Source organism: Paramaledivibacter caminithermalis DSM 15212 (assembly GCF_900142245.1).
GTDB lineage: Bacteria > Bacillota > Clostridia > Peptostreptococcales > Caminicellaceae > Paramaledivibacter > Paramaledivibacter caminithermalis.
In genome coordinates this window covers 1-57,671 of sequence record NZ_FRAG01000001.1, presented here as the reverse complement: position 1 = coordinate 57,671, position 57,671 = coordinate 1, and the positions used below count along the sequence as shown (strand labels likewise).

Sequence of the window (57,671 nt, the reverse complement as noted above, 5' to 3'; positions counted from 1 at the left end):
CCCGTGTTGGAGGGAAATTTATTCAAATGGAGGATGAAATAGCAGGAATAGCGGCTGCTATTGGAGGGTCTTTAGCAGGACTTAAAGCAATGACTGCAACTAGTGGCCCTGGTTTTTCTCTTAAACAAGAAAATTTAGGATATGCTGCAATAGCTGAGATTCCCCTTGTTGTTGTCAATGTTCAAAGAGGAGGCCCAAGCACTGGATTACCTACTGCTCCTGCACAAGGAGATGTTATGCAGGCTAAATGGGGTACCCACGGAGATCATCCTATAATAGCACTTAGCCCTTCATCAGTTAGGGAAACATTTGATGTAACTGTAAGAGCCTTTAACTTAGCTGAAAAATACAGAACACCAGTAGTTATTTTAACAGATGAAGTTGTTGGTCATATGAGAGAAAAAATTGAGATTCCCGATGTAAATGATATAGAAATAATAGACAGAGTTAAGCCTAGCGATGATGATAATTATTTACCTTATGGTGTTACTGGTGATGAGTTGGTTCCACCTATGGCTGCATTTGGAGATGGACATAGATTCCATGTTACTGGGCTTATGCATGATGAGACAGGTTTTCCAAGCAATAGCTCTGAAAATGCGGAAAAGGTTTTAGATAGATTGATGAACAAGATAAACAAAAATTTAGATGATATTATAGAATATGAAGAATACATGCTTGATGATGCACAGATAGTAATTCTTTCGTACGGAAGCACTGCAAGATCAGCAAAGAGTGCTGTTAAGCAATTGAGAGAACAAGGGATCAATGCTGGAATGTTTAGACCAATTACTATTTGGCCATTCCCAGAAGAACAGGTACGTAAATTGAGTGAAAAGGTAAAATCTATCCTTGTAGCTGAAATGAATTTAGGTCAAGTTGTATTAGAAGTTGAAAGAATAGTAAAGGGTAAATGTGAAATAAATCACATCGGAAAAGCAAATGGAGAAGTAATCACTCCAGAGGAAATTGCAAGCAAAGCAAAGGAGGTTTTATAAGTGACTAGCAAACTTATTCAAAAATATTTTAGAGAAGATAAATTACCTCATATTTGGTGTCCAGGTTGTGGTCACGGAATATTAATGAGAGCTGTTGCTGCGGCTATTGACAACCTAGGTTTAGATAAAGATAAAGTATGTATAGTATCTGGAATCGGATGTTCATCAAGGGCTCCTGGGTATATGGATTTTAATACTCTACATACAACTCATGGTAGAGCATTGGCCTTTGCTACAGGTGTTAAGCTTGCAAACCCGGAATTAGAAGTAATAGTCATAACTGGTGATGGAGACTGTGCAGCTATTGGTGGAAATCATTTGATTCATGCTGCTAGAAGAAACATAAATATTACTACAATTGTATTTAATAATAATATATATGGAATGACAGGAGGACAATATTCCCCTACAACTCCTACTAATGAATTCGGTACTACTGCTCCATATGGAAATATTGATAAGCCCTTCAATATCCCTGAGTTAGCTGGGGCTGCTGGAGCAACATATACTGCTAGAGGAACTGCATATCATGCAAAACAACTTATAAAACTCATAGAAAACGGAATTAAAAACAAAGGATTTTCATTAATCGAAGGAATAAGTGTTTGTCCAACCTATTATGGTAGAAAAAATAAAAAGGGTTCGGCTGTTAACATGATGAATTGGTTAAAGGATAATGCTATAGATGTTAAGATTGCAGCTAAATTACCAGAAGAAAAAGTTGAAGGCAAGTTTTTAATTGGAGAATTTAAGAATACTACTGAGCCTGAATATACTGATGAATATATGAAGATAATAGAAAGATGTCAAAAGGAGAGATAGTAATGCTTAAGCAAACTGAGATTAGATTAACTGGTTCTGGGGGTCAAGGACTAATATTAGGTGGTATTATTTTAGCTGAAGCTGCTATTATGGAAGGGAATAATGCAGTTCAGTCACAGTCATATGGACCTGAAGCTAGAGGGGGAGCTAGTAAAGCTGAGGTTATTATAAGTAACAAAGAAATTGACTTTCCAAAGGTAGTAAAGGCGGATATTATGCTTTCTCTTACACAAGTAGCATTAGATAAGTATGCCGACACAATAAAGGAAGATGGTATACTAGTTGTTGATTCATCACTTGATGTACCTTCTGATTTAAAGGCTAAAAAGGTGGTATCTATACCTATATTAAATACAGCAAAGGAAGTTATAGGAAAATCAATGGTTGCAAATATAGTTGCTTTAGGAGCAATAAGACAGCTTTCTGATATTGTTTCAAAAGAAAGCCTTGAGGAGGCAGTATTAAGTAGAGTACCTAAGGGTACAGAAGAACTTAACAAAAGGGCTTTACAGGAAGGTTATAATCTAGTAAAATAGGCTTGAACCTAGAATTTTCGAATAAGGTTTGATATAATTGTTGTATGTGCTGATATTATATGAATAATCTAGGTTATATATTCATTAAGAAGAGGGGCCAAATAATGAATGGGGTAAAGAAAGATTTGCTTAATAGAATAAAAGAAAGATATAATAAACTAAGCAAAGGTCAAAAACTAATAGCTGATTATATAATGAATAATTATGATAAAGTAGCCTTTATGACTGCATCTAAGCTTGGAGAAAAAGTTGGTGTTAGTGAATCCACTGTAGTTAGATTCGCTAATGCATTAGATTATAAAGGTTATCCCAATTTACAAAAGGAGCTTCAAGAGCTCATAAAAACTAAGCTGACTACTGTTCAAAGGCTTGAGCTATCAAGTGAATATAGTGAAGAGGAGTTTATCAGAAAGGTCATGCAGGCTGATGTAGATAATATAATGAAAACAATTGATGAATTAGATATAGACTCCTTTAATTGCGCAGTGGATATGATTTTAAAGGCTGAAAAGGTTTATATACTAGGATTAAGAAGTTCTATTGTCATTGTTCATTATTTAGCATTTTATTTGAACATTATATTAGAACATGTTCATGTTGTTCCATGGGGGAGCAATGATGTATTTGATCAATTAATAAAAATAAATGAGAATGATGTTCTAATTGGGATATCCTATCCTAGATATTCGAAAAAGACCCTTGAAGCTGTGAAATTTGCAAAGGAGAAGGGTGCTTCTATCATAGGAATTACTGATAGTTATATTGCTCCTATATCAGATATTGCTGATATGACTTTAACTACAAAAAGTACAATGACTTCTTTCGTAGATTCATTAGTTGCCCCTGTAAGTTTGATGAATGCCTTAATTATTACCCTAGGCATGAAGGAAAAGGATAAGATAACAAAGACATTAAAGGACTTAGAGAATACTTGGGAAAAATACGATATTTATTTAAATAAATAAATGCTAATGCTTTTAAATAAAGATAAAGGGCAAAGGCTTTTACATATTAAAAATGTAACAGTCTTTGCTTTTTTGTTTATTTTCTTTATAAAACTTACTAGAAAGACCCTAGTACTTGGAATGGAATTTGTGACTAAAAAACGTCGTCATAGGTCTCCGTCCATATAGAAAAAAAGCCCATAACTAAAAAGCTTTAAATTTCAATACACAATTGTGGCTGCTGTAAGAAAATTTTAAGAATGGACTAAGAGTTGCTCGGAGACTGTTAAGTAAAACTTAAGGCGTCTATAAAGACTGTTTTTAAGCTTGCTAAATTAATTTGCTAAATGTAAAATAACTATGTCATATAATTTATTTTACATAAATTATATTGACCAAGAGCAAGAAAAACACAAAAAAATTGGTAAAAATATAACAAATATGCATATCAAAAACTACAAGGGGGATAAAGAATGAAATATAGTAGTGATAGAAAAAAGAACCTTATTTTCTTAATATTAGTCCTATGCTTGGGATTATCAAGTACAAGCTATGGGGAACAAAAATTTGAGGTGGATGTGGACATAGGGTTTGACGGATATATTAAGCCTGATGAAGCTACACCAGTTTGGATAGAGGTAAAAAATAATTTCAAGGATATAGAAGGAAAAATTCAAATTCTTGAACAAAACAAATATGGTAAAAAGAACTATTATATTGCACATAGTAAAGATATAAATATAGCCAAGGGTTCAACAAAGATAATCGATATGGAATGTACATTTAATCGTAATAATCTGTTATATGTTAGAATACTGGATAAAAACGATAATGTTGTATTTAGGAAAATAGTTAAGTATCTAAGAATGAGCAGACCCGATGGTATATTTATGGGCATATTAAGTGAAGAAACTGATAGCTTAAGATATTTATCAAAAACATATAGATATAGTATGAATTATTCTGGTACGGGTAGTAAGAAAAGTTTTTTTGAGATTGCTCAGTTAAATGATAAAATGCCTGAAAACTATAGAATATTAAATATGTTTCAAGTAATAGTTATAAACAACTATGATTCTGAGAAGCTAAATATAAAGCAGCAGGAAGCCTTAAAGGAATGGATAGAATCAGGAGGACTGCTTATATTAGGAACTGGACCGAATTATCAAAAAACCTTAAGTGGGTTAGATAATATTAGCTTTTTGGATGTTGTAGGTATTAAAGAAATAAATATAAACAAATTTGGAAATGATAAATCTCTTAGGCTAATAGATACGGTTTTAAATGAAGGGGAAAAAATTTTTATTGAAGATAATGAAGGACTAGAGCTATATCATAAGAAATTAGGAAAAGGGAACATAATTATTACAGGATTTGATATGGGGATTTCTCCTTTTAAGGACTGGGATAAAAAAGATGAATTTATGAATGAAGTAATTAATAAATATTTAAACGTTGATATTACTACTTATGATGATGATAGTCCTATGATGGGAACACATCGATTTGACGATATAGTATCATATCTGCCCTATAATTTACTTCCTTCGGTTAAATCTATATTAATAATATTAATACTGTTCATTCTATTAGTTGGTCCAATAAATTATTTTATACTGAAAAGAATAGATAAGAGGGAGTTACTATGGATAACTATTCCAATAATAGTAATAATATTTTATGCCGTGATATACTTTTTAGGTTTTAAAACAAGGCTAAGACAGCCTATTGCCAATAATATATCGATAGTGAAAGTTGATAACGAAGCCAAAATAGCACAGGTAAGAACAAAGTCGGGAATTATGGGCTTTAAAAATGGAGACTGGGATGTTGCCTTTAACAAAGAAAATGGTATTGAAACACAGGAAAGAAAAGATTACGATGTAATACAAAGGTTTGCAGATGGAGAAATAATTACTGAATACTATTCTGATAAAGACAATCACATAATATTTAAAAAGGCTGGTATTTTAGATGTTAAAACCATTTTAATAGATAAAGAAATGAAAATAAAAGATAAAATAGTATCTGATATTAAAATTAAAGATGGAAAACTAGTAGGCACAATTAATAATGCTTCTGATTTGAAGCTTGAAGATATAGTTATATTTTATGGAAGCAAATATAAAAAATTAGGAAGCTTTAAAGAAGGAGAATTGTCAAAGAAATTTGAGATGAATATTAACAATAGTAAAGTGATTAAGGATTGGTATAGTATTATAGTTAGCCTTTATGGAAATAGAAACTACAGATATCAAAAAACTAAAGACGAAGTAGAAAATATTTTAAATAATAATACAAAAAGAGACATCTTAGAAGCAGTATTCGGTTCAAAGGAATCTGTAATTAATAAAAATAGGTTTTTTATGCTGGCATGGAGTAGATCTCAGTTGGAAGATTCAATAAGGATTAATGGAAAAGAAGTTAAAAATATAGATAGAAATCTCGTATTAATACCATTAAATATTAAATACCAAAAAGGAGAAAAAGTAAGTATTCCTTATGGTGTATTGTATCCAGAGATAGAGGATAATCATAATATGCATCTAGATAGAAATAATATGATACTATATGGTGAAGGTTATGCGGTTTTTAGATTTAAGCCTCAATATAATATTAATCTTAGTTCAATGACAATTGATACCGATATATCCAGAAATAATACAAAACGTGAAATATATATTTACAATTATAATAAAAAAGAGTGGGAAAAATGGGATGAAGCCAATATTACAATAGATAGTTCTAATATGAATAAGTATTATAGAATAAACGAGGGTACATTAATTAAAATTGACCCTAAGAATGATATGGAAATATTTATCCCAACCTTTGAAGTAAAGGGGGTCATAAAATAATGCTCAAGGTAGAAAATCTAACTAAATTATACGGTAAATTTAAAGCAGTTGATAATATATCCCTTAATATAAAGGAAGGTGAAATATTTGGATTTGTTGGCCCTAATGGGGCTGGAAAAACCACTACCTTTAAGATGATAGCAACCCTCCTTAGACCGACCTCTGGTAAAATATATTTAGATGGTATGGAGGTAAATTATAAGAACCTGAAAAAGGTTAGAAATGAAATAGGATATATGCCAGATTTCTTCGGTGTATATGATAAATTAAAGGTAACTGAATACATGGATTTTTATAGTGATATAGCAGGTATTTATGGAGAAGAAAAAAATAGAATCATAAAAGATTTATTGCAGCTTGTAGATTTAACCCATAAAAAGGAAGCATATGTAGATTCATTATCTAGGGGTATGAAGCAAAGATTATGTCTAGCCAGATGTCTTATCCATAATCCAAAGCTACTTATATTGGATGAACCTGCATCTGGAATGGACCCTAGGGCAAGGATTCAGATGAAAGAGATACTAAGAGAGCTTAAAAAAATGGGTAAAACAATAATCATTAGTTCCCATATTCTACCTGAACTATCTGAACTTTGTACTAATATTGGTATAATAGAAGGTGGAAAAATAGTAGTAAATGGACCTGTAGAAGAAATAATGTATAGGGCTAAGAGCAATAATATAATAAAACTTAGTGTTCTAGAAAAAAAAGAAAATTGCATAAAGCTTTTAAAGGAGGAACCTTTAGTAAAATCCGTTATTGAAAATGGAAGAGATATAGAAATAGAGTTTGATGGAGAGCCACTAGAATTATCAAATTTAATGAAAAGAATGTTAAATCAAAATATTCCTTTGATATCCTTTAAACCTCTTGAAAATAACTTAGAGGATATATTTATGGAGGTTACTAGGGGGGATGGAGAGTGATCAAAATGAATCCAGTATTAAAGAAGGAACTAAAGGTTAGAACAAGATCATGGAAGATGCCTATAACCATATCCTTATATTTATTGCTTTTATGTGGTTTTTTAGGATTATTAGCATCACAGATGATTTTGGGTTATAGATCTTATAGAGGAATAAGGCTAGAAGACTTAAAAGTATTATATGCTACAATTACTGTATTTCAATTAATACTTATAGCATTTATCATACCAGCTACTACATCAAGCAGTATCTGTGGAGAAAAGGAAAGAAGAACCTTTGATCTCTTACTTTGCACAAGACTTTCAAGCTTTTCAATAGTTTCTGGAAAGCTTTCTGCATCATTATCCTTTATGATAATTTTGCTTGTCGTATCAATCCCTATATTTAGTATTTTCTTTTTATTTGGGGTTATTACGCCTACAAATGTATTTTTATTATTTATATATTACCTTGTAACAGCCCTATTGTTTGGTAGTATAGGAATATTTTCGTCGGCTTTTTTTAGAAAGACTACTACATCTACTATATTTACTTATTTCTTTGTTTTGATGCTTATGTTTGGAACGGGATTTTGTTTAATTGTAGCTAGAACCTTTGCGGATAGAATAGGTATAAATAATATAAGTGATACAATTAAAGCAATTTATAATGCAGTAGTTTACATGAATCCCATGGTTGGAATAGGTGCAATATTAGAAAATCAATTTGGAGAAGGTCCAATTAGAGAAATATTGATAGATAGAAAAGCTAATGCCAATTTGCTCAGTCCTTTGTACTATAATATGGGCTTTAGCTTTATATTTTCTTTAATATTACTATTTATGACTTCTTTAAAAATAAATCCAATGAAAAAATTTGCTAATAAGGGAGAAGACAAGAAAAATAAAAAAATAGAAAGAAAAGAAATAAAAAGGATGAAAAGATAAATGCTAGATAAAAAAATAAATAATCTTTTAAAGCCTTTAAAATTAAAATATTTTTTAAAAAGAATGATTCATATAAATACTATGGCACTGATGATATGGGGAGGAGTTTCCTTTGTTTTAATGGTAGCTTCAAGGTTTTTTCCAATAACCTTTATATGGAATAAAATACTTTTGGCGTTGGGAATTTCATTGGTATCAGGATTTTTCTGGTCTTTCTGTAATAAGCCCTCCTATAAGGAAACTGCTAGATTAGTGGATTCCTTTGGGCTTAAGGAAAGAACCTTGACAGCATTGGAATTAAAGGGTGATGATAGTCTAGTGTCAAGAATTCAAAAGGAAGATACATTAAAAATCCTTGAAAAAGAAGATTATAGGTCCAAGATATCTTTAAAGCCTTCTATGAAAATATTATTGTTTTTATTAATAATTATTGTAGCCACCATTGGTATAAGTTTTATTCCTACTAAATCCTATGTACTAGCTAAGGAAAGAGAAAAAAATATAGAAAAATTAGAAGTAGAGAAGGCTAATATAGAGAAGGTAAAGGAAAAAATTAAGAAGGATGAATCATTGACATCAGAAGAGAAAAAGAAGCTGGAGGAAAAAATAGATAAGATAAAGAGAACTCTTGAAAAACCTAAAGAATTCAAGAATGCTCAGAAAGAAATAGTTAAGTTCAAGAAGGAATTAAATAAGATAAATGAAGATATAAAGCAAAGGAAGATAGATGAAATAGCTAAAAAAATTGAAGCTAAGAGCTTTACTAAGAACCTTGCTGAAAAACTAAAGAAAAGAAATTCCCATGAGGTTGCAAAGGAAATAGAAAAGATGGCTAATAAGCTTAAAAATTCGAATCAGGATGAGCTAAAAAAAATATCAAAACAATTGAAGGAGATTCAAGAGCTATTAAAGAACAATCCAGAACTTGCGAAGGCATTTAAAGAGGTTAGAGATGCTTTGGCAAAATCCATTCAGCAGGGAATGGCAAATAGTGATGCATTAAATAAGAGTCTTGAGAATTTAAATCAAAATATAAATGATATGCTTAACAATCCTCAGTTATCCAGTCAATTAAATGAGGTTATGGGCAGCATAAGTGAACTAAACAATACATTAGATGAGATATCAGGAAATAATAATGAAGTTTTAAATAATAATAATGGATCTAAAAATGAAGGAAGCGGTAATAATCAAGAAGTATGTCCTACTGGTGAACACTCTGGAGAAGGAGGTTGACAGTTCAGTGGACAGCCACCGGGAAGTGGCGGGCAAAATGGAAATGGTGGAAACGGCGGAAATCAAGGTAATAATTCTGGAGGAGCTAGAGGAAATGGAGCAGGTAGTGGAAGCACGCTGGAAAAAGAAGGTGGTGGAGGTAGTTCGGGTAATAGCAGTGGAGGACGACAAGGAAGTAATGATAAAGAGGTCGTTGATTATGAAAAGATATTTACTCCCAAAAGTCTTAATATAGATGGTGAGAAAAGCGAAGTTCACGGTAGGATGAACAAGTCTGGCCAAAAGGATATTATTAAGGTTAAAAAATTCGGTGAAGATATGGGAGAATCTATTCCATTTAGTGAGGTGTATAGGAACTATAAAAACAGTGAATATCAAAGGTTGGAAGAGGAAGAGATCCCTCCTAATATGAAGGAAATAGTTAAGAAGTATTTCATTAAGTTAGATGAATAAATTAAAAAACGTTAAATGCTGTAGGTTGAAGGTTTCAGGGTCTTCCTTTTAATAAATAAAATAGATGAAAGGGCGGTAGTTATGGGATTTAGTGAGAAGGATTTTAGGGATTTTAAGATTAAGTTTGATAGTATAAAAAGGGAAATCCAAAAAGCTATCATAGGGCAGGAGGAGCTTATTGAAAAGGTACTCATTGCTATGCTTTGTGAAGGAAATGTGCTTTTAGAAGGTGTACCAGGTCTTGGGAAAACTCAGCTGGTTAAAACTATCGGGAAGGTATTAAATCTTGATTTTTCCAGAATCCAGTTTACACCTGACCTTATGCCAGCAGATATATTAGGAACAAATATCATTGTTCATGATGAAAATGGAAGGAATAAATTTGAATTTCAGAAAGGTCCAGTATTTACAAATATTCTTTTGGCTGATGAAATAAATAGGGCGACTCCTAAAACCCAGAGTGCTATGCTTCAGTGTATGCAGGAAAAGATAGTTACTGCTGGAAATGAAACTAGAAAGCTTAACAAGCCTTTTTTTGTGTTGGCAACTCAAAATCCTATAGAAATGGAAGGAACTTATCCCCTTCCTGAAGCACAAATGGATAGATTTTTATTTAAGTTAAATGTAGAATTTCCAGGACTAAAGGAGTTAACTCAGATAGTAAACCTCACTACTAATAATCAAGAAATAGAGCTTCAAAAAATTAGCGATAAAGATATGTTTTTAAATATGATAAATATATCAAAAGAAATACCTGTGTCTAAGGCAGTTATGGAATATGCTATAAAGCTGGTATTGTATACTCATCCTGAAAATAAGGAAAGTCCTGAGATAACAAAAAAATACGTTAGGTTTGGTTCAAGTCCAAGGGGAGCACAGGCTATAATAAGGGCTGCAAAGGTAAAGGCATTGATAGAAGGAAGATTTAATGTTGCCTTTGACGATATAAAATACGTAGCCTATCCTGCACTTAGACATAGAATAATACTCAATTTTGAAGCTATAAGTGATAATGTAGATAGTGATTTTATAATAAATCAGATAATAGATAAAATTGGCTAGAGGCAATCTGTTGTTTATGAGTTGCAAACGATAAAGACATAGAAGAAAAAAGGTATAAATCTTGTGATATGTAACTTGGAACGTGGAACTGATAAGAGGTGGTATTTTGCTTGATAAAGGTTTTTTAAATAAATTAAATAGACTAAAACTTAATTATAATCTATCTATAAATAAGGGCTACGGTGGAGGAAGAAAATCCAATGCTAAGGGGTGCTCCAGTGAATTTTCAGATTTTAGAGAGTACATTCATGGTGATGATTTCAGGAAGATAGATTGGAACGCCTATGGAAGATTTGAAAAGCTGTATATAAAGGAATTTATGGAGGAAAGAGAGATACTTGTAAATATTTTTTTGGATACTTCTAAATCCATGGATTTTGGAGAACCTAAAAAGTCTTATTTCCTTAAAAATATAGCAATGGCTTTTTCATACATCAGTCTTAATAATTTAGATAGGCTAAACCTATATTATCAGGAAGGGACTGACCTTAAAGACTCTGGATATTTAAGGGGAAAAAACTCTTTAAGCAAGGTAATAGATATACTTGATAATCTACAATTTCAAAGTAAAACAGATATGTTTCCCCTTATAAATAAAAAAGCCTATGAGTCTGGAATATCAATAATAATCTCAGACCTATTTACTGATGAATTTAAGGAAACTATAAAATATCTATCATATATGAATCAGAAAATAATAGTGCTTCATTTGTTGGATAAAAAGGAATTAAAACCAGATTTAATAGGAGATTTAAGATTAATAGATTGTGAGACTATGGTAGATAATGATGTATCTATTAATCCACAGATATTAAACTCCTACGAAAAAACGCTAAAAGCTTTTATTCAAAATATAAAAGAAACTGCTAAGAAATACGGTTCAGTTTATTCATTGATTTCAAATGAATTATTAATTGAAGAAATTATATTTGAAAAACTAATAAAGGTTGGTATTCTGAGGTGATATAAATGAGTTTCTTTTCCCCGATAAATTTCTTGTTCTTACTTGGAACTATACCAATAATAATAATGTATCTATTAAAAAAGAAACACCATAATTTAGAAGTATCAAGCGTATATCTTTGGCAAAAAGCAGTTAGGGATATAGAAGCAAATACTCCATGGCAGCGTTTGAGGAAAAATATATTATTGATTTTGCAACTTTTAGCTTTTATTATGTTAGTTTTTTTCTTAGTAAAGCCATACTTAATTTCTGACATGTTAAAGGCAGATAATTTGATAATTGTTTTAGATAAATCTCTGAGTATGTCTGCTCTAGAGGATGATGAAAGCAGATTTAATAAAGCTAAAAAAGAAATAGAAGATATTTTTAAAAATTTGAAATCAGGAGCAGTTGTAACCTTTATAACAATGGGAAATAGTCCTGAAATAGTTGCAGGCAATTCAAAGGATAAATCCATTTTAATTGATAAATTAAAAGAAATACGTGTAAGCAATGAAACTGATAATCTGAATGATACCCTATCACTTATAAAAGCTATGACAAAGAATGAAGACAACTATAGGGTTATTTTTTATACAGATAAAAATATAGATGTGGATATAGATAATCTCATCCTAAAAAGAATAGGCTCACCTAAGAATAATATTGCTATAGAGACATTATCTTGTAAAAAGATTGGAGACTCTTTAGGAGCGTTAATTGATATAGTAAACTATGGAAATAGAGATGTAAAAACTGATTTAACAATCTATGCTGGAAATAAGATTTTTGATGTACATGAGATTATACTTAAAGCTAATGATAATAAAAAAGTATATATAAAAGAAATACCAAACACAAATATAGTGAAGGCAGAAATAGATGCTGAAGATGCCATAAGAGCTGATAACGTAAGATATTGTGTATTAAATGGTAGCAAGATAAAAAAGGTGCTTATGGTTACTACTGGTAATATATTTCTTGAAAAGGCTATAACACTAAATGAAAATATTGAGCTTTATAAAACTAATGAGGTATTAACGGACGTTAAGGGATATGACCTCTATATTTATGATGGAAGACTACCTTCAAGCTTACCAACCGATGGTAACATATTTATATTAAATCCTTCAAACCTTGATGGAGTTGTTAAGGTTAATAAAATGATAAAGGAAGGAATCCTCTCGGTATCAGAAGATGAACTGTTAAGATATGTAGATTTTAATATATCCATGAGTAAAGCGAAGATTCTTTCTCCTCCAGATTGGGCTAAAACCTTTATTTACTCTAATGATGAAGCTATAGGTTTTAAAGGAGTAAAGGGAAATCAAAAATTTGTTGTACTTGGATTCGATATACATGACACTGACTTGCCACTTAAGTATAGTTTTCCAATATTTATTCAAAATGTACTTGATTATACTCTAAATTTAAATATACAAAATAATACAAGTGTGCTTTGTGGACAAGGGATAGAAATAGATGTATCACCTAAAGCAAATGAGGTTTATATAGTAGATCCAAGCGAAAATAGAATGAAAATAGCACCCCCCTTTCCAGTGTCAGCTTATAATAACACAAATGAGGTAGGTGTGTATACTATAGAACAAAAAATAGAAAATGATATTTATTTAAATTATTTTGCAGTAAATGTAAATACCATTTTGGAGTCTAATATAAACCAAGCTATAGAGGACAACGATGAAGCTAGTATTGAAAAAAACATAAAGAAAAATGCAATGATAAATATAAAAAATTTTTTCTTAATTTTAGCATTACTATTTTTGGCTGCAGAATGGGTGGTGTATAATCGTGGTTATTAATTTTCAAAATCATTTTTATCTATTACTTATTCCATTACTGTGTATTTTTACCATTTACTTTAGTAGATTTAGAACTAGAACTGATTCAAGAAAAAAAACAATATTAGTTATAAGGATAATTATTTTTATATTGATAATATTTGCTTTAAGTGGAATTAATATAAAAACTGATATAGACACTACCACAACGATATTTTGTGTAGATTTATCCCAAAGCACCTCTCAAAATAAAGAGGAATTTATAGAATTTATGTCTAAAGCACTGGAGTTTGCAAAAAATAATGATAGGATTGGAGTAGTTGCCTTTGGAGAAAAAGGCGAAGTAGAAATTCCTGTAACTGAGAAACTAGAAAATACTGATTTTCAAACAAAAATCGAAAAGGGATTTACTAACATAGAAAATGCTTTAAAGCTATCAAGAGCTTTAATACCTGACGACTCTAAAAAAAGAATAGTCCTTCTTACAGATGGTAAAGAAAATATAGGCGATAGTTTAAGTGAAGGAAATTTAATAAATATAAATGATATTGAGTTAAAGATATATAAAACAGAAAACCTGTTAAGGGATGAAGTACAGCTTAAAAATATAGATATACCAAAGATTTTATATGAAAATCAGTCCTTTGATGTAATTTTAGAGATATATAGTAATGTAGCTACAAAATGCAAAATAACTTTGTTTTCTGATAATAGTATAGTAGGAGAAAAGGATGTTAAGCTTGAAAAGGGTGACAATAGATTTGTTTTTAGGGATAGAGCTTTAAAAAGTGGATTTAAATCCTATAAAGCTGTTATTGTGCCAGAAAGGGATACTTTTACTCAAAATAATTCATATTCTGCATTTACAGATATAAAGGGTAAACCCAATGTTTTACTAATTGATGGAAAGAGTAAGGGTGGTAGAGAATTTTACAAGATTTTAAGAGCAGCATCTATTAGCGTTGATTATATAGATGCCAAGGAAATTCCAAATCAGCTATCTAATCTTTTGAAGTATAAAAGTATAATTATGTGTGATGTTTCCCTTCATAATGTAGATAAGAAATTTTTAGATTCCCTGCAAATATATGTGAGAGATTATGGTGGTGGCTTAGTAGTAACTGGTGGAGAAAATAGTTATGCACTTGGAGGTTACTATAAGACGAAGCTAGAAGAAATACTTCCAGTAGATATGGAGATGAAAATAAAGGGTGAAGTTCCTAATCTTGGACTCATGCTGGTCATAGATAAATCTGGAAGTATGGAAGGTGGAGAGTTTGGAACTAGCAAAATTGAGATTGCAAAGGAAGCTGCAATAAAAGCTGTTAATTCATTAAAGCCCAATGATCAAATAGGTGTGATTACCTTTGATGATACACCTAAGTGGGTTGTAAAGCTACAGCCTAATCAAAAGGAAGATAAAATAAAGGGTGATATATCAACAATTAGAGCTGGCGGAGGAACAAGTATTATACCAGCGCTAAATGAAGCATATGATGCCTTGAAGGATACGGATACTAAACTAAAGCATGTAATACTTTTAACCGATGGACAGGCAGAAAGATATGGTTATGATGAAGTATTAGATAGAATGAAGGAGGCAGGCATAACTATTTCAACTGTTGCAGTAGGTGAAGGAGCCGATAGAAATCTATTGGAGACAGTAGCTGAAAAGGGTAAAGGAAGATATTATTATGTTGATGAATATTCTACTATACCTGAGATATTTACAAAGGAAACCTTTTTAGCTTCAAAGACATATATTAATAATAGAATATTTATTCCTAAAATAGCTTCAAATAATGAAATAGTAAGGTCCATTATTGATAAACCTATTACATTAAATGGTTATGTGAGTACTTCATCGAAGGATAGGGCAGATACAATACTTTATAGTGATAGAGATGAACCAATACTTGCATCATGGCAATACGGTCTTGGGAAAAGCGTTGCATGGACATCGGATTCAAATGGAAAATGGACCTCAGATTATTTAGGAACTGATGAAGGTATTGAGTTTTTCAAGAGAATGATTCAATCAACTTTTTATAAGAGTGGTAATGAAGAGCTATTTGTTGAGGTTGGTACAGAAGGTGATACTGCAAAAATTAGCGTTACTAGCCTTAAGGATTTAAGCAATATCTATGATACAAAAGCAACAATAATAACACCAGATATTCAAAAGCTTCAAATTGATTTAAAAGCAAAGAGCATATCGGAGTATTTTGGAGAATTTGAGGCTCTAGAAAAAGGAACATATATTATTAACATTCAGCAATTCGACAATAAAAAGCTGGTTAAATCCACAAGTGAGGCATTTACCATCAATTATTCCAAGGAATATGACATAACATCATCTTCCAATAAACTAGATGAGCTTGTAAGGAAATCAAAGGGTGAATTTATAAATAATCCTAATGAAGTATTTACTAAAAATAAAAAAAGTGTTTATGGTTATAAAGATATAACAGATATCTTAATCATAATATCCTTAATGCTTTTTATATTAGATATAGGATTAAGAAGATTAAATATTAGATTTACTGCCTTAGAGCAAGCACAGAAAAGGGTATATCAAAGTGTAAGCAGAATAAAAGAACGAAGGGGAGATTTACCTTCACAAAGAAAGAAATCATCAATGAAAAATATTAAATACGAAATTAAAGATAATGATTATGCAAGGAAGGAAAGTAAAGAAAAGATTAAGAAGGAAAAAACTAAAAAAACTGATAAACATGATGAAAATACTATAAATACAGGAAGACTGCTTCAAGCAAAAAATAAAAGAAAAAAATAAGTAAATAAGAGTCGAAAGGCTCTTATTTTAGTTTTTTTAGACTAATAATTTAAGATATTGGATAGAATATAAATAAAAAATGGTGGTCTTAAATGTTAAAGCTTTATTTAATAAGACATGGAGAAACTCAGTGGAACTGCGAAGCAAAGACGCAAGGATGTAAAAACATTGACCTTAGCAAGTTAGGTTTATTACAAGGCAGATTATTAGCAAATAAACTTAAAAAATTAAATGAAGACTATTTAAAAATATATACCAGTGATCTTGATAGGTGCTACTTAACAGCTAAAGCTGTTAGTGAAGAATTGAAGATAGATGTGGAGGTTCATAAGGATTTAAGAGAAATGTCCTTTGGTGATTGGGAGGGACTTACACTGGAGGAAATAAGGAAAGCCTATTTTAAAGAATACCTTAGATGGAGGACTGAACCTCATAAAGCTTATATTCCTAAGGGTGAAAGCTTAAAAGCTGTACAAAATAGATGCTTAAATTCTGTAAAAAAAATTATTAGAAAACATAATAATGGTTCTGTAATAATTATATCCCATGGAGTAGCAATAAAAACTATGATATTTGGATTGCTAGGTTTAGATTTAAAGCATTTTTATAGTATTAGTCTTAATAATGCTAGTTTGAATAAATTAGAATTTAGGGATTATGGTCCTGTCTTAACTAGCTTAAATGATACATGTCATTTGGATAGTAAGAATGTGTAGGTGATATAATATGAAAGAAAATAATATAAAAACATATAAAAAATTAGATGGATTCCTAAAGAAAATTTGTATACTTTCTTTTATTTTACTTATATTGACCCAGTGGTATTTAAAATATTTCAGCAGGGGATTAGAGCCTTTTTTAAGTAAACTATATGCAGATGAAGGATTGAATTTTAAAATAATCGAAATTTTACCAGAAAAAAATACAAAAGTAGAATAATGCTTATACATCTATAGAATAAGAAATTTGTAGAATTTGGATAAAAAATATAAAATATAGTAAAAATACTGTATCTACACTTGTTATAGTTACAATATTAAGTTATAATTTTCTTATATGGGTAAATAGGTTGAAGGTTGAAGGTTATTGGAACAGGATTTTAGATTATCTAAAATTTTATAAATTTCTTTTTGAACTTAGCCACCAGCCTTTTGGTGGTTTATTCTTGTATAAGGAGGAGCATTGAGTGAATTTAATAAGTATTGCAATAGATGGACCAGCGGGAGCAGGCAAAAGTACTATTGCAAAAAGAATTGCAGAAATTATGAATCTATTATATATTGATACTGGAGCTATGTATAGAGCAATTACTTTAAAATTGCTAAATAAAAATATATCATTTGCTGATAAAAAAATGATTGAAAAAATTCTTAAAAATACAAAGATACAATTCATCAATAACTGTATTTTCTTAGATGGCATTAATGTAAATGAAGAAATTAGGAAGCCTATGATAAATGAAAACGTATCAAAAATTGCTGCATTACCATTTGTTAGGGAAAGATTAGTTAAGCTGCAAAGAGATATTGCAAAAAATAATAATGTTATAATGGATGGTAGAGATATTGGGACAAGGGTTTTACCAGATGCAAAATATAAGTTTTTTTTGACAGCTTCAATCAATGAAAGAGCCAAGAGAAGATTTATGGAATTAAAAGAAAAGGGATATGATTATAGCTATGATGAAATTGTTAAGGAGATAACCAATAGAGATAAAATGGATAGTGAAAGAGCTTTTGATCCTTTGAAAAAGGCTGAAGATGCAATATTAATAGATACTACAGGAAAAGATATAGATGAAGTTATAAATATCATATTAAGTAAAATAAGAAAGATTAACTAGGAGGTTTTGACACATGAAGATATATGTTGCTCAAAACTCAGGATTTTGCTTTGGCGTTAAAAGAGCTCTTCGAAAGACCTTTGAAGCTGTTAAGCAAAAAAATAGGAAAATTTTCACTTATGGTCCCTTAATTCATAATGACCAGGTAATAAATAAGCTCAAGGAATCAGGTGTTAATTCAGTTGAAACCATCGATGATGCAAAGGATTCTACATTAATAATTAGATCCCATGGTATACCCTTAGATATATATGATAAAGCAAAATTGAATAATATTGAAATAATAGATGCTACATGTCCTTTTGTGAGAAGGGTACAGGAAATAGCTAAAGAGTATTATAATAATGGTTATAAGATAGTCATAGTTGGTAATCCAAAACATCCAGAGGTTATTGGTATAAATGGTTGGTGTGATAATACTGCTTATATTATTGAGGAATATAATCAAATTAATAAGATTGATACTACTCAAAAAATGTGCGTAGTAGCTCAAACTACTATTACATTAGAAAAATGGAATTCTATAGTAAATGAATTGAGTAAAAAGGTTAAGGAGCTTAGAGAATTTAATACGATTTGCCTAGCTACTAAGGACAGACAAGAGGCTTGTGCAGAAATAGCTAAAAAGGTAGATTTAATGATAGTTATAGGAGGTTATCATAGTTCCAATACTCAGAAATTATTTGAAATCAGCAAGAACTATTGCAATAATTCTATACATATAGAAACAGCTGATGAATTACCAATTGAATTACTTGATAAATGTGAAAAAGTTGGGATAACTGCTGGTGCTTCAACACCAGATTGGATTATAAATGATGTTGTAAAAAAAATAGAGAATAAGGGTGGCGATTAAACTATGGAGAACAACAATAATATTTTTAATGAATTGTTGGAGCAAGATGAAAAATTATTTACAATTCCAAGACGTGGCAATATTATTAAAGGAAAAGTGGTTCAAGTAACTGACCAAGAAATAGTTGTAAACATTGGATATAAATCTGATGGTATTATTCCTTTAAACGAATTTTCAAATAATCTTGAGGTCAATCCCAAGGATATTATAAAAGAAGGCGATGAAATAGATGTATATGTGCTAAAGTCTGATGATGGTGAAGGTAATGTTGTATTGTCTAAGAAAAGAGTTGACGCTATAAAAGATTGGGAAAATTTAGAAAAGTCATATAATGATGAGAAAATTGTGACTATAAAGACTGGAGAAGTTGTAAAAGGTGGTATTATTGCTTATTTTAATGAATTGCGTGGTTTTATTCCTGCATCTCAAATATCTAATGAATATGTTGAAAATTTAAATGAATACTCTAATAAAGAACTTGAAGTAAAAGTAATTGATATTGATAGAAAGAGAAATAAAGCCATTTTTTCTCACAGGAAAGTATTAGAAGAAAAGTTAGAGGGAAAGAAAAAAGAATTTTGGAATAATTTAGAAAAAGATATAGTTATTAAGGGTGAAGTAACGAGAATAACAAATTTTGGTGCTTTTGTGGACCTAGGAGGAGTTGATGGACTTATACATATTTCTGAGATGTCTTGGGGAAGAATAAAGCATCCTGCTGAAATATTAAATATTGGTGATATTGTAGAAGTATATGTAAAAGAATTTGATAAAGAAAAGGGTAAAATATCACTAAGCTTAAAACAAGTTAAAGAAAATCCTTGGGAAAGAATAGAAGATAAATATAGCTTAGGAGATATTGTTGAAGGTAAAATAGTAAGTTTAGTAGATTTTGGAGCCTTTGTAGAACTTGAAGAAGGAGTAGAGGGGCTTGTACATATTTCTCAAATTTCTGAAAATAGAATAGCTAAACCATCTGAAGTTTTAGAAGAGGGGCAGACTGTAAAGGTGAAAATTTTAGATATAGATATGGAAAATAAAAAAATAAGTTTATCTATAAAAGAGGCACAAGCTACAAAGGATATCGAAGATTATTTAAAGGAAGCTGAAAATGAAGAGACATCAACAATCGGTGATATTATAAAATCTAAAGAAGATTAATAATAGAATAATAAGATTCTCAGAAAGAATGTATAAATTTCTGAGAATTTTTAATTTGTTTGATTATGCTAGTTTTCTATTGCAGGAGTTTTTAATATTCTTTTAAATAATCTCGGATAATTTCTCTTTCTTTGGAAACAATAATAATATCCTCACTAAACATTATGGAGACCCCCTTATATTTCTCCTTTACCGTGTTTCACACGGTATTTTTTTGCCTATTAGCTATTAATAACCCAAGCTACATCATTCTATAATACAATTTCATCTTTGGCTCTTAAAGTAGCAATATACTGTTCACTATCAATACTCCAATGTATGCCTGATTGTTTCATTCTTTGATGAATCACTATTTTATTCGCACTTTCTATAGCTACATTACCTATGTATAATAACCTTTTTCTTTATATTCTTTGTAATTTATTTTATGAAATAAATGAATTATAAAGAATAAAAGCAAACTACCTAGATTTTGTACAAACAAAATCATAGTATTTTAATAAATTTACCATAAAACAGAACGGAGTAGACTTGATAAATTTTTTAACTTTACTCTTTTTTTACAATTTTAAATTTAAACAAAATATGATAAAATTATAACCATAAAAACTTGAAAAAAAATCAAAAAAAGGAATTTGATTACTTTTAGGCAAAGTATTATAATTGATTATAACCAATTGTGATGGTTTAAATGGACATCAATGTATTGAGCCAAATAATCCACAAGAAAGCCCTTATACACGACATGAACTGTACCACTTTTAAAAGTATTGTGTTATCGTTTTATTTTGTATATGGAGGTTAATACAATGTATTTTAAAAAAGGGGCTTTACTTGATAAGCAATATTTATCCATATTATTTATATTACTCACATACTTTATATTTGTTGCTTGTGATGTTAACGAAGTTGAGTATAGTTATACCCAATACTAAAGTCCCGTGAAGAAATGTGGAAGGATATACTTAATAGGTATAAGATTGAATCAATGGGAAGTTTAACTATATCTGAAATTCTATTTAGTGTTCGATAGTAAAGCAAGCTTCGAAAGCTTTTTATAAAAAGTATTACCCCAAATACCATAGTGACGTATGTTTCTAAATCTTAAGGAAAGAACATGAAGTAAAAATCTATGCAATTAAACATAAGCTTGAATTATGAGATAAATATGTTAGAATTATTTATATTACATAATATTTATATCACAGTTAAAGTGAGGGCTGAATATGGTAGGATATGAAAAATTTAAAGAACAGATATTAAGGAAAACAGGAATTAACTTAACATGTTATAAAGAAAGACAAATGAAAAGACGGATAGAATCTTTAGTAAAAAGGAATAATTTCAATAGCTATGATGATTATTTTAAGGCTATTAATAAGGATAGAAACCTTTATAACGAATTTGTAAATTATCTTACTATTAACGTATCAGAATTTTTTAGAAACCCAGAACAATGGAAGGTTTTAAAAGATGAAATAATTCCTAATCTATTAAAGAATAATGGCAATAAAAGATTAAAAATATGGAGTGCTGCATGCTCTACAGGTGAAGAACCTTATTCTGTCGTAATGACACTAAGTGAGTTTTTTGATTTAAAGAATATTGAGGTTATAGCAACTGATATTGATAAAGAAGCTATAAATAAAGCTAATATAGGGGTTTACTCTTCAAAAAGTATAGAGAACACACCAGAGAAGTTCAAAAGAAAATATTTTACAAAAACTGGAAATATCTATAAAATAAGTGAAGATATTAAAAAATGTGTTAAATTTAGTAAGCATGATCTTTTAAAAGATAAATATCCAAGTAATTGTGATTTAATAATCTGTAGAAATGTTCTAATATATTTTACAGAGGAAGCAAAGGAAAAAATATATACATCTTTTAATAATGCTTTAAAAAATAATGGAGTGTTATTTGTTGGAAGTACAGAACAAATAATATTACCCAATAGGTATAATTTTAAAGCTATAAAAACTTTTTTTTATGGAAAAATGTAGAAGATTATGATTTTTACTTATATCAATTTGTATTAAATATTAAAAGAACTATTTGCATCAACTGTGCAAATAGTTCTTTTAATATTATTAGAGGAAGTTGCATAATATATCTAAAGAATTTTGGAGTAGAAAATATAGTAAAGACAATCAAGAAAGTTATCTACATATTGTATTTCAAAATTATTAGTGTTAATTATGCAAGTTTCTTAATAAAATAAAAATACTATCATATTTTGTTATCCAATATATATTTTTGTTGGCAACTTGCAAAATATGAACGAAATTGCTATCAAAAAACTTATTAAGATAAAAGGATTTCAGGGGTTTTAAAAGAATACATTAATAAAAGTATAAATAGGGGTGGGGATATGAGTGATATTAATAAAAGCTATAGTATATCTGAAGCAAGTGAGCTCATTGGGTTTGCAAATCATGTTTTAAGATTTTATGAAAAGGAGTTTGAACTAGAAATACCTAGGAATAAATCAGGGCATAGATATTATACATATATTGAGATTGAAAAATTTTTATACATTAAGACTTTAAAAGAAAGAGGCTTATCTAATAAACAAATTAAAACTATTATTAATTCACCAGAAGAAATAATGGAGATGGAAGAGATTGCAGTTACTACCTTAGGAAATAATGCTAAGGTTTCAGACAATATAGTGCCTATTAATAATACAAATAATACAGAAGTAGCCATGCAGGCAGATTTTTCAAAATATCTATTTAAAATAGAAAAGCTTTTGGAAGAGAAACTGGATGATAATTTAAAAAATCTTAGCAGTATTCTAGTACAGGAATTAGAATCTACTTTAAATAATTTTGATGGAAAATACAAAAATGAAGACAAAGATGCTTTAATATCTGAGAATGCTAGATTAAAGATGAAATTAAAAGAAAAATCCTATGAAACTGCAATGCTAAGAGAAAAATTAAAAAAACTTCAAAATAAAAAAACATCTTTTTTTAAGAGAATTTTTAGTGATACAAATAATGGGGTTTAATATATGAAAGTATATTAAACCTTTTTTTCTTTTTTCACACAAATATAATTGTATACAATTGACAAAGGTGAATACATGTATTATAATATAAATATAAACAATACATCGGAGGAGGAATTAATATGAAAAATCATAATAAAAATAGAGTAAATAATACTAAAAGAAAATGTGGCATGATAACATGTATACACTGTGTTTGCAATTCATGTACAGTTGAGAAATGTGATTTCTATGAGAGAACATATAGACAAGAACATTAGAAAAAAGCGCTAAAGGCGCTTTTTTATATTAAAGGTTATTAGGAGCAAGCAAGAGTGAAATTCTGGGGCTTGTTTTAGGAATTAATAAGAATAGCCATAGAATTTGCAGCTTATAATATAAAACTTGCAACTCAAAATACCCGTGAGATAATTCTCATAGGTATTTCAATCCAAGTATCTTAATACAATATACTGTTTTTATTTCAAAATTATTATATATTTACTTCTATTAATGATTTTTAAAAATTTCCCTGCTTAGGTAGAAATATAGAATCTTTAACCTAGGCTTCGATATTTAATTTTAACTAAAGGAATCTATCTCTTTTTTGGATATTTTTCTAATGCAACCTTTAATATGTTCATAGCTTTTATTAGATCGTTTTCATTCAATATATATGCTAATTTAACTTCGTCTTTACCTAAACCAGGAGTCGCATAGAAGCCTTCAGCTGGAGCAAGCATTACAGTCTCATTATCCAAATCAAATTTTTTAAGCAGCCATATAACAAATTCTTCTGCATCTACAACAGGAAGCTTAGCAATAACATAAAAGGCTCCAGTAGGTTTTTTACATATAACCCTAGGCACTTCATTTAATGCTTCAAAAACTATATCTCTTCTCTTTTGGTATTCAGCATGAACACTGGCAAAATAATCTTGAGGTACTGAATATAATTCCACCTGTAATAAAATATTGAATTCGTAATTATAATATCATAATTTCAGAATAATATTTGTTTAAATTGTTTGTAAATTATCACCAAAAAATTTTAAAGATAAAAAAGCACATAATTATAAAAAGTAAGATTAGATTATATTACAAGCCTATGAAAAGAGGAAATAAAATATCTAATAAATATAGTAACATATTTATTGATAATCTACAATTTATGGTATAATTAATGTAATATTTCTATTATAAGTATGAGGTGATAAAGTGAGACTAATACCATTGTCCGTAGTAAGAGAAGGAGTATACTTAGCACAAACATTATACAATTCTGATGGTAAGGCTCTGTTAATGAAAGGTACGAAATTATCAAATAGATATATTAATAAAATTAAGGAACATGGGTTTTATTCTATATATATTTTTGACCAATATAGTGAACAGGAATTAGAAGATATAATAAAGCCACAAGTTAGAAGAAAAGCTATAAATACTATATCGTCAATATATAATGATTTCATTATTCCCGATGATAATAATACAAATGAATTTAGGAAGAAAAGAATTGCGAAAGAAAGACAATCAAGCTTTGAAGAAATTCAAAAAATGGCCAAGCTTATAGTGGATGATATATTTTCTCAGCCTAAATTGTTGATCAGTTTGGTTGATATTAAAAGTCTTGATACTTATACATATAATCATAGTGTAAATGTTGGAATTCTAGCCCTTACAATAGGCATTTCCTATGGATTAAATAGGAATGATCTATACGACTTGACCCTTGGATGCATGCTACATGACGTTGGGAAAATATTTATACCAAGTGAAATATTAAATAAACCAGATAAATTGACTGATGAAGAATTTAATGTTATAAAAGAACATTGTGAAAAAGGATTTGCTTATTTAAGAGAAAACACTGACTTAGGACCAAAGGTAAGAATCATTTCACTTCAGCATCAAGAAAGATTTGATGGTTCTGGGTATCCCCAAGGATTAAAGGGAGATGAGATAAATATCTTATCTCAGATTGCATCTGTAGCTGATGTATATGATGCTCTAACATCAGATCGACCATATAGAAAAGCATTATCTCCCCATGAAGCTGTTGAGTACCTCATGGGATCTGGAGGTAGGTATTTTAATATGGATTTAGTAAAAAGCTTTCTCCAAAGAATAATTCCTTTTCCAGTAGGGACAGTTGTAAAACTTAGCAATGGTTTTATCGGAACAGTTGAAAAGATACATTCTGATATGCTATTAAGACCAGTTATAAAGGTTTTTAGATATAATGATGAAAACATCACAGCTTTTTTATGTGATCTAGCTAAAGAAAAAAATATAGTTATAAAAAATATAGTATATGATGTATAACTTTCATTGGTAGATAATGTAATGCGGCGAGAAAAAAGGTATCTGCCGATGTTTTTTAGTTGCGAGGTACATGTTCTAGGATGCAAATACTAGGGTATTTCTATTAAGTTTTACTATGTAAATCCTATAATATTTTATTTTACTCTATTTTAGATATACAATTTTTTGCAAAAAAGTTTAAGTTCCTAGACAATGAAAAAGCTGAAGGAATTTAGGTTTATAAATAACAATTAAAAATGAAAGGTTTAATGCCCTTTCATTTTTAATTGTAAAATAAGGGAGAATTAAATCAATGAAAATATTAAAGAGGGGTTACAAAAGAAAACATATCTCGACTAATTTCTATCTTTTACCCAATTATATTTCTTTTGCCAAATAATTGTAAGAAACCTTAGAACTAATTGGTAATAGGACTTTTGACTTATTCCTTCATGCAATAAACCTGTTTTTTTATGAATGGAAATCCAAAATAGAGAATTAAAAGTAACATGATTCTAACAATATAGATATTCCAGTAAAACAATTAATTTATACAAATCAAAAATTCTTAAAATCTTTGGATATTTTGATATGTATAAATTAAGTTTTATTATGGGAAATCTATATAGTTGTATAAGTCTAATAAATTAATATAGAAATTGTGGTATAATAATCAATATTACAAAATTAAATATATAGTATTAGGAGGAGGAATCATGTAGCTATGAGAGTGAAGGGAATTTCATTAAGAGTAAAAATTGCAGCTATATCCTTAATATGTATGCTAGTATCTCTTTTAATAGTAGCATCAATATCAGGCAGTATATTCAAAAAACATATGAAAAATCAAGCTGAAAGCCATTTGTTTCTTGTTGTAAATGAGATAGGCAAGAAAATAGAAGCTAATGATAGTGCCGTAAAAAGTATTGAAGCTCAATTTGAGAATAATATTAGATTTGTTGCTAAAACCCTATCGGAAAGTAGAGACTTATCAAATGATTATCTAAAAAGAATTGCAGAAAAAACAGGAGTCTCTGAAATAAACATTGCAAATGCAGATAGAGAAATCATATATTCAAACCTAGAGGGCAATTTGGGGTGGGTCTATCCAGAAAGCCATAGTGCATACCCTATATTTACAGGTCAAAAGGAAGAAATTATTGAAAAGGTAAGAAGAAGTGAAACAGATGATTATTACTATAAATATGGAGCCATTGCCCTTGAAGATGGAGGAATAATTCAAATCGGAATAAGGGCAGAGGAAATAATGAAGGCAGTTGAAGCCTTTGACAAACAAAAGCTTATTGAAGAATTAGGACAAGATGAAAACATAGTATATGCCATGATAGTAGATAGGAATCTAAAAGCAATATGCCATAGTGACAAGGAAAAAATAGGTATGAAGCTAAGTGATGAAGGGAGTAAGCTTGCTGCAGTAGAAGGAAAACAATATTCTGATAAAATATTTTATAAAGAAGCAAATGCTAATATCTTAGATATAGCTATACCCCTTTTTGAGAATGAAAAACATGTAGGGGCTTTAAAAGTAGGTATATCTCTTGAAGGCATACAAGCTGGTATTAGTGAAATTATAAAAAGTTCAATATACATATTAGTGATATGTTTCATAGTTGCTGGATTATTTATCATATTGCTTTTAGGTAATATAAATAAACCTTTGAAAACACTTACAGAATATGCAAAGGTTTTATCTGAAGGAGATTTGACTAGACAGGTCAATATTAAAAATAGTGATGAAATTGGTATATTGGCTAAAGCATTTAACACAATAGGTGTTAATCTAAAGAACTTAGTTGAAGAAGCAATGCATAGTTCAAAGCAGTTAGGTGAGAATAGTGAAAACCTTTCATTTACTACTCAAGAAGTTTTAGCTCAAGCTCAAAACATGAGTGCAACTACCGAGGAAATTGCAGCGGGAATGGAAGAAAATAATGCTTCTGTTGAGGAAGTAACTGCTTCATTTGAAGAAATTGCTAGGGCTACAAGAGAGCTTGCAAAGAGGGCAGAAGAAGGCAATACAATAGCTATAGAAATAGACAAAAGAGCCCAGGAAATGAAAGAAAATGCTATGAGGTCTAGAAAAATCACTGATGATATGTATGAAGAGAGGCATAATAAGATAATCAAGGCTCTAGAAAAGAGTAAGGTAGTTGTAGAAATAGAAAAAATGTCAAATATAATATCTCAAATAGCAGAACAAATAAATCTTTTATCCTTAAATGCTGCAATAGAAGCTGCTAGGGCAGGAGAGCAAGGAAGAGGCTTTGCCGTTGTAGCAGAAGAAATTAGAAAGCTTGCTGAAGAATCTTCAAATACAGTATCAAGTGTTAAACCCATTATTGATGAAGTACAAGGAGCTGTAAGGGAGCTATCTGAAAATGCTGAAGGTATTTTGGAGTTTATAGACGATAAAATAAGTTCTGATTATGATTTATTGGAAAATACTGGAGATCAATATATGAAGGATTCCGAGGTTATAAGTAGCTTAGTGTCAAATTTTGCAGCAACAACAGAAGAAATATCTGCTTCAATGGATGAGATAAGTACAAATATTGAAGCTATAAATACTACTATTGAAGAATCTGCCTCAGGGACAAATGAAATTGCAAGCAATATTACACAAATAACAACAGCAATTCAGGATATAGCAAAAATTGCTGAAAGTCAATTGAAATCGGCTAATAAAATAAATGCAATCATAAACGAATTTAAGGTATAAAAGGTGTTGAATTATGATAGAAATTAATATTCCTTATTATAAAAAAGTAAATATTGAGAACATAGTTTTTGATTACAATGGAACGTTGGCTGTAGATGGAAGGTTAATTGATGGACTGAAAGAAAAACTATGCTTTATTTCCAAATTGGTTAAAGTATATATTATTACTGCTGATACCTTTGGAACTGTTAAGGAAAACTTTAGGGATATAGATGTAGAAGTTAAAATAATAACTAAGGAAAATGGCACCATGGATAAGTTGAACTTTATTAAGGAATTAGGTTCTGATAGGACAATAGCAGTAGGGAATGGAAATAATGATCAATTGATGCTTAAAGAAAGTGTTATAGGATTCTGTATATTAGGAGATGAAGGGCTTTCTACTAAAGCCCTTCTATCAAGCGATGTAGTATTAAAAGATATAAAGGATTTCTTTGATATTATAATAAATCAGAAAAGGATAATTGCTACCCTTAGGAAATGATATTAAAGTGGGGAAATTGCATGTTTCTATTTAAGTAATAGAGAGCAAATGAGAAATATTACCATACATAAAGATATAGACATAGCTAGCTCCTGTAAGTTAATGGGGGCTTTTTTTCTTTTTATAATAGATTTTTTTATAGTAAAATGATAATATGTAAATAGCTTAGAATGATAATAGCCTATGTAGGAAAAACTATATAGATATTCAAGTAAAGTAAAACAGTTAATTTATATACATCAAAAATCCTTAAAAACTCTGGATATTTTGATATGTTTTGATATGTATAAATTAAGTTTTACTATAGGAAATCTATATTATTGATGAGTTTAAGATAGATATGGAGGATCAAGATGAGTAAGAAAAAATATTTAATAAAAACCTATGGTTGTCAGATGAACGAACACGACTCTGAGAAGTTAGCAGGAATGCTTGTTGATATGGACTATATAGAGTGTGAGGATAAGGACGATGCAGATTTAATAATATTCAATACCTGTTGTGTCAGGGAAAATGCAGAACTCAAGGTATACGGGAATTTAGGACAACTGAAACATCTTAAAAGAAGAAATCCAGATATGATTATTGCTATTTGTGGTTGCATGATGCAGCAGGCCCATGTGGTTGAAGAGATAAAGAAAAAATATCCCTTTGTAGACCTTATATTTGGCACCCATAATCTTCATAATTTCCCAGTATTATTATCAAACTGTAAACAAGCTGATAATATGCTTGTTGAAGTATGGGATAGGGAGGGAGAAATTGTAGAAGGATTACCAAGCATCAGAAAATATGGACTAAAGGCTTTTGTTAATATAATGTATGGTTGCAATAATTTCTGTACCTATTGCATAGTACCTTATACTAGAGGAAGAGAGAGAAGTAGAGAGCCTAAGGATATCATTGATGAAGTTAAAGATTTGGTGGAAAAGGGTACTAAGGAAATAACATTGTTGGGGCAAAATGTAAATTCATATGGTAAGACCTTAGAAGAAAAGATGGATTTTGCAGATTTACTTTATAAGGTAAATGAGGTAGAAGGTCTAGAAAGAATAAGATTTATGACATCCCATCCTAAGGATATTTCCAAGAAGCTAATTGAAGCTATTAGAGATTGTGATAAAGTTTGCGAACATATACATCTTCCAGTTCAGGCTGGAGGAAATAACGTCCTAAAAACTATGAATAGAAAGTATACTAAGGAGCAGTATTTAAAATTAATAGAGGATATTAGGAAGGTGATTCCTGGTATAAGCATTACAACTGATATTATTGTAGGTTTTCCTGGTGAAACGGATGAGGATTTTGAGCATACTTTAGATTTAGTTAAAAGAGTAAAATATGATAATGCATTTACTTTCATATATTCTATTAGAAAAGGTACACCCGCAGCTGAGATGGAAAATCAAGTACCAGATAATGTGAAGCATGATAGATTTAACAGATTACTAGAAGTATTGCATCCAGGTATTAAAGAAAGAAATTTTGAACTGAAAGATAAGATAGTAGAGGTATTAGTTGAGGGAGAAAGTAAGAATGATGAAAACATATTGATGGGTAGAACAAGAACAAATAAAGTTGTGAATTTTAGTGGCCCAAAGGACTTAATAGGAAGGCTTTGTTATGTAAAGATTACAGAGCCAAAGAACTTTTCATTATATGGAGAACTCGTAGAAAAGTAGGTGAAGTATGTATGGAACCAATAGATATAGCAAAAAAATTAGGGGAAACAATATCTGTTTCAAAGGAATATATTAGGCTAATGCAGGCGGAAAAATCCTACAAGGCAAATAATGAAGCTATAAATCTTATTAAAAAATTCAAGAAAACTCAGCATATATTAGAATCAACTGTTAATCGTAATATAGATGCAACGAAAATTAGGAAAGAGCTGACTGCTTTATTTAACGAAATTCAAAATAACAGATTGATAAAAGAATTAAATGATGCTTTAAATGAGTTTTTAATTCTTAAACAAAGGGTTTATGAGAGTATAGAAGAGCCTATAAAAATTGACAAAGAAATACTATCATTAAATAATAGATGTAAAGGTAATTGTGGAGGTTGTAAAAAGTAGACTTACCACACTAAACGCTTTTTTAGGGCCCATGACTTATTCATGGGTCTAATTATGTTAAAATAAAGGTTTACGCCTTTATTTTTATGTTATAATAAATAAATGAAAAGATATTGGCAACAGCCTATTTTGAACTGCTTTAAAGTAATTAACTTATATTTTATATTTTGTACATGTATAAATTAAAGTCTTTACTTAAATTTCTATAGGATTGATTTAGAATGAAACTCATAGTTAATGACAAATAGATAGAAGTAATAGGAGGATGTCAAATGGCTAAATTGACTCCAATGATGAGACAATACATGGATATAAAGGAGAAATATAAGGATTATATACTCTTCTTTAGACTTGGAGATTTTTATGAAATGTTCTTTGATGATGCGAAGCTGGCATCGAGAGAATTGGAAATTGCCCTTACTGGCAGAGACTGTGGACTAGGAGAGAGGGCTCCTATGTGTGGAGTACCTTTTCATTCTGCTGATTCATATATAGCAAGACTTGTTGACAGAGGTTTTAAAGTAGCAATTTGTGAGCAAGTTGAAGATGCTTCTAAGGCAAAGGGAATTGTTAAGAGGGAAGTAGTTAGAATAATTACGCCAGGTACTATAATTGATCCTTCGATGTTAAATGAAGAGGCAAATAATTATATTATGACTTTTTTTGAAGATGAAGACGGCATAGGAATAGCTTATGCAGATATAACAACTGGTGAGCTAAAGACTACTGAGTTCATTGATATAAATAGAAAAAATCAAGTTTTAGATGAGATTATGAAGGTTAGTCCAAGGGAAATAGTGATTAGTGATAATTTTGAATATCAAGACAACGAAATAAAGAAATTGGAGAAGATATGTAATGTCATTTTTACCACCCATTATAATAGAGCCTTTAAATTCAAGAATGCAGAAGATATCATAAAAAGACATTTTAATATTTATTCTGTAGATAGTTTTGGGCTTCAGGATAGAAAACACAGTATAATATGTATAGGGGCTTTATTAGACTATATCTACGATACTCAAAAAGTACCATTAAAGCATATTGATAAAGTGAATATCTATAATCACAATAATTTCATGATTTTAGATAAGTTTACAAGAAGAAATCTTGAGCTTACAGAAACCTTAAGGGGAAAGGAAAAGAAGGGGTCTCTTCTTTGGGTTATTGACAAGACATGTACCTCAATGGGAACTAGAATTTTAAAACAATGGATAGAAGAACCCTTAATCGATATAAATAGAATAAATGACAGACTAGATTCTGTTGAACTGCTTCTTAAAGATATGCTGCTTAGGGATGAGCTTAGAGAATTATTAAGGGATATGTACGACTTGGAAAGGCTGTCTTCTAAAATCGTATATGGGACTGTTAACGCAAGGGATATGATAGCTCTTAAGAGCTCAATCAAAGTCATACCCTTTGTGAAAAGTAAGCTGGAAGGAAAGGTAAAGGGTGAATTAGAAAATATATATGAAGAAATAGATGAGTTAAGGGATATTTATCAATTAATTGATGAAGCAATAGAAGAAGATCCACCTCTTTCTGTAAAGGAAGGAGGTATAATTAAGAGTAGCTTTAATGAAGAATTGAATGAGCTAAGGAGGGCGATAACTGATGGCAAGAAATGGCTCATGGATTTAGAAAATAGAGAAAGACAAAAAACTGGTATAAAATCACTAAAAATAGGCTTTAATAAGGTTTTTGGATATTATATAGAAGTAACTAAGTCAAATATAAAGAATGTACCTAAGGAGTATATAAGAAAACAAACCTTAGCAAATTCTGAAAGATATATTATGCCTGAGCTTAAGGAAATGGAAGATAAGATACTTGGTGCCGAAGAAAAAATTGTTAAGTTAGAATATAATCTATTTGGTAAGGTTAGAAATAAAGTTTTAATAGAAATTAATCGTATAATTTCTACAGCAAAGGCTATTGCAAAATTAGATGTTTTATTGGGATTTTCAGAAGTAAGCTTTATCTATAGATTTAATAAGCCCGTTGTAAATAATTCTAAAGAGATTAAACTGAGTAATGCTAGACATCCAGTAGTAGAAAGAGTAGCTGGTGATGAAACATTTATACCTAATGACACTATACTGGATGATGACGAAAATAGATTTTATATTATAACGGGACCCAATATGGCTGGGAAATCTACCTATTTAAGGCAAGTAGCCCTTAATGTATTGTTAGCCCAAATTGGCTGTTTTGTTCCTGCTGATGAAGCTGTAATAGGAGTAGTCGATAGAATTTTTACAAGGGTAGGAGCTTCCGACGATTTATTTCAAGGACAAAGCACCTTTATGGTTGAAATGAGCGAGCTTTCTAATATTTTAAATAATGCTACAAAGAATAGTTTAATTATATTAGACGAAATAGGTAGGGGAACCAGTACCTATGATGGATTAAGTATAGCATGGGCAGTGGTGGAGTATATCAGTAATTCTCATATTCTTGGAGCTAAGACTTTATTTGCTACCCACTATCACGAATTGACTGAGCTTGAAGGTAAGCTCAAAGGTGTAAAGAATTATTGTATTTCGGTAAAGGAAGTTGGAGAAGATATAGTTTTTTTAAGGAAAATTATACGTGGTGGCGCAGATCAGAGCTATGGTATACAGGTAGCCAAGCTGGCAGGTATCCCAAATAAGGTTATTGATAGGGCTAAAAGTATATTAAAGGAATTAGAAGAAAAGGATATCAATCATAAACATAAAAATAAAGATATTGTTTCCCAATTTGCAATGGCCATTGAAAAGCCACGGGATGAAGCTGTGGGAGAACAAATTAATTTTTTTGATTTAAGCTCTAATGAAGTAATTGATGAACTAAGAAAAATCGATATAATTAATATGACTCCAATAGATGCAATGAATAAGCTGTATAAATTAGTTGAAATGGTTAAACGGATATAGGGTGATAAATATGATTAATAGAATAAGAAAACTTGATAAATCAGTTTCAAATAAAATTGCTGCAGGAGAAGTTGTAGAAAGACCTGCGTCTGTGGTTAAAGAGCTTCTTGAAAATTCAATAGATGCAAATTCCACATCAGTAGTTATAGAGATAAGGGATGCAGGAAAGTCATATATAAGGGTTTCCGATAATGGCAGAGGAATTCACAAGGAAGATATGTATCTAGCTTTCGAAAGACATGCAACTAGCAAAATTTATAGTGATGCAGAAATATATGACATAAAAAGCTTGGGCTTTAGAGGGGAAGCCCTAGCAAGTATTGCTTCTGTGTCAAACATAGAGATTATTACAAAGACTGCTGATGATGAATATGGAATTAGGGCAGAGCTTGTGGGTGGAGAGATTATCAGTAATAATTCAATTGGATGCCCTGATGGTACTACCATTGTTGTTAAGGATTTATTCTATAATACTCCAGCAAGACATAAATTTTTAAAATCTAATTCTACGGAGATGAACTACATTAATACCATCGTTAATAATATTGCATTATCACATCCCGAAATCTCATTTAGATATATTGTGAATAATAAAAATATTTTTACCACCCAAGGGAATGATGATCTTTACAGTACAATATATACTATATATGGTAAAGATATTTCTAAAAATTTAATCAAAATTAACCATGAAAAAGAAGAAATGAAGATAAAAGGCTTTGTATCCAATATAAGCTGTACAAGGGGTAACAGACAATTACAGATATATTTTGTTAATGGTAGATATGTTAAGAATAAAGTGATTACTAGGGCCATTGATGAAGCATATGGTACACTTATGCCCCGTAATAGATTTCCAATATGTTTTTTGTATTTAGATATTCCATCAAATAAGGTAGATGTTAATATCCATCCTGCTAAAACTGAGATAAGATTTAGAGATGAAAGAAGGATATCAGAATTTATTTTAAATTCAATTAAAGAAAAGCTTTTAAGTTCCGATTTAATACCTAATATTAATATTGGCAATAATCCTTCTTTGGAAAAGGAAAAATTCAAATATTCAGGCTGGAATAATGAAATTGATCAAGTATCTGAGCAGCTAAGTATAGGAATTAAAAAGGAGAAAGAGACTGTATTTGAAAAGCCTGTATATAGGAAAAATCTAAGTATGAAAGAGGATGAAGAGATAGAAGGATATGTAGAAGTAAGAAATGATAATAATATACAGGAAGGCATGAATAAAAATGACAATAAGGATAGTGATGAAGAAAAGATAGGAAAAATATTTGATGAAATATTTGCACCCAAAAAACAAAAAGTCCTTGCTGATTATCAACAAAATGAAGGACATAGACTAGATGGTATAAGGATTATTGGTCAGTTGTTCTCTACCTATATAGTATGCGAAAAAGAAGAACAGATGTTCATTATAGATCAACATGCAGCTCACGAGAGGATACATTATGAAAAATTTATGAAGGATTATATAAATAGTGAAATATTATCCCAAATATTACTTGAGCCAATAATTGTGGAGCTTAATTATATTGATAAAAATGTTATTATGGAAAATAAAAATATTTTCAAGAAATTAGGATACAAAATAGAAGAATTTGGATATAATACAATTATACTAAGGGAAGTACCAATCCATTTTGGTACACCTGTAGCTAAGAAATTTTTTATAGAAATAGCTGAAAATTTAAATAGGGATTTTAAAAATGGCTATGAATTAGAAATAGAGAAAATTTTGCAAAAGACATGTAAAAACTCTATAAAGGCTTCAGATACATTAAAGGATATTGAGATTGAAAAGCTAATAGATGATTTAAAGCAATTAGACAACTCATTTACTTGCCCCCATGGAAGGCCAATAGTAATTTCCATATCTAAAAAAGAAATTGAAAAGAAATTTTTAAGAACTTAAGTAGGTGTGTATTATGAAAAAACCTTTAGTAATAATTGCAGGACCAACTGCAGTAGGAAAGACTGAAATATCTATTGAAGCTGCTAAGAGACTAAATGGAGAAATAGTGTCGGCGGATTCAATGCAGATATATAAATATTTGAATATCGGTAGTGCAAAGCCTACAAAGGAAGAAATGGAAGGCATACCACATTATTTAATTGATGAAATTGATCCCCGCACAGATTTTTCTGTTTCAGAATATAGAAACTTAGCAAAGAACTATATTGATAAAATTCTGTTGAAAAAGAAGCTTCCTATAGTGGCTGGAGGTACTGGATTATACGTTAACTCTTTAATCTATGATATGGACTTTTCAAACACTAAATCTGATAAGGCTATAAGACAAAGGCTTACTAGAGAATACGAGTTATATGGCGGTGAATATTTGCATGATAAGTTAAAGGAGGTAGATAGAAGGGCAGCTGAAAGGATACATTCCAATAATGTTAAAAGAGTCATTAGAGCATTAGAGGTTTTTTATACAACAGGTGAGAGCATTAAGGATTTTAGTAAGGATTTAGTACAAAGTAAAGATTATGATTATATTCTTATCGGACTTAATAGAGATAGACATGAGCTATATGAAAGAATCAATAAGCGGGTAGACATTATGTTTGATAATGGACTTTTAGCTGAAGTGAAGAACCTTGTAGAGATGGGACTAACAATTCAGGATATATCCATGAAGGGAATAGGATATAAAGAAATAATAGGTTATTTAAATGGAGAATATGATTTGAGTAGAGCTATTGAACTAGTTAAGAGAAACACAAGAAGATATGCTAAAAGACAATTAACATGGTTTAAAAGATACCAAAATATGAAGTGGTTTAATTTAAATGAAGATAAAGAAAAAATAATTAATAATATTATTGGGTTTATTGAAGGGAATATCAAATTTTTATAGAATATTTAATTAGTAAATTATTATTTATGGGAGGGTAAAGATAAAATATGAAAACATCATTAAATTTACAAGATGTGTTTTTGAACCAAGTTAGGAAAGAGCATATACCCATTACTATTTTCCTTATTAACGGGTTTCAAATAAAAGGAATGGTAAAAGGTTTTGATAGCTACATAATAGTAATTGAAAGTGATGGTAAACAACAGATGATATATAAGCATGCTATATCAACTATATTACCTTCAAAATCAGTAAATTTCTTAACAAACAATAATAATCAAAAGTAGAGAGAACTATTTGAAGATTCTTTTTTAGTTATGAGTTTTAGAAGTTTTTAGGTTAACTATGGTTTTAAAGACACGTAAAAATACGGCTGTTTAGCCGTATTTTTACGTGTCAGGTATAAAGAAACTAAAATAAAGATGAAAGGTGAAGTTGAAATGAGAACAACAAGGGATTTATTGTTAAACTCCTTTAATTTAAATGAAAAAATAATTAGTTTTGTAGAAAATTCAGAGGAAGAAATATTACAAGAATTTCAAAAACTTAATAAGGTAAAAGCCTATAATCAGTACAAAGTTTTAAAAGCAATGCAGGATTGTAGACTTAGTGATATGCATTTTAATTGGAATACTGGATATGGATATAATGATGCTGGGAGAGAAACATTAGAAAAGGTATATAGTAAGGTTTTTAATACTGAAGACTCTATTGTTCGTCCAACAATTGTTAATGGAACCCATGCATTAACGCTTTGTCTTACAGGTATTTTAAGACCAGGTGATGAAATGATATCAGCAACAAGTAGTCCATATGATACCTTAGAGGAAGTTATAGGAATAAAAAATAAAAATAAGTCTTCTTTAAAGGATTTTGGAGTTGAATATAAACAGATAGACTTTCTTTCTACTGGAGAAGTAGATATAGATAGTTTAGTTCAAAATATATCAAATAAAACTAGAATGGTATATATACAACGATCCACAGGATATGGCTGGAGAAAAGCCCTTACAATCGAAAAAATAAAGGAAATCATAGACAAGGTAAAAGAAATTAACGAAAACATAATAATTATGGTCGATAATTGTTATGGAGAATTTTTAGAAGCAGATGAGCCAACCGATATAGGAGCCGATTTAATGGCTGGATCGCTGATTAAGAATCCAGGAGGAGGATTAGCTCTTACAGGAGGATATATTGTTGGTAAAAGGGAGCTTATTAATTTAATATCTTACAGAATGACTTCGCCAGGTATTGGTAAGGAGTGCGGACTTACCTTTGGACTTACTAGAAGTATGTTCCAAGGTTTATTTATTGCACCCCAAGTGGTGACAGAGGCATTAAAGGGTGCACTGCTTTGTGCAAAGGTATTTGAAAAATTAGGGTACGAAGTATGTCCTAGGTATAAAGATGAAAGAAGTGATATAATACAAGCAATTAAGTTTAATTCACCAGAAAAAGTCATTGCATTTTGTGAGGGAATACAAAGTGCTGCTCCAGTAGATTCCTTTGTTATACCTGTTCCTTGGGACATGCCTGGCTATGATAGTCAGGTTATTATGGCAGCAGGAGCATTTGTTCAAGGGTCCTCAATAGAATTAAGTGCAGATGCCCCTATAAAAGAACCTTATATTGCATACTATCAAGGAGGACTAACCTATGAGCATGCTAAGTTTGGCGTTTTAAAAGGGCTTCAAAGTATGTATGATAAGGGACTGCTAGAAATACACCAAGCTGATTAAAGTCATTTTGGCTATCAAATGTTCCAAGTTATTAGGCTGCTTTATAGGGTTTTAAAAAATAAATAGTAAAATAAAAAGAGTTAGACTATGTAAATGTCCTAACTCTTTTATTTTTAAGATCCTAAAGAATGGACCTTAATTCTCAATCTTAACCTATACCTAAAAGGGCTTACCCTAAAAGGAACCTTAATCTAACAATACGTCGTCAGACGTATTTGTTTCTATATCTTTCTAAAAACTCCTCTAACTACTCCAAGTATTTTTACATCATCTACTATTATAGGGTCCATGAATTTGTTCTCAGGCTGAAGCCTTATATGGTTACTTTCTTTAAAAAATCTTTTAACAGTGGCAGAATCATCTAGCAGGGCTACTACAATATCACCATTTTTTGCAATAGGCTGTTGCTTGACAAGAACAAAATCCTTATCTAGAATACCAGCATCAATCATACTTTCTCCTTGAATCTTCAATATGAAATATGTACCTGATTCAATAAAATCTACTGATATAGGAAAAGTATCTTCAATATTTTCCACAGCTAAGATTGGTTCTCCAGCAGTAACTTTACCTATTATTGGAACATGAACAATTTCTTTTTTGTCTTGAATTATATCATTAGATGAATCCAAGACTTCTATTGCCCTTGGCTTTGTGGAATCACGTCTTATATAACCTTTCTTTTCAAGTCTTCTTAAATGTCCATGAACAGTAGAAGTTGATTTTAACCCAACGGCTTGACATATTTCCCTAACTGAAGGAGGATAACCCTTAGAATTAACCTCACTTCTTATAAATTCCAATATTCTACTTTGTTGTTTAGTCAAATCTAAACTCATATTAGCACCTCACAATATTGCTATTTGCTATATTATAACATATAAAAGCAAACTATTCAAACGTAAGTTCGATAAAAACCCTTTACAATGAACGTTTGTTCGAGTATAATATAATTATCAATATTACGAACGAGTGTTTGGAGGGATTTTAAAATGACTAGGTTGGTTATTGTTAACAAGAAAAGATTTATGTTAAGCACGATACTTATAATGGTTATTTTATTTTTTTTCGTATCAAGCATATTAGCTATGATAAATAAAGTAGAAGGCTATCAGGAACCTAAGTACATAGAAGTAGTTGTTGAAAATGGTGATACGGTATGGGATTTGGCAAGGGAGTTTTCATCTAAAGATAAGGATGTAAGAAAGGCAATATATGAAATAGGGATAGTAAATAACTTAGACTCATATAGTATCTATCCTGGACAGGTTCTAAAAATACCTACGGAATAATAGTAAAGACATTTAATACATATTAACAGTTCTAATTCTTTGAAGTAGTTAAATAATGACAATGGGAGCTTTATAAAAATACAGATTACTATTTTTTTAGAAAATATATGGACAATGGAGAATTGAGAATAACAAAAGTATCGAGGGGATGAAAGGAAATACCACGTAACTTATGGAGAGAAATATTTAAAAACCAATTAAAAGTTACTGAAGAATATTTTAGTAATATAAAATGACTTGAAGACTCTAGCAGATTAAAAAAATGCTAGGGTCTTTTTAAAATTACAACATATAACAACGTATTTATCATGGAAGTATGTTTTTGTGGTGAGTCAGATGTACCAAATCTTTTTCTTTTAGACGCTTTTAATCTTCCAGCCATTCAAAGTTTTTAACAATTTCTCTTTTGACATTCTTTCTATGAGCGGCATACAGTTGAGTAGTAGTAACATTGTCGTGATCAAGGAGATTTTGAACATCATAGATTGAGAATCCATACTGAATAAGTGAAGAAGCAGCAGTAGCCCTTAGTTTATGAGGACTATAGCCACTTTCTCTTGTGGTGTCCAAAGCAATTGAAGTATACTTCTTTACCAGTTTTCTTATAGACAATTTTGTCATTCTTTTTTTTTGTAATGATAAAAACAAGGCATCCTTATATTCTTCAGGAATAATTTCTGAGTTAGGTCTTTCTTCATTTATATATTGTTTTATAACCTTCTCAACAGATTTATTTAAAGGCATATTCACCTCTTTGCCTCTTTTCCTATAAATCTTAAATTCTCCACGATTGAAATTAAATGAAGAAATGTTTAATTGCTGTAATTCATTTAATCTGAGACCATATGTAGTAAATAAAACAAGAATTGCTTTATCTCTTAGCTTAGTTTTTTGCCAATATTGTTTTTCCTTTTCTGTTAAGCCACTTCCATTTTCAACTGCATCAAGCATTATTGCAACCTCGTCAATCTCCAATTTTTTAATCGCATCAGGTTGAGGTTTTGGAAGCTTTATAGGGTTAAAGCCATCGGTTATGTTGTTAGGTAGTATTTCATCCCTGTATAAGAATTTAAAGAGAGATGTGAGTGATGACTTTTTCCTAGCTAAGGCTCTATTGTGATTTTCCATAACAACTGTAGAATCGGATTTGTTGATTAGATATCTAGAACAGTAATCACCAATAAATCTGTTTACATCACGAGCTTTGATTTTAATAAAATCTCCAGCAGATATTTCCTTTGTTGTAGCTGCTGCTGTTAAATCCGTTTCAGATATAAGGTAATTGCAAAAGAAAATAATATCATTAAGGTAAGCATGCCTTGAGGTCAAAGACACACTATTTTTTAAAAAAATAAAGTAGTCCTTCATAAAATTAGGTAACTGAGATTCTATAAGTAAACATTTTTCAATTAGTTCATTCTCAGATTTGACAATATTATCAGGCTTTGATGATTTATTATGTACAATGAAATTATTTTTTGACACAATTATTCCTCCCACATAAAAACATTGAAGTAATGTGTTTGTCTATTAATATTTTATATAAAAATTATTGTCATTTCAATTCATTTGAATAATAAAAGCTTATTATATGATAGAAATCTATACAGTTTTTATATTAATAGTAATATATGTTATAATGTTAATGATCTGTATAGGAATTTAAGTAAAGATTTTAATTTGCACATGTCCAAAATGCCCAGAAATATTGCGTATTTGTGCATGTATAAATTAAGTTTTACTATGTAAATCTTATAAAAGTAGTTATTTTAGGGGGAGAATAAATTGATAAGATTATTTCTAACTCGTCATGGACAAACACAGTGGAATGTAGAAAAAAGATTTCAAGGTAGTTTGGATTCAGCTTTGACAGAGCTTGGAGTAAAACAAGCTAAGCTGCTTAGAGACAGACTAGCCCATGAAAAATTTGATATTATTTATTCAAGTCATTTGAATAGAGCATATAAAACTGCTGAGATTATAAAAGGTAATAGAGAAATTGAAATAATAAAGGATGAAAATTTAGCAGAAATGAGATTAGGAAAGTGGGAAGGTTTAAAACATGATGAAATAATGGAAAATTATTCAAAGGAGTATGAATTGTTTTGGAATAAACCACATTTATATAAGCCTTCTACTGGTGAAGGATATAATGAATTAGAAAAAAGGGTTATTGGTTGTTTAAAAGGAATTATAGAAGAAAATGATGGAAAAAACGTTTTAATAGTTAGCCATACAGTCGTTGTGAAGCAAATTATGGCATATTTTGAAAATAGACCTTTAGAGAAACTTTGGGATTTACCCTTCATATATCCAACAAGTTTAAGTTTAGTCGAAATTGATAATGATATTGTGGAAATTAAAATGCATGCAGATATTTCTCATTTTGAAAATAGTATGAAGGTTAACTGTTAATGATTCTTAAATAATCTCATGGAGGAGTTATATTAAATTGTTCCTATTGTGGTAAAAAGTTATTTTATATATTTATTGAATAAAATACTATGCAAATGATTCCAAAGAATACCAATAGATGACTATACCTAATTTTATATTCTGAGTTATTATCTGCTTTGAACTATTATAAAAACACTTATTCTATTTATAAGTGATATTATCTGGAAAAAATATACTGATTGTTATAATATATATATAAATTATTAAATAAAAATAAGCTGGCTATTAATAGCCAACTTATTTTGAATATTATTAATTTTTATTTATTCAAACAACATTTTTTATATTTTTTACCACTTCCACATGGGCAAGGTTCATTTCTACCAATTTTATTATTATTTACAACTATGCGAGATCTATTATATTCCTTTTTTATTTCTTTTCTCCTTTGAAGAGTAAGTATATTATCCCACTGTGGAAGATTATAAAGCCAATCAGCTTTAGCAGCAAGCATGTTATAATAAAGCTTTTCAAAATCAATAGAAAGTTTAATATGACTTTCCTCTGTTAAGCTATCAAGATCTAGTTCTTCGGTTAGACTTGTATTGATTCCATCTAAAAAGCCAGTAAATGTAACTGGATCCATATCAAATTTTTTTGATAGCTCTGTTAAAGAACCTTCAATAGTTTCTTCTTTATTTTCTAGAATATATTCGTAGTTTTTTTGCTCCTTTGGAAGGTATTCACCCCAAAATTCGTTATGTTCCTCCTGAGTGCGCTCTACATAAGCTTGTTCCTGCCAGCTTTTAAATAAAGACATTGCATTTCATCCTTTCCTGATTTCTAACATTGGTATATGTTCATTTTTAATCTTTATGTATTATATCATATTTTTTAGATAGATTGGATATATAAGTTTCAATAAAAGATAAATGTGGAAATGGCATAATATCTTTAAAGAATTCTGAAATACAAAATGTAGTAGAGAGAGTCAAGAGAGCTATCTATATATTGTATTTCAAAATTATTAGTGTTAATTATGCAAGTTTCTCAAATAGCTTAAAGTTTTAATAAACTTTAAATTTCTTTTTTTTTATGTGACAAATATTGTATATTAGCAGGAGGAAATAGAAAATCTAAAAAAAGAAGTACTATGAATAATAGAAAGAAATATAGGAAGAGAAGAATTTAAGTATAATTTAAATTTTTGAGCTTTGGCAAAGTGGAGGCATGAGATTAATGAGGAAAGTTATGATACTAACTGCTTCAACGGGAGGAGGGCATAATCAAGCAGCAAACTCTCTTGAAGCTATATATAAAGCTCATGGCAATGAAGTTGTAATAGTAGATTTCCTAAAGGTGACAGGGAAAGCAGTTGAAAAACTAGTAATAGGAGGGTATTCTATTATATGCAGCAATATGCCATATATCTATAAGGGATTATATAAATATTACAATAACAAGGAATTAGATTCTGGGATTTCAAATTATGGACTTAAGATCTTTGAAAAGAAGATTTATAAGAAAATTATAAAGGAAAGTCCTGTTTTAATTGTTGGGACCCATGCCTTTATTGTAGAGATTATCTGTAAGTTAAAGAAAAAAGAGAATTTGTCTATACCATTTATTTCTGTGATTACAGATTTTAAGGCCCATAGATTTCATATGAATAGTTGCGTAGATGCTTACCTAACAGCAAATGAATATACTAAATTAGATATGATAAAGAGAGGTGTAAGGGAAGAAAAAATATATGCCCATGGAATACCAATAAAGAAGGAGTTTCTTAAGAAAAATAATAATCAAGAGCAAAAGGCTAATAAAGCTTTTACTATATTATTAATGGGAGGTAGTAATGGTTCAAAAAGAATTGAAACAGTGCTAAAGGAGCTTATTAATTGTAAAAATGCTATAAGGGTAATTGTTGTATGCGGGATTAATAAAGTGTTGATGAATAGTATTAAATCAAAATATCCAGCTAGGATAGGAAATAAAGAAATAATATTATATGGTTTTACAAATGAGATTCCTAAACTCATGAAGGAGTCGAACCTCATTATTTCAAAACCAGGAGGGTTAACGGTATCAGAAGCTATTGTATCAAACATACCTATGTTAATTCCTTATATGATACCAGGTCAAGAGGAAGAAAACGCAGCCTTCTTGGTTGAATCTGGAGGAGCTAAGATAATAAATAATATGAATTCTCTAAAAAAAGAAGTAGATTATCTCATTGATAGACCATACGTATTAAATACAATGAAGTTAAATATGCAAAAACTGTCTACAAATTATACTTTAGATAATATTGTTAAAATAAGCGATAGACTAATTAATAAATATTTGAATAGACAGATAATTTAGTTGTTTTTTTACATAAGTAGCAAAATGGTATTATGGTATTGTAGTTATTTATTGCTCTCATACAACATCGAGCATTACATATTATTAAGTAATTTTTATGACATAAAATCATGACTGGATTTTGAAAAAATTAGTTTTTATAACTTTCAATAAGGATTATGTTAATCTACAGAAGAAGTGGTTATAGATTACGATTAGTAAAGCTGCTTTCTCTAACTATATCCTAAATATACATTTAAAATATAGTTAGAGAAGCTTGAGATATATAGGTTTTATATGCTTCTATTTCTATTTTTAAATATTATCAATTATAGATATCCAATATCATTTAATAAATCTAAAGATATCAATTAAAATGTTGTCATTGAAGCTATATGTTAAATTAGTTAAAAATAATATACTTTATTTTGATTTTGTTAGAAATAATTAATACGCTATTCTGGATCGATATTTTTAGCATTAAGTTTTTTTTCGATTTTTTTAACTCTATTATTTAAGTCATTTAAGGTTTCTAGAATACTAGTTAAAAATGCTATGATAATGCCTATAAAAATTCCAAGAAAAAGTGGATATAAATTAGAAACAAAATAGCTAATAAGAATACCAATAATTGAAAAAATCACGCACTTTGCAAATATAGTTGACCAATCCATTTGTAGATTCCCCCATATAATTATCATATATTACTTAAATTATATAATAAGCTGCACTAAAATGTATAAAAGAAAAACGAGATTTTATAGTATCTTCCAATATAACCATAGAAACTCAAAGCCCCTTATTTTAATTTTAATCATAATTTATAGCCGCAGCAATTTCTTTTTTGAATTTTTCATCCTCTTTTAAATACCTTTGAGTAGTATTAGGGGAACTGTGATCTAGATTTTTTTGAACCTTATAGATGTTTCCAGTGATTTCAATTGCCTTTGTTGCAAAGGTTGCTCTTAACTTATGGGGAGAGAGCTTGGGATTTCCTGATACCTTAACAGCATATTTTTTGACAATTCTTCTTATTTGTCTAATACTGAGCCTTCTGTGTTCTCTGGTACTAATGAATAAAGCGTCAGTATCTTCTGGAGTTATATTTTCTTTTGGTCTTTCTAAATTTATATAATTTTCTAAGGCGTTTTTAGTGTACTTAGAGAAATACATATTTCTTTTTTTATTTCGTTTTCTGTAGATTTCAAAATAGTCCTTATCAAAATACAATGATGATAAATTAAGATGATAAAGCTCATGTATTCTTAAACCATGATATACAAACATGCTTAAAATTGCTAAATCTCTATACTTTGTTTTACTATGAATTTCCATTTCTTTTTTGCTAAGTTTTACTGTATTGTCATAAATTTTAGTTTTTCCATATTCTGCAAGCTCAAGCATAGCTTTAACTTCATCATCAGTTAAAGCTATGACTGGAGGAAGCTCAGGAGTAATTATCTTTCTCAGTTTTTCTGTTTCATTTTTTTCAATATAATTATTCTTATATAGCCAAGTAAAAAATCCCCTAATACATGAACTCTTAAAAAAGATAGTCCTAATGCTATTACTGTATAAAACTTTTTCACCTTTACTGTTTATTTCTGTATAACTACCGCATGAGTCAAGATATTGCTGAATGTCATAGGCTTCTATATTATTTAAATCTTGCTTATTAATACTTTGTATATCTGGTTTGGTGATTATCCTTTCTTTGATAAGCCACATTAAAAATCTAATAATTTCCCTGGTATATTTTAAAGCAGTATTTATATTTACACTTCGAGCAGTTTCGTTGATGTAAAGGAAGTTCATGTATCTTATTAATATAGGAGGTGAAGATACCTTTAGTGATTCAAGCTTTTCTCTAAGAACTTCTCTTTCTATTAAGACATTGGAGGGAATATCGCTTCGATTTTTATCAGATACTATTATTTTTGACATAAAAACTTACCCCTTTCAAAAATGACTTCATATTTTTCGTTTTAAGCAGCGTTTTTCGACTTTGTTATAGTACAGGACATTTTAAAAGAAAAAGCTCTGAAATTTGCAACTATGTCTTTATTTGATAAAAAAGCTTGAAAACAAAATGGATTAATAGTTCTAATCAGATTATTCTACCTAAAATAACCTAGTATTAAATAATAATGTCTAATCTTATCGTTTTTTAAACTATAGAGAAATGGATAAGGAAAAAAGTATGTTAAATTATTGTCAATAAATAAGCATTTCTATAATAGGCTGCCTAAACCTATGAATATATAGAGTAGAATATTATAAATAAAAATGGCTAATACCTAGATATATCATAGTATGTATAGCTATTAGTCCCTCTCCCCCTTTATATACTATAATATCATATATCTAGTCCTACAATCTACATTTACGGACTAGGTATTTTATTTTTATATAAATATTTATTTTCAATTAATCCTTTATCAGTAATTGTATATATTGTTTTATTAGGTTTTTCTGCTTGCGGTTCTATTTCTCCTTTATATATCTCTTTTTCACCATTCTTTCCATTAATTTTACATACTTCATTCGCATTTACGCTTATGTAATTATCGGTATATTAATTTATATATTTTGTTTAAATCTCCCATGCCTTCCTCCTGTATAAACATACTCTTGCTATTTACCTATTCACTATATAAATTGTACCTACCTAACACTCACCTCGACCCTATAATAGTCTCTTGCGTTCCTCCCTTTGTTTAATTTAATCATTTCTATTAGATTATACTCCTTTAATCCAACGCTATTTAACAGCATATCTAAATTCTCCCTCTAAAAATTTTTTAAAAAAAATTTCAGTATAAACATAAAATAAATTATGTTGTATATACTTATAGAATATGCTATAATCAAGACATCTAATGCAACATAATTTATTGTGTTACAAATTAATTCACTATTAATATTAGTTTAGAAAGGACGAACATTAATATGATATTTAAAAATTATCCTGATAAATGTCGTTTGTCTGTTAAAGAAAACATATTCCATGCCAAAAAAATAATTATCCAAAATATATATAATAGTGCCAAGCTAGAGGGTTGCAATGTTACATTTCCTGAAACTGAAACAATACTAAATGGTGTAAATGTTTCAGGAGTAAGTATAAGTGACATTGAATGTATAATTAATCTTAGGAATGGTTGGCGATATATGCTAAAAACTGTAGAAGAACCATTAACCTTAGAATATATTTGTAAAATACATGCTGAGGTTGCAAGAAATGAAGCTCTGGAATGGGGTGTACTAAGAACTGGTAGAGTAGGAATTTCAGGAACGTCATATATACCTCCAGTACCAGATAAAGAGCAAGTGGAAATAGAACTGAATAAAATATTTAATCTTCCTACTGCAACGTCAAGAGCAATATATTACTTTTTATGGGCTACAAGAAATCAGTTGTTTTGGGATGGGAATAAAAGAACAAGTACCTTAATTGCAAATAAGATACTTATATCTTCTGGAAGTGGTATTTTTACAGTCAAAGAAAATGATTTGTTAGAGTTTAATACTAAGTTATCTGCTTATTATGAAAATGCTGATTATTCTCTAATTGATGATTTTTTATATGATAACTGTATTATATACTATTAAAAGATTCTCGATAAAAATAATAAGGTGATGAAATGATAGAAGATTTTAGAAATTGGTTGATACAAAAAGGTAGAAGCATTAATACTATCAAGTCATATATTGGCCATGTGAAAAATTATTTAAAATGGTTTGACCAAAGTTTTAATGATCCTTTTACAAAGCTTTATAGGCAAAATGTATTAGAGTTCATTAGCTTTCTAATTAATATTAAAAAATTAAAGGCTTCTACTATAAATGCTAAGATAGCAGCTTTAGTTAAACTAAATGAATATCTTATAGAAAATAAAATACAAAATGCCTTAGTTATTACTAAAAAGGACTATATTAAAATCCAAAATGAATATATAAGTCCTTCTACTATATCTAAAAATGATGTTGAGTCTTTTAGACAAAAGATATTAGAAAATAAAAGTAAGAGAGATTATGCTATAGTAACCCTTTTAGCTTACTCAGGAATGAGAATATCTGAAGCTTTAAATGTAAAACTTTCAGATGTGAATTTGACTACAAGGGAGATACTAGTTCGTTATGGTAAGGGTAAAAAACAAAGATTAGTAATAATAAATGATAAGATAGTTTATGCCATAAAGGAATATTTGAAAGAACGAGCAGAACAACCAAACAGCTTTAGTGAATACCTTTTTATTAGTCGTGAATCAGAAACAGTAGATAGAACAGTTATAAATCGTATCTTCAATGAGTTTAGTGATAAAATTACTCCTCATACCCTTCGCCATTTCTTTTGTTCTTATGCCCTTGAATCTGGATGGTCAACCCATGAGGTAGCAGCACAGGTTGGTCATACAAATATTCATACTACAATGAGATATATGTTAATGTCAATATTATTTTTAACAAATTTACAAATATAACTTTGATTCCAGTGCAAAAAGTCAAAAATTGATTTTTTTATACAAGGCAATCATTTGAACTTGCATAATTGTAGGGATTTTTAATGCTTAATTGTGATTTTTTACAAGTATACAGGTAAAGAATTTCAAAAAAATCCTCAAAAAAAACTTTTTGCACCAGAATCAACTTTTAACTCTTCTAAATTATTCAGTAAAGCTGTATATGTACTCATTCTATCTATCCTTTCAAGTTATCTAATATTTCTAAATTTCTAATTGTAAAAGCTTCAATATCACCTTCACTTTTAAATGGTAATTTTTTAGCTATTATTTTTTTTATAATCATCTTCATGATAATTTATTATCTTTTGTGTTAATGGGTGTATTCTTATTAAATCTGTGTTATTATAAATATACAGTTTATTATCTAATTTTCTTACTTTTAGAGTTTTATTAATAAACTTGTGTGCTGCAGAATATCTTTTTCCTTTATAGTAAATCATTGAATCGTTATGAACCGTGGTGGGTTTCATATAATTTAAGTAAGATTCAATTATTTCTTTGTTTGGTAAAGGAGAAAGGTGTTCTTTTTCTTTTTTTATTAGCATTATAGGTTTAACACTTGTAGTTTGATTTATTTCATTATTTACTTCATCACTTAATCTATTTATTATTTCAATTAATTCTTCCTCATTCTCAAATTCATTATTATAGGGAACCAACCTACTAATAAACCTGTTAGCAGACTCTACTTTTCCTTTAGTTTGAGGAGATCTTACATTGCATTTTTCTGGTATGAAATTAAAATCTTTTGCAAACTGTCTAAATTCCTCAGTAAATTTTTTAGTTTTTACATTTACTATACTACTCATGTTATCTGTAAGTAGTCTTTTTGGAGTTCCTCCATAGTATTTAAATGCTTCAATAAGACATCTAAATACATCTTCTTTTGTTTTTGATTTACTGTAAGTAAATTTATGCATTCTTGAATATCCTAGCGTTGTTGTAAGAATGTTAAATTTAAATATCTCTCCATTTTTTGAAGTCATAGTTATATCTTCTTTAAAATCAAACTGAAGCTGTTCTCCTGGCTTAGTTTCATATCTTGGGTGAACCACAGATTTGTTTTTACTTCTTAATTTATGCTTTCTTATGTAATAGTCAAAGTTTGAACGTGTTCCTATAGTTTTATCCTTAGAGTAGAAGTATTTATATACTCCTATTATAGTTGCACCCGCTAAATTAATCTTTTCTTCTATTTCTTCTCTATACTTATCTAATTTAGATTTTCTCTTTCTTGTTTCTTTCTTTTCAAATCCTTTATCATATTTTGATATAGTTTGTCTTGAAACTCCATATTTTCTTGCTAAGCCACTATAGTTTGGTTTCATATTTAAACACCTCAAAATGTTTAGTTCTGCCTTTATTATTTCTATCATTCTAATTACCTCATTACGTCGGAGATAATTATACTATTTCATTTGCAATTCTGTTAAGTTTTATATTTGCAATCTTGTTAATTTTTATTTTAGCATTAATAACCTTTGACTTGTTAATATACCTATAATATGTGGTTTTACCTATCTTAAAATAGTCGAGTATATCACTTACTGGAATACCTGCTTTTCTCATTTGCTCCATTCTTTCTATATCCGCATCTTCTAATTTAAATTTACGTCCAAGTTTTATCCCCCTTTTTCTAGCAGCTTCAAGTCCAGCTAATGTTCTTTCTCTATTTACATCCCTTTCATACTCTGCAAAGGTAGTAATAATAGAGTACATAAGTTTTCCTTGAGCTGTTGTAGTATCAACTACAAGACTTCCAGTTAAAGTTTTTAGATGAACTTCTTTTTCCTTTAATTCTTCAAGAATAGTTACAAGTTTTTTAACGGATCTCCCTATGCGGTCAATTTTCCATACAACAAGGGTGTCTCCTTCTTGGAGCAAACCCATTACATGTTTGAAAACAGGACGATCTTTTTTTTTTCATGATATTTTTTCAATATGAATATCAGAAGGGTGGCACCCTGCATCCTTAAGAGCATTTATTTGAAGGTCTGGATTTTGTTCTTTAGTTGAAACTCTACCATAGCCAAAAAATTTTCCCATTATTCTCCTCCTTTGTCCCATATACCCTGAGTCAAGAATAATGGAACCAATACAATTACGGAACTATTCATGGTACTTATTTTATCATACTTTTGAGCAAATTTCTTTCAAAAATTTCAAGTTCCATATACCACCGTTACTGGTCCCATTTTTTTGAACCATATCGTTATTTAAAAAGCAAAAATTCTCTAAGAAATTTTATTTGATTTTTTTTTAGGAAAGTAGGCAATAATAAAAACAAAATATAATAATTTCTTTAGGTGATGTAGATGTTCATAAAATTTTTAAAAAAATGTATATCTAAAAATAAAATACAAAAAAATACAACTAGCATACACAATAGAAAAACTGTCAGTGAAAAAACAGTTAAAATTCATAAGGATATTAAAGCCAATCTGGAAAATATTAAAAATTCTCTAAACAACACAAGTGATTTAGTTATCAGAGAGCTTTATATTGGCTTAGACAATCCAGTAAAGGCCTTTATCTGTTTTATCAATGGTTTTGTAAACGAGCAGAGACTTAGTAAGAATATAAAATACCTTGTATCCCTTCAACCACAAAAGGTTCAAGATTATAAATCATCAATGAATTTTGATCTTATTGATTTATTAAAAGAAAGGATATTAGACATTCCCTCTATAACGGAAACAAATAATTTAAACGAAATAATATCAAGCCTTTTATCATCTGAAGCTGCTATATTTATAGCTGGATATGAGACAGCCCTTTTACTTGATATTGATGAGTATGAAACTAGAGCTATCGAAAAACCCGACACAGAGGTTTCTATTCGGGGCTCCCAAGAGGGCTTCACCGAGAGTCTTGATATTAATATGACCCTTATAAGAAGAAGGATAAGAAGTCCTAAATTAGTTTTTGAAAAATATACAATGGGTAAAGATACAAATACTAGGATACAACTTGCTTATATGAAAGGGATAGTAGATAAGGAGATTTTAAAATATGTTAAGGGTAAGCTATCTAGATTAAAGTTTGATGCGGTTCTTGAAACAGGCTACCTGGAGCAAGAGCTAGAAGAAAATAAATTTGCTTTATTTGCTACAATTGGTAATACTGAAAAACCTGATAAGGCTGCAGCAAAATTGCTAGAGGGACGTATTGCTATTTTATGTGATGGGACCCCAATGGTATTGACTGTCCCCCACTTGTTTATAGAAGCTTTTCAAACAACAGAAGATTATTATTCTAGACCATTGTTACCTGCTATGCTTAGATTAATTAGATATTTTGCATTTTTTATTTCTTTAACAATGCCAGGCTTATATATAGCTTTTACATCATACCATCAGGAAATGATACCAACGATACTATTAGTTACAATAATGGCGTCAAGAGAGGCAATACCATTTCCTGTATTTATTGAAACATCTATCATGATGATTATTTTTGAAATTTTAAGGGAATCAGGAGTAAGACTTCCAAGGAAAGTAGGACAGGCTGTAAGTATAGTAGGAGCATTAATTATTGGAGAAGCAGCTGTAAATGCAGGTATACTAAGTTCTCCTATGGTTATAATCGGTTCTATAACTGGCATCACTAGCTTTATGGTTCCTCCATTACTAGATGGTCTTATATTTTATAGGACTATCCTTATTTTGCTTAGCTCGGTATTAGGATTGTATGGCTTTGCCATAGGCATGCTTAGTATGCTAGCTCATCTTTGCTCACTTAAATCCTTTGGAGCCAATTATTTTGCACCCTTTGCCCCCACTAAAATTTCTGAACTCAAGGCTACATTAACAAGGGAATCTAAACCTTCAAAATTAATAAAAAGTCAATCCCTTACTTCAACTATAGATCAAAAGAGAAATAATGGAGGTCATTAAATGAAGAAGCTTTTTACTTTCATATTTATTTTGTTAATGCTACTATTAACTAGCTGTTGGAATAAAAGAGAATTAGATGAGATGTCTATAGTCTATGGAGTTGCCATAGAAAAAAGCAAAGATAACCAAAATATTGAGGCTACCTTTCAAGTAGTAAATCCAAATCAGCTCCGTGAAAAAGGTGGAGGAGAAACGGCTCCTATACAAATTATTACTTCAGAAGGGAAAACCGTATTTGATGCTATAAGAAATAATATTTATCAATTTGATCGAAAAGCTTTCTTTTATACAAATAAGGTTATTGTAATTGACGAAGAGCTTGCAAAGGAAGGTTTAATAAAGATTTTAGATATATTAAAACGAGATCAAGAAACAATGGATACATCTAAAATTGTAATAGCAAAGGGCGTATCTGCTAGGGAAGTATTAGGTATAAAAATCGGAATTGAAAATATTCAAGGTTCTTATTTTGAAGATATCATAAATAATAGTATTAAGCATAATACAAAATCTACTGTAATTGATGTTTTATCTTTTTGTAAAAAATGTATTTCAAATGGTATAAATCCTATTGCTGGAGTTGTAGAAACTATCGAGCAAACTAATCTCCCGGAAGTAAAAGCTAAAGGTAAAACAAGCAAGGGAATTAAATATTTGGGAACTGCTGTATTCAAAGAGGATAGACTTGTGGGTTTTTTTGATGGATTTGAAACACGAGGACTTAACTGGGCAACAAGAGTAATAAAGGATACAATAATTACTTTTCCTTTGTCAGAAAAGAAAGAGGCTTTAGTAACTGTAGAAATAAATAATTCTAAAGCTAAAATTTCTCCCCTTATAAAAAATGATTCACTTTTCTTCAATATAGATATAAAAGTAGAGGGTAAAATTGGAGAAACTACAGTTCCTATGGATTTTTCTGATACGCTAATTTTAGAGAAAATAAAAAAAGTTATGAATGACGAAATTGAAAAAGAAGTAAAGCATAGTATAAAAAAGGCTCAAAAGGAATTTAAATCTGACGTTTTTGGGTTTGGATTAGCATTGAGAAGAAAGCATCCTGATGTTTGGAAAATTTATAAAAAGGACTGGGATAAGGAATTTTCTTACGTAAAATATAAAGTGAATGTAGAAAGTAAACTAAAGGATTCTGGTTTACTATTTAAGAAGGTAAAGTAAACAAAGCTTGTCAATGGAATTGTAGATTTGGAAGGGGAACTGTATAATATGGAAAGAATCGGAGTTTGGCAATTGTTTTCTTTAATTATATTATTTGAACTTGGAGCATCAACTTTATTTCCAATCGGTATTGCTGCAAAGCAAGATGCTTGGATTGTTATATTACTCTCCTTAATCTGCAGCTTTGGAATATTTTTTGTTTATTTAAACCTTCATAAAATGCATCCAAATAAAAATATTATACAAATCATTTATTCAATACTTGGAAAAGCACTGGGTTTTCCCTTAGCATTGCTTTATACTCTCTTCTTTTTCAATGCAACTGCAAGAAGTCTCAAAGACTTTGGAGAGGTAATAAATATTACTATCCTTAATAAGACTCCTTTTTTTATAATCCATCTTGCCTTTATTACCGTAATAATTTATATCCTTTTTTTAGGCTTTGAGGTTTTGGGACGAATGAGTCAAGTATTGGTTATCATTAAAGTTTCTACTCTGCTTATTATGTTTTTGTTGGTCATAATGAGTGGAAAAGTTGATTTTAAGGAATTACTACCCGTATTAGGTGATGGAATTGCTCCAGTAATAAAGAATATACCTATGGCTATCGCCTTCCCATTTAGTGAAATTTTTGTATTTTTAGCATTTTTAGATATAACAGCCCCAACTAAGTATTTTAATAGAATCGTTTACTTAGCATTATTGATTTCAGGTATAATGCTTACATTATCTACCATTATAATGATTACTTCATTAGGGGTTGGATGTTCTTCAGTTTCAACATTTCCTCTAATAGATGTAATTCGCCTAATAAATATTGAGAATATAATAACTAACCTAGATTCCCTAAGTACACTAATAGTATTTATAGGAGGCTTTTTTAAGGAAGTTATATACTTTTACGGAACTATTATTTCCTTTTGCTATACCTTTAAAATAAAGAACAAGAAACTTGCATATATTCCTTTGGGAATTATTTTATTAATATATTCTATTTCATTTGAAACTAACTATGCAGAGCATGTATACATAGGTCTTAAAATAATCCCTAAATTTGCTACAGTTTTTTATTATTTCACTATCCCTATATTACTATATTTGATTTCTAAAATAACCACTAATAATAGTTCAGCAAAAACAAATAAGTAAATGGAGGTTGAACAATGGATGAACTGAAAATGTTAGCAAATACTATACAGGGTAACCTTATAATATTATTTAGTATTGGTGGTTTGTTTTATACTGTAGTTTTTTTTGTTAAACTAATCTATTGTCTGTTTAAGTTTTGTTATAGAAAGTTATAGGGTGAGAAAGGACTAAATTAGTGGTTTCGAGAAGGAATTTTAATTATTTGCGAGGCATCGAGAGTAAGTATATTAGATATATACATGCAATTAAATGACAATGATAAAAATTCAAAAAATTAGAACTTAGCTACAATAGACCACAAAGCATGGCTCTAAAAGTTCCTAACAAGCATATCTTTATATTCCTCCTGTACTGTTGTGGTTTTCGTTAAGTATGTAATATTTATAGAATATTATTTTTGGAAAAATACAATCCCAAAACTATTATCAATAAAATACACCCAACCTTTCTTACAAAATTTGTTCTAAGAAATGGTATTCTATATAAAAAATGATGTTGATACTTAGAAATATCCTCATTTTTCAAAAATAAACCAATTGTTTTAGTTAAGAATTCAATTACATTATTATTTAACAATTCCCCTAATTCTTTATTTGCAGCTTTAGGATATCCAATATGACCATAACCTCTAATTTTTTTAGCAACTTTCTTGGATGATATCATTTCCTTTTGATTAACATAAATATCTGGTAATTGATTGTAATTATCTTTTACAACTGAAGAGTTAATATTAATCATCTGAGAAGTTTCTATCCAACCTGCATGATAGTCATTCTTATATTTTTCTATCTGTTGCTTTAATTTATCAGGAAAATCTAAATCGATTTTTAATTCTTTATATGAAAAGAAGGATCCCATGGGTGAAAATGCTTTTACTCCATATTTCTTATTGATTTTATCACAAGCTTCTTCGATAGCAATTTGATGCTTAGGGTCTCCATGGGATGCAATTATTATTATTTTATTAATCCCCCAATTCACAACATTTTCTAAAAGCTCATAAGTAACTTGCTTCAGTGTACTTTGTTTAAAGTATAAATTTCCTAGAAAACCTTCTATGTTTCCATAAGCAATTGGGAAAAAAGGCATTTTTAGAAAATTATACTCAGTAAAGCTTTCCATTAATTTATGTATAGTCTCATTTTGCCAAAACACACCTTCATAAATATCAACACCTAATCCCATATGATGTCCATGCTCTTCTATTGGAGCAAAAGTAACAAATAAAGCTGTTTTGCTTTTATCCAAGCTCTCTATTTCCTTCCATGTTAACTCCATAATGTTTTTTGCATTGCTCATTTTTATTCTCCTTCCAATCCCAATATATTTACTACTCAGTACTGACTATGATAATAAAAAAAATTAATCAAGCATCACTTTTATTTTTTCTAACCACTCAATTTCAGCTTTGATATGAAACTCATGATGTAAAAATATCATTTCTGAATATTTTTTATAATCATCTGGAATATAATTTAGTGTAAATTTTTTATGTGAAATAAGTGCTATTAATTGTTTATTCATTGATATTAATTTTTCATCAATTGATTTTTTATATTCTTTATTTTCTATATAATCATTAAAAAATAAAGCATTATCAATCAAAAAATTAAATTTAGTGTTACTATTCAATGATGAGAATAATAAACTATCAAATTCTTTTTTTCCTTTATCAGTAATTGTATATATTGTTTTATTAGGTTTTTCTGCTTGAGGTTCTATTTCTCCTTTTATATATCCCTCTTTCACCATTTTATTTAAATGATAATAAAGGTTAGAAGTTTTAATACTTGTAAAATCAGATACTTGTTCGTCCAGTAATTTTTTCATTTTATAGCCATGCATACTACCATATCGAAGTAAAAATCCTAGAATGAATAATGGGGTTTCCAAAGTTAACCATGCCTCCTTATTCAGTACTGACTATATTGTATATTTATATTTCAGCTTTGTCAATATCAAAAAATAAAAACTCTTATTAAATTTAATTTATAGTACGGGAAAACCTCTTTGTTAATATACTGACTATTTTAAAAGAACTAACACTGTCCCTACTATATTTATTATGATTTTTTTATAAGATCATAATTTGCATAATTATTTGAAATGATTTTTTTCTTTTTGATATAAACATCTTTAAAATTATCATGTAATTGTTTTTTGAAATTTTTAAAAGAATTAATTTCATTGGTTAAGTAAAAATATTTGCCATCCTTTGTAAATATATGAACAACATTATGAATTTTCAATAATTGCTTATGATTTGCTTCTATAATGCATTCAAGGTTAGATTTATTGATTTTTTCTAGTAAAGAACCCCTTTTAATTACTATTGAATCATTTGATATTAAGACATACATACTTCTATAATAAGAATAATTTTCGTAGTACCAAACCACTACAGCTATACAGAAGATTATATATAATCCTGAATTATTCATAACTCAATGAATTATGATGAAAATTAATGTTAAAAGGTAAAATCTTATATCTGAAGTTCTGGTTTCATTAACAATAGAACCAAAGATTATAATTTTAATAAGATACCAACTCAAAATCTTATGTTGTAACCTAAAAAAGAGCA

General features: G+C 29.5%; 53 protein-coding genes and 1 pseudogene (1 of these 54 running past the window's edge). 40 read left to right on the top strand and 14 right to left on the bottom strand.

The genetic code is table 11. The features are described 5' to 3' along the window. From BUB36_RS00255 to rpsA, 19 genes are all read left to right on the top strand, one after another. Positions 1–998: the 3' portion of a 2-oxoacid:acceptor oxidoreductase subunit alpha gene (locus tag BUB36_RS00255; RefSeq protein ID WP_242655689.1), read on the top strand. It extends 139 nt beyond the left edge of the window; the window shows 998 of its 1,137 coding nt (coding positions 140–1,137); its start codon lies off the left edge, out of view; it ends in the stop codon at positions 996–998. Further along, the gene (locus BUB36_RS00250) at positions 999–1,820 is read left to right on the top strand and encodes a 2-oxoacid:ferredoxin oxidoreductase subunit beta (RefSeq protein ID WP_073146291.1); all 822 of its coding nucleotides are present in this window, start codon (positions 999–1,001) and stop codon (positions 1,818–1,820) included. Positions 1,821–1,822: 2 nt separating this feature from the next. Next, positions 1,823–2,356 carry a 2-oxoacid:acceptor oxidoreductase family protein gene (locus BUB36_RS00245; RefSeq protein WP_073146290.1) on the top strand — a complete coding sequence of 178 codons (534 nt, stop codon included), beginning with the start codon at positions 1,823–1,825 and terminating at the stop codon, positions 2,354–2,356. Positions 2,357–2,460: 104 nt separating this feature from the next. Beyond that, the gene (locus tag BUB36_RS00240; protein ID WP_073146288.1) at positions 2,461–3,321 is read left to right on the top strand and encodes a MurR/RpiR family transcriptional regulator; all 861 of its coding nucleotides are present in this window, start codon (positions 2,461–2,463) and stop codon (positions 3,319–3,321) included. Positions 3,322–3,773: 452 nt separating this feature from the next. After that, positions 3,774–6,158 carry a hypothetical protein gene (locus tag BUB36_RS00235; protein ID WP_073146286.1) on the top strand — a complete coding sequence of 795 codons (2,385 nt, stop codon included), beginning with the start codon at positions 3,774–3,776 and terminating at the stop codon, positions 6,156–6,158. Then, positions 6,158–7,087, top strand: coding sequence for an ABC transporter ATP-binding protein (locus BUB36_RS00230; protein WP_073146284.1), 930 nt, complete (start codon positions 6,158–6,160; stop codon positions 7,085–7,087). Before BUB36_RS00235 ends, BUB36_RS00230 begins: the two co-directional genes overlap by 1 nt. 5 nt (positions 7,088–7,092) lie before the next feature. Continuing rightward, entirely contained in the window at positions 7,093–8,013 is a 921-nt protein-coding gene (locus BUB36_RS00225) for an ABC transporter permease (RefSeq protein WP_242655693.1), read from the top strand. Beyond that, the gene (locus BUB36_RS00220) at positions 8,014–9,249 is read left to right on the top strand and encodes a hypothetical protein (RefSeq protein WP_073146281.1); all 1,236 of its coding nucleotides are present in this window, start codon (positions 8,014–8,016) and stop codon (positions 9,247–9,249) included. Next, positions 9,185–9,484, top strand: coding sequence for a hypothetical protein (locus BUB36_RS00215; RefSeq protein ID WP_131821198.1), 300 nt, complete (start codon positions 9,185–9,187; stop codon positions 9,482–9,484). Before BUB36_RS00220 ends, BUB36_RS00215 begins: the two co-directional genes overlap by 65 nt. Positions 9,485–9,513: 29 nt before the next feature. After that, the gene (locus tag BUB36_RS00210; RefSeq protein WP_073146277.1) at positions 9,514–9,702 is read left to right on the top strand and encodes a hypothetical protein; all 189 of its coding nucleotides are present in this window, start codon (positions 9,514–9,516) and stop codon (positions 9,700–9,702) included. 81 nt (positions 9,703–9,783) lie between these two features. Further along, on the top strand, positions 9,784–10,764 hold the full coding sequence (locus BUB36_RS00205) for an AAA family ATPase (RefSeq protein WP_073146275.1): 981 nt from the start codon (positions 9,784–9,786) through the stop codon (positions 10,762–10,764). Positions 10,765–10,870: 106 nt separating this feature from the next. Then, on the top strand, positions 10,871–11,728 hold the full coding sequence (locus tag BUB36_RS00200; RefSeq protein WP_165613003.1) for a DUF58 domain-containing protein: 858 nt from the start codon (positions 10,871–10,873) through the stop codon (positions 11,726–11,728). Between the two features lie 5 nt (positions 11,729–11,733). Further along, positions 11,734–13,530, top strand: coding sequence for a vWA domain-containing protein (locus BUB36_RS00195; RefSeq protein WP_073146274.1), 1,797 nt, complete (start codon positions 11,734–11,736; stop codon positions 13,528–13,530). Next, the gene (locus tag BUB36_RS00190; protein WP_073146272.1) at positions 13,520–16,306 is read left to right on the top strand and encodes a VWA domain-containing protein; all 2,787 of its coding nucleotides are present in this window, start codon (positions 13,520–13,522) and stop codon (positions 16,304–16,306) included. The genes BUB36_RS00195 and BUB36_RS00190 overlap by 11 nt, the downstream gene beginning before the upstream one ends. A gap of 92 nt (positions 16,307–16,398) precedes the next feature. Then, a complete protein-coding gene (locus BUB36_RS00185) occupies positions 16,399–17,022 on the top strand; it encodes a histidine phosphatase family protein (protein WP_073146270.1) in 624 nt (207 codons plus the stop codon). A 10-nt stretch (positions 17,023–17,032) separates the two neighbouring features. Then, entirely contained in the window at positions 17,033–17,245 is a 213-nt protein-coding gene (locus tag BUB36_RS00180) for a DUF5359 family protein (RefSeq protein ID WP_073146268.1), read from the top strand. 247 nt (positions 17,246–17,492) lie between these two features. After that, positions 17,493–18,149, top strand: coding sequence for a (d)CMP kinase (gene cmk, locus BUB36_RS00175; RefSeq protein ID WP_073146266.1), 657 nt, complete (start codon positions 17,493–17,495; stop codon positions 18,147–18,149). A 13-nt stretch (positions 18,150–18,162) separates the two neighbouring features. Continuing rightward, complete coding sequence (locus BUB36_RS00170) at positions 18,163–19,005, top strand: 4-hydroxy-3-methylbut-2-enyl diphosphate reductase (protein ID WP_073146264.1); 843 nt, start codon at positions 18,163–18,165, stop codon at positions 19,003–19,005. 3 nt (positions 19,006–19,008) lie between these two features. After that, on the top strand, positions 19,009–20,166 hold the full coding sequence (gene rpsA / locus BUB36_RS00165; protein WP_073146263.1) for a 30S ribosomal protein S1: 1,158 nt from the start codon (positions 19,009–19,011) through the stop codon (positions 20,164–20,166). Between the two features lie 1,015 nt (positions 20,167–21,181). On the opposite strand, the gene BUB36_RS20600 is transcribed toward rpsA, so the two are convergent. Beyond that, positions 21,182–21,304 (bottom strand): transposase, encoded by a 123-nt coding sequence (locus BUB36_RS20600; RefSeq protein ID WP_408633759.1) that lies wholly within the window; start codon positions 21,302–21,304, stop codon positions 21,182–21,184. Positions 21,305–21,392: 88 nt separating this feature from the next. On the opposite strand from BUB36_RS20600, the gene BUB36_RS00160 reads away from it, so the two are divergent. The 3 genes from BUB36_RS00160 (at position 21,393) to BUB36_RS19520 (ending at position 23,439) form a co-directional block, all read left to right on the top strand. After that, positions 21,393–22,169 carry a CheR family methyltransferase gene (locus tag BUB36_RS00160; protein ID WP_073146261.1) on the top strand — a complete coding sequence of 259 codons (777 nt, stop codon included), beginning with the start codon at positions 21,393–21,395 and terminating at the stop codon, positions 22,167–22,169. A gap of 368 nt (positions 22,170–22,537) precedes the next feature. Next, entirely contained in the window at positions 22,538–23,179 is a 642-nt protein-coding gene (locus BUB36_RS00155) for a MerR family transcriptional regulator (protein WP_073146259.1), read from the top strand. A gap of 122 nt (positions 23,180–23,301) precedes the next feature. Further along, positions 23,302–23,439 (top strand): hypothetical protein, encoded by a 138-nt coding sequence (locus BUB36_RS19520; RefSeq protein ID WP_165613002.1) that lies wholly within the window; start codon positions 23,302–23,304, stop codon positions 23,437–23,439. 315 nt (positions 23,440–23,754) lie between these two features. On the opposite strand, the gene BUB36_RS00150 is transcribed toward BUB36_RS19520, so the two are convergent. After that, positions 23,755–24,120, bottom strand: a complete 366-nt coding sequence (locus tag BUB36_RS00150) for a hypothetical protein (RefSeq protein ID WP_073146258.1) — start codon at positions 24,118–24,120, stop codon at positions 23,755–23,757. 256 nt (positions 24,121–24,376) lie between these two features. Here BUB36_RS00150 and BUB36_RS00145 point away from each other — a divergent pair, with 256 nt between their 5' ends. The 10 genes from BUB36_RS00145 to BUB36_RS00100 all read left to right on the top strand — a co-directional run bounded on the left by BUB36_RS00145 (position 24,377) and on the right by BUB36_RS00100 (position 38,305). After that, entirely contained in the window at positions 24,377–25,483 is a 1,107-nt protein-coding gene (locus tag BUB36_RS00145) for an HD-GYP domain-containing protein (protein ID WP_073146256.1), read from the top strand. A 703-nt stretch (positions 25,484–26,186) separates the two neighbouring features. Continuing rightward, a complete protein-coding gene (locus BUB36_RS00140; RefSeq protein ID WP_073146254.1) occupies positions 26,187–28,202 on the top strand; it encodes a methyl-accepting chemotaxis protein in 2,016 nt (671 codons plus the stop codon). A 13-nt stretch (positions 28,203–28,215) separates the two neighbouring features. Further along, on the top strand, positions 28,216–28,686 hold the full coding sequence (locus tag BUB36_RS00135; protein WP_073146253.1) for an HAD family hydrolase: 471 nt from the start codon (positions 28,216–28,218) through the stop codon (positions 28,684–28,686). A gap of 353 nt (positions 28,687–29,039) precedes the next feature. Beyond that, positions 29,040–30,368, top strand: a complete 1,329-nt coding sequence (gene miaB / locus BUB36_RS00130) for a tRNA (N6-isopentenyl adenosine(37)-C2)-methylthiotransferase MiaB (RefSeq protein ID WP_073146251.1) — start codon at positions 29,040–29,042, stop codon at positions 30,366–30,368. An 11-nt stretch (positions 30,369–30,379) separates the two neighbouring features. After that, a complete protein-coding gene (locus tag BUB36_RS00125; RefSeq protein WP_073146249.1) occupies positions 30,380–30,763 on the top strand; it encodes a YlbF family regulator in 384 nt (127 codons plus the stop codon). A 272-nt stretch (positions 30,764–31,035) separates the two neighbouring features. Continuing rightward, the gene (mutS, locus tag BUB36_RS00120) at positions 31,036–33,684 is read left to right on the top strand and encodes a DNA mismatch repair protein MutS (protein ID WP_073146247.1); all 2,649 of its coding nucleotides are present in this window, start codon (positions 31,036–31,038) and stop codon (positions 33,682–33,684) included. Between the two features lie 10 nt (positions 33,685–33,694). Beyond that, positions 33,695–35,614 carry a DNA mismatch repair endonuclease MutL gene (mutL, locus tag BUB36_RS00115; protein ID WP_084111520.1) on the top strand — a complete coding sequence of 640 codons (1,920 nt, stop codon included), beginning with the start codon at positions 33,695–33,697 and terminating at the stop codon, positions 35,612–35,614. A gap of 13 nt (positions 35,615–35,627) precedes the next feature. Continuing rightward, complete coding sequence (gene miaA / locus BUB36_RS00110) at positions 35,628–36,563, top strand: tRNA (adenosine(37)-N6)-dimethylallyltransferase MiaA (protein WP_073146245.1); 936 nt, start codon at positions 35,628–35,630, stop codon at positions 36,561–36,563. 47 nt (positions 36,564–36,610) lie between these two features. After that, positions 36,611–36,850, top strand: a complete 240-nt coding sequence (gene hfq, locus BUB36_RS00105; protein ID WP_073146244.1) for an RNA chaperone Hfq — start codon at positions 36,611–36,613, stop codon at positions 36,848–36,850. Between the two features lie 153 nt (positions 36,851–37,003). After that, positions 37,004–38,305 carry a methionine gamma-lyase family protein gene (locus tag BUB36_RS00100; RefSeq protein WP_073146242.1) on the top strand — a complete coding sequence of 434 codons (1,302 nt, stop codon included), beginning with the start codon at positions 37,004–37,006 and terminating at the stop codon, positions 38,303–38,305. A 221-nt stretch (positions 38,306–38,526) separates the two neighbouring features. Here the strand turns inward: BUB36_RS00100 and lexA are convergent, their stop codons facing one another. Then, on the bottom strand, positions 38,527–39,144 hold the full coding sequence (gene lexA / locus BUB36_RS00095; protein ID WP_073146240.1) for a transcriptional repressor LexA: 618 nt from the start codon (positions 39,142–39,144) through the stop codon (positions 38,527–38,529). Between the two features lie 153 nt (positions 39,145–39,297). Between lexA and yneA the strand changes: the two genes are divergently transcribed. Further along, positions 39,298–39,597, top strand: a complete 300-nt coding sequence (gene yneA / locus BUB36_RS00090) for a cell division suppressor protein YneA (RefSeq protein ID WP_073146239.1) — start codon at positions 39,298–39,300, stop codon at positions 39,595–39,597. 366 nt (positions 39,598–39,963) lie between these two features. Here yneA and BUB36_RS00080 read toward each other — a convergent pair whose 3' ends face one another. Beyond that, positions 39,964–41,082, bottom strand: a complete 1,119-nt coding sequence (locus BUB36_RS00080; RefSeq protein ID WP_073146237.1) for a tyrosine-type recombinase/integrase — start codon at positions 41,080–41,082, stop codon at positions 39,964–39,966. A 300-nt stretch (positions 41,083–41,382) separates the two neighbouring features. On the opposite strand from BUB36_RS00080, the gene BUB36_RS00075 reads away from it, so the two are divergent. Continuing rightward, complete coding sequence (locus BUB36_RS00075; protein WP_073146236.1) at positions 41,383–42,012, top strand: histidine phosphatase family protein; 630 nt, start codon at positions 41,383–41,385, stop codon at positions 42,010–42,012. 301 nt (positions 42,013–42,313) lie between these two features. Here BUB36_RS00075 and BUB36_RS00070 read toward each other — a convergent pair whose 3' ends face one another. Next, complete coding sequence (locus BUB36_RS00070) at positions 42,314–42,814, bottom strand: SEC-C metal-binding domain-containing protein (RefSeq protein WP_073146234.1); 501 nt, start codon at positions 42,812–42,814, stop codon at positions 42,314–42,316. Positions 42,815–43,233: 419 nt separating this feature from the next. On the opposite strand from BUB36_RS00070, the gene BUB36_RS00065 reads away from it, so the two are divergent. Then, entirely contained in the window at positions 43,234–44,358 is a 1,125-nt protein-coding gene (locus BUB36_RS00065; RefSeq protein ID WP_073146232.1) for an MGDG synthase family glycosyltransferase, read from the top strand. Positions 44,359–44,792: 434 nt separating this feature from the next. Here the strand turns inward: BUB36_RS00065 and BUB36_RS00060 are convergent, their stop codons facing one another. Together BUB36_RS00060 and BUB36_RS00055 are read right to left on the bottom strand one after the other, a co-directional pair. Continuing rightward, entirely contained in the window at positions 44,793–45,011 is a 219-nt protein-coding gene (locus tag BUB36_RS00060; protein ID WP_073146230.1) for a hypothetical protein, read from the bottom strand. Positions 45,012–45,147: 136 nt separating this feature from the next. Next, positions 45,148–46,281 (bottom strand): tyrosine-type recombinase/integrase, encoded by a 1,134-nt coding sequence (locus BUB36_RS00055; RefSeq protein WP_073146229.1) that lies wholly within the window; start codon positions 46,279–46,281, stop codon positions 45,148–45,150. A 1,005-nt stretch (positions 46,282–47,286) separates the two neighbouring features. On the opposite strand from BUB36_RS00055, the gene BUB36_RS00050 reads away from it, so the two are divergent. Both BUB36_RS00050 and BUB36_RS00045 read left to right on the top strand, forming a co-directional pair. Further along, positions 47,287–47,949 (top strand): Fic family protein, encoded by a 663-nt coding sequence (locus BUB36_RS00050; protein ID WP_073146227.1) that lies wholly within the window; start codon positions 47,287–47,289, stop codon positions 47,947–47,949. Positions 47,950–47,981: 32 nt separating this feature from the next. Then, complete coding sequence (locus BUB36_RS00045; RefSeq protein ID WP_073146226.1) at positions 47,982–48,821, top strand: tyrosine-type recombinase/integrase; 840 nt, start codon at positions 47,982–47,984, stop codon at positions 48,819–48,821. A 299-nt stretch (positions 48,822–49,120) separates the two neighbouring features. Here the strand turns inward: BUB36_RS00045 and istA are convergent, their stop codons facing one another. The 4 genes and pseudogenes from istA to BUB36_RS20290 all read right to left on the bottom strand — a co-directional run bounded on the left by istA (position 49,121) and on the right by BUB36_RS20290 (position 50,909). Next, positions 49,121–50,239 carry an IS21 family transposase gene (gene istA / locus BUB36_RS00040; RefSeq protein WP_084111516.1) on the bottom strand — a complete coding sequence of 373 codons (1,119 nt, stop codon included), beginning with the start codon at positions 50,237–50,239 and terminating at the stop codon, positions 49,121–49,123. A gap of 28 nt (positions 50,240–50,267) precedes the next feature. Next, positions 50,268–50,489: a helix-turn-helix domain-containing protein gene (locus BUB36_RS20300; protein WP_278247792.1), complete on the bottom strand. Its 222-nt coding sequence runs from the start codon at positions 50,487–50,489 to the stop codon at positions 50,268–50,270. 12 nt (positions 50,490–50,501) lie between these two features. After that, positions 50,502–50,771: pseudogene (locus BUB36_RS20295) on the bottom strand (recombinase family protein); the annotation flags it as partial. 15 nt (positions 50,772–50,786) lie between these two features. After that, complete coding sequence (locus BUB36_RS20290; RefSeq protein ID WP_278247791.1) at positions 50,787–50,909, bottom strand: recombinase family protein; 123 nt, start codon at positions 50,907–50,909, stop codon at positions 50,787–50,789. Between the two features lie 269 nt (positions 50,910–51,178). On the opposite strand from BUB36_RS20290, the gene BUB36_RS00030 reads away from it, so the two are divergent. From BUB36_RS00030 to BUB36_RS00020, 3 genes are read left to right on the top strand one after another with little or no spacing between them, the layout of a single operon-like run. After that, positions 51,179–52,759: a spore germination protein gene (locus tag BUB36_RS00030; RefSeq protein WP_084111512.1), complete on the top strand. Its 1,581-nt coding sequence runs from the start codon at positions 51,179–51,181 to the stop codon at positions 52,757–52,759. After that, positions 52,760–53,938 (top strand): Ger(x)C family spore germination protein, encoded by a 1,179-nt coding sequence (locus tag BUB36_RS00025; protein WP_073146224.1) that lies wholly within the window; start codon positions 52,760–52,762, stop codon positions 53,936–53,938. 48 nt (positions 53,939–53,986) lie between these two features. Continuing rightward, positions 53,987–55,087, top strand: coding sequence for a GerAB/ArcD/ProY family transporter (locus BUB36_RS00020; RefSeq protein WP_073146222.1), 1,101 nt, complete (start codon positions 53,987–53,989; stop codon positions 55,085–55,087). A 381-nt stretch (positions 55,088–55,468) separates the two neighbouring features. Here the strand turns inward: BUB36_RS00020 and BUB36_RS00015 are convergent, their stop codons facing one another. The 3 genes from BUB36_RS00015 to BUB36_RS00005 form a co-directional block, all read right to left on the bottom strand. Beyond that, entirely contained in the window at positions 55,469–56,386 is a 918-nt protein-coding gene (locus BUB36_RS00015; RefSeq protein ID WP_073146220.1) for a creatininase family protein, read from the bottom strand. A 63-nt stretch (positions 56,387–56,449) separates the two neighbouring features. After that, complete coding sequence (locus tag BUB36_RS00010) at positions 56,450–56,980, bottom strand: PadR family transcriptional regulator (RefSeq protein ID WP_084111510.1); 531 nt, start codon at positions 56,978–56,980, stop codon at positions 56,450–56,452. A 170-nt stretch (positions 56,981–57,150) separates the two neighbouring features. Further along, positions 57,151–57,528 (bottom strand): hypothetical protein, encoded by a 378-nt coding sequence (locus tag BUB36_RS00005; protein WP_131821197.1) that lies wholly within the window; start codon positions 57,526–57,528, stop codon positions 57,151–57,153. Positions 57,529–57,671 lie beyond the last annotated feature (143 nt).

Bases quoted from the DNA above. Each gene is read 5' to 3' on its own strand.
- mutL (WP_084111520.1), top strand. From the start codon at position 33,695: ATGATTAATAGAATAAGAAAACTTGATAAATCAGTTTCAAATAAAATT.
- mutS (WP_073146247.1), top strand. From the start codon at position 31,036: ATGGCTAAATTGACTCCAATGATGAGACAATACATGGATATAAAGGAG.
- BUB36_RS00020 (WP_073146222.1), top strand. From the start codon at position 53,987: ATGGAAAGAATCGGAGTTTGGCAATTGTTTTCTTTAATTATATTATTT.
- istA (WP_084111516.1), bottom strand. From the start codon at position 50,239: ATGATAGAAATAATAAAGGCAGAACTAAACATTTTGAGGTGTTTAAAT.
- BUB36_RS00045 (WP_073146226.1), top strand. From the start codon at position 47,982: ATGATAGAAGATTTTAGAAATTGGTTGATACAAAAAGGTAGAAGCATT.
- BUB36_RS00060 (WP_073146230.1), bottom strand. From the start codon at position 45,011: ATGGATTGGTCAACTATATTTGCAAAGTGCGTGATTTTTTCAATTATT.
- BUB36_RS00025 (WP_073146224.1), top strand. From the start codon at position 52,760: ATGAAGAAGCTTTTTACTTTCATATTTATTTTGTTAATGCTACTATTA.
- BUB36_RS00220 (WP_073146281.1), top strand. From the start codon at position 8,014: ATGCTAGATAAAAAAATAAATAATCTTTTAAAGCCTTTAAAATTAAAA.
- BUB36_RS00180 (WP_073146268.1), top strand. From the start codon at position 17,033: ATGAAAGAAAATAATATAAAAACATATAAAAAATTAGATGGATTCCTA.
- BUB36_RS00140 (WP_073146254.1), top strand. From the start codon at position 26,187: ATGAGAGTGAAGGGAATTTCATTAAGAGTAAAAATTGCAGCTATATCC.
- BUB36_RS00215 (WP_131821198.1), top strand. From the start codon at position 9,185: ATGAAGGAAGCGGTAATAATCAAGAAGTATGTCCTACTGGTGAACACT.
- BUB36_RS00185 (WP_073146270.1), top strand. From the start codon at position 16,399: ATGTTAAAGCTTTATTTAATAAGACATGGAGAAACTCAGTGGAACTGC.
- yneA (WP_073146239.1), top strand. From the start codon at position 39,298: ATGACTAGGTTGGTTATTGTTAACAAGAAAAGATTTATGTTAAGCACG.
- BUB36_RS00240 (WP_073146288.1), top strand. From the start codon at position 2,461: ATGAATGGGGTAAAGAAAGATTTGCTTAATAGAATAAAAGAAAGATAT.
- BUB36_RS19520 (WP_165613002.1), top strand. From the start codon at position 23,302: ATGAAAAATCATAATAAAAATAGAGTAAATAATACTAAAAGAAAATGT.
- BUB36_RS00065 (WP_073146232.1), top strand. From the start codon at position 43,234: ATGAGGAAAGTTATGATACTAACTGCTTCAACGGGAGGAGGGCATAAT.
- BUB36_RS00015 (WP_073146220.1), bottom strand. From the start codon at position 56,386: ATGAGCAATGCAAAAAACATTATGGAGTTAACATGGAAGGAAATAGAG.
- BUB36_RS20290 (WP_278247791.1), bottom strand. From the start codon at position 50,909: ATGGGAAAATTTTTTGGCTATGGTAGAGTTTCAACTAAAGAACAAAAT.
- BUB36_RS00030 (WP_084111512.1), top strand. From the start codon at position 51,179: ATGTTCATAAAATTTTTAAAAAAATGTATATCTAAAAATAAAATACAA.
- BUB36_RS00205 (WP_073146275.1), top strand. From the start codon at position 9,784: ATGGGATTTAGTGAGAAGGATTTTAGGGATTTTAAGATTAAGTTTGAT.
- BUB36_RS00245 (WP_073146290.1), top strand. From the start codon at position 1,823: ATGCTTAAGCAAACTGAGATTAGATTAACTGGTTCTGGGGGTCAAGGA.
- hfq (WP_073146244.1), top strand. From the start codon at position 36,611: ATGAAAACATCATTAAATTTACAAGATGTGTTTTTGAACCAAGTTAGG.
- BUB36_RS00210 (WP_073146277.1), top strand. From the start codon at position 9,514: ATGAACAAGTCTGGCCAAAAGGATATTATTAAGGTTAAAAAATTCGGT.
- BUB36_RS00230 (WP_073146284.1), top strand. From the start codon at position 6,158: ATGCTCAAGGTAGAAAATCTAACTAAATTATACGGTAAATTTAAAGCA.
- BUB36_RS00235 (WP_073146286.1), top strand. From the start codon at position 3,774: ATGAAATATAGTAGTGATAGAAAAAAGAACCTTATTTTCTTAATATTA.
- BUB36_RS00050 (WP_073146227.1), top strand. From the start codon at position 47,287: ATGATATTTAAAAATTATCCTGATAAATGTCGTTTGTCTGTTAAAGAA.
- BUB36_RS00135 (WP_073146253.1), top strand. From the start codon at position 28,216: ATGATAGAAATTAATATTCCTTATTATAAAAAAGTAAATATTGAGAAC.
- BUB36_RS00225 (WP_242655693.1), top strand. From the start codon at position 7,093: ATGAATCCAGTATTAAAGAAGGAACTAAAGGTTAGAACAAGATCATGG.
- rpsA (WP_073146263.1), top strand. From the start codon at position 19,009: ATGGAGAACAACAATAATATTTTTAATGAATTGTTGGAGCAAGATGAA.
- BUB36_RS00100 (WP_073146242.1), top strand. From the start codon at position 37,004: ATGAGAACAACAAGGGATTTATTGTTAAACTCCTTTAATTTAAATGAA.
- miaA (WP_073146245.1), top strand. From the start codon at position 35,628: ATGAAAAAACCTTTAGTAATAATTGCAGGACCAACTGCAGTAGGAAAG.
- BUB36_RS00125 (WP_073146249.1), top strand. From the start codon at position 30,380: ATGGAACCAATAGATATAGCAAAAAAATTAGGGGAAACAATATCTGTT.
- BUB36_RS00170 (WP_073146264.1), top strand. From the start codon at position 18,163: ATGAAGATATATGTTGCTCAAAACTCAGGATTTTGCTTTGGCGTTAAA.
- lexA (WP_073146240.1), bottom strand. From the start codon at position 39,144: ATGAGTTTAGATTTGACTAAACAACAAAGTAGAATATTGGAATTTATA.
- BUB36_RS00155 (WP_073146259.1), top strand. From the start codon at position 22,538: ATGAGTGATATTAATAAAAGCTATAGTATATCTGAAGCAAGTGAGCTC.
- BUB36_RS00005 (WP_131821197.1), bottom strand. From the start codon at position 57,528: ATGAATAATTCAGGATTATATATAATCTTCTGTATAGCTGTAGTGGTT.
- miaB (WP_073146251.1), top strand. From the start codon at position 29,040: ATGAGTAAGAAAAAATATTTAATAAAAACCTATGGTTGTCAGATGAAC.
- BUB36_RS00160 (WP_073146261.1), top strand. From the start codon at position 21,393: ATGGTAGGATATGAAAAATTTAAAGAACAGATATTAAGGAAAACAGGA.
- BUB36_RS00195 (WP_073146274.1), top strand. From the start codon at position 11,734: ATGAGTTTCTTTTCCCCGATAAATTTCTTGTTCTTACTTGGAACTATA.
- BUB36_RS00070 (WP_073146234.1), bottom strand. From the start codon at position 42,814: ATGTCTTTATTTAAAAGCTGGCAGGAACAAGCTTATGTAGAGCGCACT.
- BUB36_RS00055 (WP_073146229.1), bottom strand. From the start codon at position 46,281: ATGTCAAAAATAATAGTATCTGATAAAAATCGAAGCGATATTCCCTCC.